Annotated in this window: 33 protein-coding genes and 2 pseudogenes; 22 read left to right on the top strand and 13 right to left on the bottom strand. The window is 73.6% G+C overall.

Annotated elements, in window-relative coordinates; all coding sequences use genetic code 11:
* The 3 genes and pseudogenes from G3I54_RS09395 to G3I54_RS09385 form a co-directional block, all read right to left on the bottom strand.
* Positions 1 to 233: pseudogene (locus G3I54_RS09395) on the bottom strand (hypothetical protein); the annotation flags it as partial.
* A 135-nt stretch (positions 234 to 368) separates the two neighbouring features.
* Entirely contained in the window at positions 369 to 2,396 is a 2,028-nt protein-coding gene (locus G3I54_RS09390; RefSeq protein ID WP_343240295.1) for a HAMP domain-containing sensor histidine kinase, read from the bottom strand.
* Positions 2,389 to 3,111: a response regulator transcription factor gene (locus G3I54_RS09385; protein ID WP_343240294.1), complete on the bottom strand. Its 723-nt coding sequence runs from the start codon at positions 3,109 to 3,111 to the stop codon at positions 2,389 to 2,391. Before G3I54_RS09385 ends, G3I54_RS09390 begins: the two co-directional genes overlap by 8 nt.
* A 125-nt stretch (positions 3,112 to 3,236) precedes the next feature.
* Here G3I54_RS09385 and G3I54_RS09380 point away from each other — a divergent pair, with 125 nt between their 5' ends.
* The 17 genes from G3I54_RS09380 (at position 3,237) to G3I54_RS09300 (ending at position 30,300) form a co-directional block, all read left to right on the top strand.
* The gene (locus G3I54_RS09380) at positions 3,237 to 5,441 is read left to right on the top strand and encodes a regulator (protein WP_164612982.1); all 2,205 of its coding nucleotides are present in this window, start codon (positions 3,237 to 3,239) and stop codon (positions 5,439 to 5,441) included.
* Positions 5,442 to 5,491: 50 nt separating this feature from the next.
* A complete protein-coding gene (locus G3I54_RS09375) occupies positions 5,492 to 7,228 on the top strand; it encodes a hypothetical protein (protein ID WP_164612980.1) in 1,737 nt (578 codons plus the stop codon).
* A 132-nt stretch (positions 7,229 to 7,360) separates the two neighbouring features.
* Positions 7,361 to 8,662 (top strand): cytochrome P450, encoded by a 1,302-nt coding sequence (locus tag G3I54_RS09370; RefSeq protein WP_164612978.1) that lies wholly within the window; start codon positions 7,361 to 7,363, stop codon positions 8,660 to 8,662.
* On the top strand, positions 8,659 to 9,912 hold the full coding sequence (locus G3I54_RS09365) for a cytochrome P450 (protein ID WP_164612977.1): 1,254 nt from the start codon (positions 8,659 to 8,661) through the stop codon (positions 9,910 to 9,912). The genes G3I54_RS09370 and G3I54_RS09365 overlap by 4 nt, the downstream gene beginning before the upstream one ends.
* A gap of 32 nt (positions 9,913 to 9,944) precedes the next feature.
* Positions 9,945 to 10,787 carry an ATP-grasp domain-containing protein gene (locus G3I54_RS09360; RefSeq protein ID WP_164612975.1) on the top strand — a complete coding sequence of 281 codons (843 nt, stop codon included), beginning with the start codon at positions 9,945 to 9,947 and terminating at the stop codon, positions 10,785 to 10,787.
* Between the two features lie 119 nt (positions 10,788 to 10,906).
* Positions 10,907 to 12,424: a hypothetical protein gene (locus G3I54_RS09355; protein WP_164612973.1), complete on the top strand. Its 1,518-nt coding sequence runs from the start codon at positions 10,907 to 10,909 to the stop codon at positions 12,422 to 12,424.
* The gene (locus tag G3I54_RS09350; protein WP_164612971.1) at positions 12,421 to 13,509 is read left to right on the top strand and encodes an AAA family ATPase; all 1,089 of its coding nucleotides are present in this window, start codon (positions 12,421 to 12,423) and stop codon (positions 13,507 to 13,509) included. Before G3I54_RS09355 ends, G3I54_RS09350 begins: the two co-directional genes overlap by 4 nt.
* Positions 13,509 to 17,951, top strand: a complete 4,443-nt coding sequence (gene fxsT, locus G3I54_RS09345; protein WP_164612969.1) for an FxSxx-COOH system tetratricopeptide repeat protein — start codon at positions 13,509 to 13,511, stop codon at positions 17,949 to 17,951. The genes G3I54_RS09350 and fxsT overlap by 1 nt, the downstream gene beginning before the upstream one ends.
* Positions 17,952 to 18,085: 134 nt before the next feature.
* Positions 18,086 to 19,258 (top strand): alpha/beta fold hydrolase, encoded by a 1,173-nt coding sequence (locus G3I54_RS09340; RefSeq protein WP_164612967.1) that lies wholly within the window; start codon positions 18,086 to 18,088, stop codon positions 19,256 to 19,258.
* The gene (locus tag G3I54_RS09335) at positions 19,255 to 20,406 is read left to right on the top strand and encodes a caspase family protein (protein WP_164612965.1); all 1,152 of its coding nucleotides are present in this window, start codon (positions 19,255 to 19,257) and stop codon (positions 20,404 to 20,406) included. Before G3I54_RS09340 ends, G3I54_RS09335 begins: the two co-directional genes overlap by 4 nt.
* Before the next feature lie 103 nt (positions 20,407 to 20,509).
* Entirely contained in the window at positions 20,510 to 20,695 is a 186-nt protein-coding gene (locus G3I54_RS09330) for a hypothetical protein (RefSeq protein ID WP_239144304.1), read from the top strand.
* 66 nt (positions 20,696 to 20,761) lie between these two features.
* Positions 20,762 to 22,732 (top strand): HEXXH motif domain-containing protein, encoded by a 1,971-nt coding sequence (locus tag G3I54_RS09325; RefSeq protein WP_164612963.1) that lies wholly within the window; start codon positions 20,762 to 20,764, stop codon positions 22,730 to 22,732.
* A 211-nt stretch (positions 22,733 to 22,943) separates the two neighbouring features.
* A complete protein-coding gene (locus G3I54_RS09320; protein ID WP_164612961.1) occupies positions 22,944 to 24,446 on the top strand; it encodes an aldehyde dehydrogenase family protein in 1,503 nt (500 codons plus the stop codon).
* A gap of 98 nt (positions 24,447 to 24,544) precedes the next feature.
* The gene (locus G3I54_RS09315) at positions 24,545 to 26,158 is read left to right on the top strand and encodes a GMC oxidoreductase (protein WP_164612959.1); all 1,614 of its coding nucleotides are present in this window, start codon (positions 24,545 to 24,547) and stop codon (positions 26,156 to 26,158) included.
* Positions 26,155 to 27,339 carry a glycine betaine/L-proline ABC transporter ATP-binding protein gene (locus G3I54_RS09310; RefSeq protein ID WP_164612957.1) on the top strand — a complete coding sequence of 395 codons (1,185 nt, stop codon included), beginning with the start codon at positions 26,155 to 26,157 and terminating at the stop codon, positions 27,337 to 27,339. The genes G3I54_RS09315 and G3I54_RS09310 overlap by 4 nt, the downstream gene beginning before the upstream one ends.
* A complete protein-coding gene (locus G3I54_RS09305) occupies positions 27,339 to 29,324 on the top strand; it encodes an ABC transporter permease subunit (RefSeq protein WP_164612955.1) in 1,986 nt (661 codons plus the stop codon). The genes G3I54_RS09310 and G3I54_RS09305 overlap by 1 nt, the downstream gene beginning before the upstream one ends.
* Before the next feature lies 1 nt (position 29,325).
* The gene (locus G3I54_RS09300; protein ID WP_164612953.1) at positions 29,326 to 30,300 is read left to right on the top strand and encodes an ABC transporter substrate-binding protein; all 975 of its coding nucleotides are present in this window, start codon (positions 29,326 to 29,328) and stop codon (positions 30,298 to 30,300) included.
* A 72-nt stretch (positions 30,301 to 30,372) separates the two neighbouring features.
* On the opposite strand, the gene G3I54_RS09295 is transcribed toward G3I54_RS09300, so the two are convergent.
* A complete protein-coding gene (locus G3I54_RS09295; protein WP_164612951.1) occupies positions 30,373 to 31,740 on the bottom strand; it encodes a cytochrome P450 in 1,368 nt (455 codons plus the stop codon).
* A 173-nt stretch (positions 31,741 to 31,913) separates the two neighbouring features.
* Between G3I54_RS09295 and G3I54_RS09290 the strand changes: the two genes are divergently transcribed.
* The gene (locus tag G3I54_RS09290; protein ID WP_164612949.1) at positions 31,914 to 32,642 is read left to right on the top strand and encodes a GNAT family N-acetyltransferase; all 729 of its coding nucleotides are present in this window, start codon (positions 31,914 to 31,916) and stop codon (positions 32,640 to 32,642) included.
* Here the strand turns inward: G3I54_RS09290 and G3I54_RS09285 are convergent.
* From G3I54_RS09285 to G3I54_RS09270, 4 genes are all read right to left on the bottom strand, one after another.
* A complete protein-coding gene (locus G3I54_RS09285; RefSeq protein ID WP_164612948.1) occupies positions 32,618 to 33,094 on the bottom strand; it encodes a hypothetical protein in 477 nt (158 codons plus the stop codon). The two genes, G3I54_RS09290 and G3I54_RS09285, sit on opposite strands and share 25 nt — an antisense overlap.
* A 204-nt stretch (positions 33,095 to 33,298) precedes the next feature.
* Entirely contained in the window at positions 33,299 to 34,879 is a 1,581-nt protein-coding gene (locus G3I54_RS09280; protein ID WP_164612946.1) for a TrkA C-terminal domain-containing protein, read from the bottom strand.
* Between the two features lie 102 nt (positions 34,880 to 34,981).
* Complete coding sequence (locus G3I54_RS09275) at positions 34,982 to 35,848, bottom strand: hypothetical protein (RefSeq protein ID WP_164612944.1); 867 nt, start codon at positions 35,846 to 35,848, stop codon at positions 34,982 to 34,984.
* Positions 35,848 to 37,128 carry a VWA domain-containing protein gene (locus G3I54_RS09270; protein ID WP_164612942.1) on the bottom strand — a complete coding sequence of 427 codons (1,281 nt, stop codon included), beginning with the start codon at positions 37,126 to 37,128 and terminating at the stop codon, positions 35,848 to 35,850. Before G3I54_RS09270 ends, G3I54_RS09275 begins: the two co-directional genes overlap by 1 nt.
* 111 nt (positions 37,129 to 37,239) lie before the next feature.
* On the opposite strand from G3I54_RS09270, the gene G3I54_RS09265 reads away from it, so the two are divergent.
* On the top strand, positions 37,240 to 37,821 hold the full coding sequence (locus G3I54_RS09265) for a hypothetical protein (RefSeq protein WP_164612939.1): 582 nt from the start codon (positions 37,240 to 37,242) through the stop codon (positions 37,819 to 37,821).
* 66 nt (positions 37,822 to 37,887) lie between these two features.
* On the opposite strand, the gene xylB is transcribed toward G3I54_RS09265, so the two are convergent.
* Entirely contained in the window at positions 37,888 to 39,369 is a 1,482-nt protein-coding gene (gene xylB / locus G3I54_RS09260; protein WP_164612937.1) for a xylulokinase, read from the bottom strand.
* A gap of 245 nt (positions 39,370 to 39,614) precedes the next feature.
* Here xylB and xylA point away from each other — a divergent pair, with 245 nt between their 5' ends.
* Positions 39,615 to 40,781: a xylose isomerase gene (gene xylA, locus G3I54_RS09255; RefSeq protein WP_164612935.1), complete on the top strand. Its 1,167-nt coding sequence runs from the start codon at positions 39,615 to 39,617 to the stop codon at positions 40,779 to 40,781.
* A gap of 194 nt (positions 40,782 to 40,975) precedes the next feature.
* Here xylA and G3I54_RS09250 read toward each other — a convergent pair whose 3' ends face one another.
* The 4 genes from G3I54_RS09250 to G3I54_RS09235 all read right to left on the bottom strand — a co-directional run bounded on the left by G3I54_RS09250 (position 40,976) and on the right by G3I54_RS09235 (position 44,181).
* Positions 40,976 to 42,223 carry an ROK family protein gene (locus tag G3I54_RS09250; RefSeq protein WP_164612933.1) on the bottom strand — a complete coding sequence of 416 codons (1,248 nt, stop codon included), beginning with the start codon at positions 42,221 to 42,223 and terminating at the stop codon, positions 40,976 to 40,978.
* 92 nt (positions 42,224 to 42,315) lie between these two features.
* On the bottom strand, positions 42,316 to 42,975 hold the full coding sequence (locus G3I54_RS09245) for a DUF305 domain-containing protein (protein ID WP_343240293.1): 660 nt from the start codon (positions 42,973 to 42,975) through the stop codon (positions 42,316 to 42,318).
* Entirely contained in the window at positions 42,972 to 43,622 is a 651-nt protein-coding gene (locus tag G3I54_RS09240; protein WP_164612930.1) for a DUF3105 domain-containing protein, read from the bottom strand. The genes G3I54_RS09245 and G3I54_RS09240 overlap by 4 nt, the downstream gene beginning before the upstream one ends.
* Before the next feature lie 127 nt (positions 43,623 to 43,749).
* Positions 43,750 to 44,181, bottom strand: a complete 432-nt coding sequence (locus G3I54_RS09235) for a hypothetical protein (protein ID WP_164612928.1) — start codon at positions 44,179 to 44,181, stop codon at positions 43,750 to 43,752.
* Positions 44,182 to 44,254: 73 nt separating this feature from the next.
* Here G3I54_RS09235 and G3I54_RS09230 point away from each other — a divergent pair, with 73 nt between their 5' ends.
* Together G3I54_RS09230 and G3I54_RS09225 are read left to right on the top strand one after the other, a co-directional pair.
* Complete coding sequence (locus tag G3I54_RS09230) at positions 44,255 to 45,115, top strand: phospholipid scramblase-related protein (RefSeq protein WP_164612926.1); 861 nt, start codon at positions 44,255 to 44,257, stop codon at positions 45,113 to 45,115.
* Positions 45,116 to 45,274: 159 nt separating this feature from the next.
* A pseudogene (locus G3I54_RS09225) lies at positions 45,275 to 45,854 on the top strand (FUSC family protein); the annotation flags it as partial.

The following is a 45,854-nucleotide window of genomic DNA, read 5'->3' as shown; positions in this document are numbered from 1 at the left end:
GCCGCGGGCGCCGGGCGGTCGCCCGCCGCCACGCCGCCGCGCGGGGTGACCGCCGGGGCGGCCTCCTTCGGGGCTTCCGCAGCGGCCTTGCTCCGCTCCGGGGACGGCGTGGCCACGGCGGGCTCCGACGGCTTCGGGGAGGCGTCGGCGAAGGCGGCGGCGGACGGGACCAGCACCGCACCGGCCGCGACGGCGGCGAGGACGGCCGCACGCAGGGTGGGGCGAGAGATCAAAGCGGTCATACGGATGGCTCCATTCCATACTCGGCCCCGTGACGGTCCCGGACGCGGGTTCGCACCGGGGACGGGGCATGCCGCCAGGCTGGCGTGGAGATATGAAGAAGCTGTCAGAACGCCGTGGTCATCCCATCAGGGGCCGGACGGCTCCGTTCCGGCGGGCAGCCGGAGAGTGAACGTCGACCCTTCGCCCTCGGTACTCGTCACCTCCACCGTGCCGCCGTGCGCCTCGACCAGCTTGCGGACGATGGCCAGGCCCAGGCCGCTGCCGCCCGTGCGGCGGCTGCGGGACTTCTCGGCGCGCCAGAACCGGTCGAAGACGTGCGGGAGATCTTCGGCGGGGATGCCGGAGCCGGTGTCCGTCACTTCGATCACCACCGTGCCGTCCCCCTTCGCGGAGCCGCCGGAGCCGCCGGAGCCGTCAGAGGCACCCGAGGCACCCGAGGCGTACGCGCGCAGCGTCACCCGCCCGCCCTCCGGTGTGTGCCGTACCGCGTTGGACACCAGGTTGCCCACCGCCTGCCGGAGCCTGACCGGGTCCGCGCACAGGGCCGGGTCCGGGGCGGTGGCCGCGACGCCGAGCGTGACGCCCGCGTTCTCCGCCCGCGCCTGGTGGGCGGCGGCGACCTGGCTCAGCAGCTCCCGGATCCCGACGGGTTCGGGATGCAGCCGCAGCACCCCGGCGTCGGCCGCGGCCAGGTCCTGGAGGTCGTCGATGATGTGCTGGAGCAGCACGGCCTCCTCCAGCAACGAGGAGACGAACGCCGGGTCGGGGTCGGCGAGTCCGTCCTGGGCGGCTTCCAGCCAGCCCCGGATGTTGCTCAGCGGGGTGCGCAGCTCATGGGCGACGTCGCTCACCATGGCCTTGCGCTGTTCCTCCAGCCGCGCCCGGTGCGCGGACATGTCGTTGAACGCCGCGGCCAGCCGCCCGACCTCGTCGTCCCCCGACACCGGCACCGACGCCGGCTGCTCCCCGTGCCGCATCCGCTGCGCCGCACCGGTCAGCGCGTGCAGCGGGCGCACCAGCCGGGCGCCCGCGAACACGGACGCGCCCACGGTGAGGGCCAGCACGAGCGCCGCGGCGCCGGCGATCCTGGCCGTGTTCGCGGGGGAGAGGTCGAAGCCGGGCAGCGTCGCACCGCCCTCGTCGCCGATGAAGAGGAGCGCGGGGGAGGCCACGTACGAGCTGAGCTGTTCGCTGCGGGCCGTGCCCACACAGGAGGCGATGGCCCGGTCGTTCTCCCCGGTGCGCTCCGGCGGTACGACGGACGGCGCGGCCTCCTTCGAGGGGGCGTCGCGCGGCGCCGGCTCCGGCACCGGCCTCGGGGCCAGTGGCCCGGCTTCGCCCGGTACTTCCACGGCGGCCGGATCGCCCCAGGACAGATCGTTGTTCAGCCGCACCCCCTCGCGGCCCTGGCGCTTCAGACAGGCGTCGGCCAGTTCGGTGAGCGCGTCGAGCGCCTTCTGTTCCGAACGGGTCGGCGTGTCCAGCGCGGCGAGATCGCAGCGGGTGCCCAGGGCGCGTTCGGGATCGTTGCCCACGATCTGCACCCGGGGCCGGCCGCTCGCGCCGACCACCACGTCCGAGGCGATCCCCGCCCGGTTCAGGCACTCCACCTTGGCGTCGGCGGTCCGCCGCAACGCCGCGCTGTCGGCCGTCGACAGCCGGAAGGGCCCCACCGCCCGGGGATCGATACGGTCGGCCGCCGTGCGCTGCCCGTCGGTGCCGCGCGCCGCCAGGACGGTGTCCACGGACAACGGGTCGACCACGGCGGACGCCTGCGGCGGGAGCGCCGGGGCGGTCGCCGCGGTGGCGGAGTCGGCGAGCGGCTGCCGGCTCTGCGTCGTCAGGGCGACCCGGCGGCCCGACTCCCGGGCCAGCTCCCGCACCGTCGCACCGACCCCGTCCCACGTCGGGTTGCGGGCGGCGTAGTCCAGCAGGGTGTCGTAGATCCGCGCGTCCGCGGTGAGGTTCTGCCCCTGCTCCTGCTTGATCGCGCCCGAGGTGGTCTGTACGGCGATCCAGGCGGTGGCCGCCACCGAACACGCGGCCACCAGCGCCGAAACCGCGAGCAGCCGCCCCAGCAGGCTCCGGCGCAGCGGCAGCCGCGCCCGGCCCGGCCCCTCCGCCCGGGCTCCGTGACCGCGCACCCTACGCACGCCGGGCGGCCTTCGCCGGGTCGGTGAGTTTGTAGCCGACGCCGAAGACCGTGAGCAGCCGCTCCGGCCGGCGCGGGGCCCGCTCGATCTTCTTGCGCAGGTTCATGACGTGCACGTCGACGGTCCGGGCGCTGATGTAGCGGTCGAAGCCGTGGAGTTCCTCCAGCAGCCGCTGCCGACTGAACACCCGGTCCGGCTCCGCCGCCAGGGCCGCCAGGATCCGGAACTCGCCCGGGGTGCACTCCACCGTCGCGCCGCCCACCGACACCTCGTGCCGCTCCGGGTCGACCACGAGGGCGCCGACGCGCAGGACGGGGTCCACGGTCACCGGCTCCGGGGCGAGCGGCCGTCGGGTCCGCCGCAGCAGGGTACGGACGCGGGCCATCAGCTCGCGCGGACTGTAGGGCTTGGTCATGTAGTCGTCGGCGCCGAGGTCGAGACCGAGCAGGAGATCGTCCTCGGTCGACCGGGCGGTCAGCATCAGCACCGGCAGCTCGCGGTCCTCGGCCCGCAGCACCCGCACCACGTCCAAGCCGTCGGCCCGGGGCATCATCACATCGAGAACGAGCAGGTCGGGCTCCTGGTGCCGGACGGCGTCGAGCGCGGCGAGGCCGTCGCCCACGATCCGTACGGCGTGTCCTTCCCGTTCCAGATAGCGGCGTACGAGTTCGGCCTGCTTCTCGTCGTCCTCGGCAACTATGACGTCTGCGCACACGCCCCCGATCGTAGAGCGGCGGGACTACAGTGCGAGGCCGGGGCGGGTTCCGGTCCACGGAAGCCGGGAAGGGAACCGGCGCGATCACCTGCGCGAGGGTGGCCGCACCGGTGGAAGGAGACGGGTTGAACAGCCTCGGTACCGACGGCGGCGGAACGGCGCACAACGCGGCGTACAACACGGTGTCGGGGGACGCCGTCATCGTCGGGCCTGTCCTGATGGCGCAGCACATCGAGGGCCTCCAGTTGCCGACGCCCCCGCCGGACGTCCCGCCGAGCCAGGGGCCCATGCCCAGCCGGGTGTTCGTCAACCGGACGAAGGAGCTGGCCGATCTGCGGGACGCGGCCCTGTCCCTGGCTGCCGGACCGGAGCCGGGTGTCGTGCTGGTGGTCGGGGTCGGCGGGGTCGGCAAGACGCAGCTCGTCGCCCAGGCCGTCCGGCGCGAGCTGCACCAGCTCTTTCCCGACGGCCAGCTCTACGTCGACCTGGCGGACCATCGCCGGGACGGAGCGGTCGACCTCGCCGCGGTGCTCGGGGAGTTCCTGCGTGCCCTCAAGGTCCACAAGGACTACGTGCCCGGCGGACTCGCCGAACGGACGGCGCTGTTCCGCAGCGTCGCCGCCAGGCTCCGCCTCCTGGTGAAGGTGGACGACGTCCAGCACGCCCCGGAGGCGAGGGCCCTCGTGCCGCCGCAGGGGCTGCTCGTGGCGACCGGGCGCCGGGTCCTGCCGTCGCTGCTGATGGACGGGGCGGCGCTCATCGATGTCGCCCCGCTGGACGAGGCGGCGGGGACGGAGCTCGTACGCCGTTGGCACGCCGACGCGGACGAGGGGACGGCCGCCGGTGTCGTACGGCTCTGCGCGGGGCACCCGTTGGCGCTGCGGGCGGCGCTGGAGTGGCTGGCGGCTCGGCCGCAGCTGACCCTCGACGATGTGGTGCGTGATCTGACGGCCGGGCGGTACGGAACGGGCGACGACGGCGTAAGGGAGGCGATGGCGGTGGCCATGGGCGCGGGCGGAGGGACCGAGGAGGGCGGCGTGGGCGAGGCCGTCGACGCGGTGCTGGACTCGGTGGTGGCCGGGGTGGCCGGACACACCCGCCACCTCTACGACCTCCTGGGCGTCCTGCCCGGCACGACGGCCACAGCCGATCTGCTGACGGCCGCCGGCGCCACCCGGGTCGACGAGGGCCTCGGTGAGCTGCTGTCCTGCCGGCTCGCGGTCCTGGTGGAGTCGTCGGACCGGCCCCGCCGCTACCGGCTGCACGACGTGGTGCGGGCCCATGCCCGGCTGCGCGCACGGGCGTTGCCCGAGGAGCGGCGGCGGGCCGTCCTGCGGCTCGTCGTGGACTTCTACGCCGACGCGGCGGCCCACGGCGACGCGCTGGTGCTGGGCGACCGGTTCCGGATTCAGCCGCCGCCGGGCCGCCCGCTCTCGGAACTCGCCGTGCGGGGCACGCTGTTCACCGACCGGCCCGAGGCCCTGGAGTGGCTCGACGCGGAACGCGTCAACCTCCAGGGCGCCATCCGGGTCGCCGCCGACGAAGGCTGGTACGAGGAGGTGTGGCGGCTCTGCGAATCGCTGTGGGCGCTCTACCACAGCCGTAAACACCTCGCGGACTGCGTCGAGTCGGGCCTCCTCGGCATCGAGGCGGCCCAGCACCAGGCGCGCCCCGACGTCGAGATCCGGATGCGGAACCAGGTCGCCCGGGCCGCCTACGAGCTGGGCGACCTCGACCGCGCGGAGTCCCAGCTCGACGCCGCGGTCGACTTGCTGGGGCTGGCCGGAGACCCGCGGCTGAGCGGGGTCGTCCAGGAGAGCCGCGGGCTCATCGCCCTGGCGCGTGGCCGGTCGGAGGTGTCGCCCGGGGCGGCGCGCCGGCGGGCCGAGGAGGCGCGGCAGCTCTTCGAACGCGCGCTGGCGGCCAACCGCGCCGTCCCCGACCCGCACGGCATCGTCGTGCAGAGCTACAACGTGGCCCAGGCGCTGGTGGCGGGGGAGCGGTGGACCGACGCCCTCGACGTGCTGGACGAGGCGGCCGAGACCGCCCGGAGCACCGGCGACGAACCCATGCTGCCCCGGATCGACCTCGTACGGGCCCACGCCTTCGCCGGGGCCGGATCGCTGGACCGGGCGGTCGCCGCCGCGGGCGCGGCGGCCGACGCGGCGGCCGGGCTCAAACAGTTCGCCAAGCTCGACCAGGCGCTCGAACTGCTCACCGCACTGGCCGACCGGGCCGAGGACCGGCCGCTGCGGGCCGCCTGCGAGGAGAAGCTCGCCACGCTGCGGCGGACCATGGGGCTGAGGCCACCGGCCGCGCCGACGGCCTGAGCCTCCGCCTACCCTTCTCCCTGTCCCTTTACCTTCCCCGGAGCCACGCGTTGTCCTCGGTGTCATCACTGCTGAGCCGCCCGTCCGGCTGGTTCCGTCGTTCCGGCCCGACGGCCCCGTCCCGCTGGAACACCCTGGACGCGCCGAAGGCCAAGGTGCTCGGAGTGGCCCGGACCCTCACGTCCGCCACCCGCGTGGTGGACGTGATGCATCTGCTGCGGCGCGAGGACGGCATCGAGAAGTACTACACGGTCAATCCGGGATCGGCGTTCGCCGATGGGCTCGACTCCTACCTGTCCGGCCTCGGGATCCATGTGCTGAGCTGGAAGGAGGCGACCCGGCGCCATTTCGATCTGGCCGTGAGCTGTTCGGTGCATCCGACGATGCGCAGGCTCGACGCCCCGCTGATGGTGCTGCCGCACGGCGCCGGGTACAACCGCCTCGTCACCGAGTCGACGGGCGAGGCCCTCGCCCCCGCCGGGCTGTCGCGGCGGGAGCTGATGTGGCGGGGAAAGGTCGTTCCGAAGGCCATCGGCGTCTCCCACCAGGGGCAGATCGACCGGCTCACCGAGATCTGCCCCGAGGCGGCGCCGTACGCCCTGGCCGTCGGCGACTGGTGCTTCCAGCGCATCACCGAGAGCATGTCCCACCGGGACCGGTACCGTTCGCGGCTCGGCGCGGTCGACGGGCGGCGGCTGGTCGTCGTCCACTCCACCTGGAGCGAGCACTCGCTGCTCGGGCGGCATCCGGAGCTGCCGCTGCGGCTGGTCACCTCGCTCCCGGCCGACGAGTTCGCGGTCGCCGCCGTCTTCCACCCCAACGTGTGGGCCCGGCACACCCGCGCCGGGGTGCTGGAGCGGCTCGGGGCCGCGATGGACGCCGGACTCATGATCATTCCGCCTCAGGAGGGGTGGCGGGCCGCGGTGGTGGCCAGCGACTGGGTGGTCGGCGACCACGGCAGTACGTCGTTCTACTCGGCCGCCGCGGACCGCGTCACGATGCTCGCGGCCACCGGCCTCGACGAGCTGGACCCGCTCTCTCCCGCCGCCGCGTTCGCCCGGGGCGCGCCGCGTCTGGACCCCGAGGGGGATGTCCTCGCGCAACTGCTGGACGCCGCGCGCCTGCACGACCCGGCGACGCTGCGGCCCGTGGTCGACGGGCAGTTGGCGTCGGTCGACACCTCCGGTGAGGTGACGCGGGCCCGGATGTACGAGTTCCTCGCCGAGCGCGGGGTCCGGTTGCCCCCGGGGTCGCCGAGGCCCCTTCCCGTACCGGCGCCCGAACCGGTGCGACGGGCGCAGGTCACGGCGTACGACGTGACGGGGACCCACGACGCGTGGGGCACCGTGGACATCCGGCGGCGGCCCCTTGTCGCCGGGCACCACACTGAGGCCCTCGGCTTCTACGCCGTCACCACCGAGGAGAACCATCCCCACTGGCCCCACGCCGCGGAGGTGCTGGCCCGTACGGTCGCGGACGCGGAGGTGGCCGCGCTCGACTGGATCGCGGACGCGGCCGTCCGCCACGAGAACCTCAACGTCCTGGTAGCCCGGCTGGACGAGACCCGCTGTCTCGTACAGCTACGCGGCGGGCGGCAGTTGGAGGCTCGTACCGAACGCGAGTGGGGTGCTCGGCGGCCCGTGCTCGACCCGGTGCTCCTGGGCTCGGCCGTCAACCTGTGGCTGACCGACCTGGAGCGGTCGAAGGACCTGACGGACGGACTGACGCTCAGGACCGGGGAGTGGAGCGTCCAGGTGGCCTTCACCCCGGGGAAAAGGGAAGAGTAAGACCGAACCGTTCCACGTTCGGTCGAAAATGATCGCTCTAGGCCTCCAAGGCTTCACGCAACCTCCTTATAGTGGTGCCGCGTTGATCGTATGGTCACAACGCGCGAAGCCGTCGCCACTGGAGTCCGTACGATGACGAACCCCCCGTCCGCCATGCCCGCGTCCACGGCCGGTGCCGGCGGAGGCTGCCCCATGGGCGCCGACACGGGTGCCGTCGCGCTCGGCGGGCCCGGCTTCCCCACCGAACCGCAGGCGCTCTACCGGTCCATGCGGCGCGAACACGGGCCCGTCGTCCCGGTCGAGCTGCCCGGCGGCTTCCCCGCCTGGCTGGTGATCGGCTACCGGGAACTCCACCAGGTCACCAGCGACGGGGAGCTGTACCCCCGGGACGTGTCGCTGTGGAACCAGTGGGAGAACATCCCCGCCGACTGGCCGCTACTGCCCATGGTGGGTACCCCCATGCCGTCCATCTACTTCACCGCCGGGGCCGAGCACCGCCGGCACGTCGAGATGGTCGTACCGGCCCTCGAAGGGGCCGATCCCTTCGAGATCCGGCAGCACTGCGAGCAGTTGGCCGACCGGCTCATCGACGCCGTGTGCAGCCGGGGCACGGCCGACCTCGTCGCCGAGTTCGCCGAGCCGCTGCCCGTCCTGGTGCTCGCCCGGCTCATCGGCTTCCCCGACGACGAGGGCGCCGACATCGCACGGGTGCTCAAGGACCTCGCCGACGGCGGGCCCGGGGCCCAGAAGGCGCACCTGCGCTTCGGCGAGCACATGCACCGGCTCGTCGCGGCCAAGCGGGAGCGGCCCGGCGACGACGTGACCTCCCGGATGCTCGCCCACCCCGAACCGTTCACCGACGAGGAGTACGCGCTCGACCTGATGGCCATCACGGCGGCCGGGCATCTGGCCACCGCCGACTGGATCGGCAACTCCACCCGGCTGATGCTCACCGAGGACCAGTTCGCCGACGCCCTGTCCGGCGGCCGGCACAGTGTCGCCGAAGCCATGAACGAAGTGCTCTGGGAGGACGGCCCCACCCAGATCCTGGCCGGTCGCTGGGCCGCGCGCGACACCCGGCTCGGCGGACGGAGCATCGCCCGCGGCGACATGCTGCTGCTCGGGCTCGGCGCCGCCAACGCCGACCCGCACATCCGGCAGCAGGTCACCGCCTCCGCCGTACGCTCCGGGCAGGGCGGCAACAGCGCGCACCTGGCGTTCAGCCACGGCGAGTACCGCTGCCCCTTCCCCGCCCAGGAGATCGCCGAGATCATCGCCCGTACCGGCATCGAGGTGCTGCTGGACCGGCTGCCCGACCTCGAACTGGCCGTCCCCGCCGCCGAACTGGTCCGCCGGCCGTCCGCATTCCTGCGCGGGACCACCGCGCTGCCCGTCCGCTTCACCCCCGTACGTACGACAGGAGACGCGTTGTGAACTGCCCGCACGCCGAAGCCGCACAAGCCGACCGGAGCGCCGGGGTCATCACCATCGACCCCATGGTCCAGGACCTGGACGGCGAGACCGCACGGCTGCGCGACGCCGGGGTCCTCGCCCGGATCGACCTGCTCGGCGTGCCGGCCTGGACGGTCACCCGGCACGCCGAGGCGCGTCAACTCCTCGTCGAACCAAGGCTGGTGAAGGACATCGACGCCTGGGGCCTGTGGCAGAGCGGAGTGGTGACACGTGCATGGCCGCTGATCGGCATGATCGACGCCGGGCGTTCCATGTTCACCGTCGACGGCTCCGAACACCGTCGGCTGCGCACCAAGACCTCGCAGGCGCTCACCCCGCGCCGCCTCGAAGCGATCCGCCCGGACATCGAGAAGTTCACCGAGGAGCTGCTCGACGCCCTCGAAGCCGCGCAGGGCGAGGACGGCGTCGTCGACCTGAAGGCGGTGTTCGCCCAGCCGCTGCCGATGAAAGTCGTCGGCATGCTCATGGGCGTCGACGAGTCCCAGCACGCCATGCTCACCCGGCAGTACAAGGCGTTCTTCTCCATGCTCACCCCGCAGGACGAACGACTCGCGCTGCTGGCCGAGTTGGACGTCTTCTACACCGACCTCGTCCGGGAGAAGACCGCCCGGCCCACCGACGACCTCACCAGCGCGCTGATCCTGGCCGAGGAGGGCGGCGACCCGCTCACCGAGGAAGAGGTGGTGGGCAACCTCAAGGCCATGGTCGCCGCCGGTCACGAGACCACCATCGGCCTCGTCCTCAACGCCGTGCGGGCCCTCCTCTCCCACCCCGACCAGCTCCACGCGGTGCTCGCCGGACAGATCGGCTGGGACGCCGTGGTCGAGGAGACGCTGCGCTGGGACACCCCCACCACCCACCTGCTGATGCGGTTCGCCACCGAGGACATAGCCGTCGGCGACGAGGTGATCCGCAAGGGCGAGGGAGTCGTCATCTCCTACCGGGCCATCGGACGCGACACCGAGCAGCACGGCCCCGACGCCGACGCCTTCGACATCACCCGGCCCACGCGGGCCCGCCACATGACCTTCGGCCACGGCCCGCACATCTGCCCCGGCGCGGCCCTTTCGCGCGTCGAGGCCGGCATCGCGCTGCCCGCCCTGTTCGCCCGCTTCCCCGGACTCCGCCTCGCCGTCCCGGACGAAAAGATCACCAAGCTTCCGGTGATGACGCAGAACGACCTGGCCGCCTTCCCCGTCCTCCTGGGCTGACGGCGCGACCGGCGGGACAGGGGAGGGGCCGCATGACATCCGGACCGGGGTTCCTGGCGCTCGCGCCGCACCGCTCCGGCACGGCCTCCCTCCTGTCCGAAGCGGCACGCCGACGCGGCATGGAGGTGGTCGTGCTGCCCGCCGACGGAGTCCCCGAGCGGTACCGCGGGCGGCAGGACGGGCACGGGCACTACTACGGAGGCCCGCGCTTCGCCGCCCGGGTCGCCGGCCCGCTCGGGGTGGCGCTCCTGGAGCCGCACGACGGATGGCTGGACGCCCTTCCGGTCGCCTTCACCGGCCGCGACATCAGCCGGGTTCCCCTCTCCGAGGCCCGCCGCCGTACCGGCCCGCTCTTCGTGAAACCGCCCACCGACAAGAGCTTCCCGGCCGCCGTCCACGAGGACGGCGCGTGCATCCCGGCACCGCCGCCGGGCTCCGGCGATCCGCTCGTCCAGATCAGCGAAGTGGTCACCTGGGAAGACGAGTTCAGACTCTTCCTGCTCGACGGCGAGATCCGCACCGGATCGCGGTACGCCGTGTACGGGCGGCTCGACGCGGCCCCGCTGGACGGCCACCCCCAGGAGGCGGCCGTACGCGCCTTCGTCCGCCGGCTCACCGACGCGTGCGGGGCCACGCTGCCCGGAGCCGTCGTCGTGGACGTCGGACGGATGCGCCGACCCGGCCCAGGGCCTGCCGCAGCGGCCGACTGGGCCGTCGTCGAGGCCAACATGGCCTGGTTCAGCACCGTGTACGCCGCCGACCCCGACCGCGCCCTGGACGTGGTGCTCCGCTCGGCGGGCCCCGACGGCCTGGTCCGCGAACGGGACCTGGCGTTCCGGCGGGCCCGCCCCACCGGGGCCGTGCCCCGGTCCTGAGGCGGTGTTCGAAAGGGGCGCGACGGGGCCGGACAAGATCCTGGTTGCCGAAGATTCAACCGTGATAACTTCGCCGTCAGCCATGTGAGTTGGACCGACTCGGCGGGGGATGGTCGGCTGTGAACGCTGTCCCGCACGGGCGCCCGGGACCGGACCTGGTGCAGACCCTGGTCGATGCGCTGACCCTGCTCGACTGCGTCAAGGACCGGGGCCAGCGGTACGAGTTCGTGGACACGGTGGCGTACCGACTCGACATCGAACTGACCTACCCGGACAGCACGCCCCGCATCGACATGATGCACGTGGTCCGCAAGGTGATCCACCGGCCCGGCGGCCCCGAGGCGCTCCTCTACGCGGTCCGCGCCGTCTCCGGCAAGGACGACGCCGAGCGGATCGCCGCCGAGGCGGGCATCCGGACCGACGGCGACCGGCCTGGCCCCTGGCCCGCGCCCGTCTTCGCCCAGGACATCGCCCGGCAGGCGCGCCGGCTGCTCGACGAGGCGAGGGACATCGACGGCGGACGGCTGCGCGCCCTGCTCGCCGAGGAGCTGCCCGGCGAACTGCCCGACGGCGGAACCCCGGCCGAACTCTTCGACCACGCCCAGGACATGACCGCGCGCGCCGACGGTCTTCCGGCCGCGGTCGTGCTGGTCGAGGCGGCCGCCGCCCTGTCGGCCGAGCGGGGCGCGCCGCTGCGCCGTTGGTCGGACCGCTGGGCGACGGGCGACCCCACCGCACCGGCCGACGACGCCCGGGCGGCGATCCCCGGGGCGTCGGAGGCGCTCGCCGTCTGCCGACGACGCCTGGAGCGGCCCGCCGGCCCCGATCCGACCGTGCCCCGGTGCCTGGTCGTGATGGTCGACCCGGCCCGGGACGGTTCGCCGGACGTCTTCGTCCGGCACTGGATCAACAAGGCCCCCGGCTACTGGCGACCGGAACCGGGCCAGGTGGAGACCGTCACCCTGGACACCCTGGCCGGAGCGGTCGAACGCGCCGTCGAGCAGGGCGAGGCGCTGTGGGCCGACCGGCCCGCGATCGACGAACAGGGCCCGGTCCACGTCGAGTTCCTGCTCCCCTTCGACCTGCTCAACCACGACATGGCCCGCCTGGAACTGGGTACCGGAGCCCTGAGGCCCTGGCCGCTCGGCCTGCGCTACCGGGTCCATCTGCGCAGCCTGGACCGGATGCGCGGTGACGCCGGGCAGCTGCGCCGCTGGCAGGCCCGCTGGGACCGGCTGCGCACCGCGCCGGCCCCGGCCGCGCACCGCTGGAAGAGCGCGGACCGGGACGGCTTCGAGCGCTGGCGCGCCAACCTCGCCGGCGACGAGTCGCTGACCGCGGTCATCCTCGACGCGCCCGCCGTCCAGGGGCACGGCCTGGAGGCGCTGCAGACCGCCGTCGTCGAGGGCATCGGTCTCGCCGCCTGGGACCGCAGGCTGGAGAGCACCTCGCACTCCAGCGAGCTGCTCACCCTGCTTCTGGGGCACCCGTACACCCAACTGCCGGAAACCGTGAACAGGTTGAGGATAGGAGCGGAGATCGACGAGGACGGCCCGCTGTGGGTGGGCAGGCACATCGCGTTCTTGTGGGACGACCCGTACCGACTGGTCGATCGTGAGGAGTTGTTGTCGGCATGACCGGACCGACCTCTGCCGCACCGCCGCCCCCGTGGTGGGTCTTCCACGCGACCGGCAAGGCGCCCGTGGGCGAGCCGCCGGAGCTGCCCGCGCCGCCGCCCTGGCGTACGTTCCCCGGCGAACCGCTCCAGCCGCCACCGCCCGAGGACGACCGCGCCGCCGAGCGCCGCCTCGGCCGGGTCCAGGACGGGCCGCAACTCCGCCGCGAGGAGATCGACGCGGTCAACGCGGCCCTGCTGCTGCGCCGCCCGCTGCTCATCACCGGTCCGCCGGGCGTCGGCAAGTCCACCCTGGCCTATCTGATCGCCCGTGAGCTGGGGCTCGGCCGGGTCCTGCCCTGGAGCGTCGTCAGCCGCAGCACGCTCAGGGGCGGCCTGTACGCGTACGACGCGATCGGCCGTGCCCAGGCCATCGCGGCCTGGCGGGCCGCCGACGCCGGGAACGCGCACGGCCCGGCACCGGACGGTGCCGGCGAGGACGCGGACGAACGCGGTGTGACCGGCCAAGGGCCGCCCGCGCTCGGCGACTTCGTCACCCTCGGCCCGCTCGGCACGGCCCTGCTCGCCCACGAACGCCCCCGGGTGCTGCTCGTCGACGAGCTGGACAAGAGCGACATCGACCTGCCCAACGACCTCCTGCACGTCCTGGAGAACGGCAGCTACGAGATCCCCGAACTCGTCCGCAGCAACGAGGAGTCGGCGACCGTGTTCACCGACGACCCGCGCGGCACGGCGAGGATCGAGGGCGGCCGGGTGGAATGCGCGCAGTTCCCCGTCGTCGTCATCACCAGCAACGGCGAACGGGAGTTCCCGGCCGCGTTCCGCCGCCGCTGCCTGCCGCTGGAGATGGAGCCGCCGGGCCGCGAGCAGCTGATCGGCATCGTCGTCAGCCATCTGCGACAACGCCCGGAAGGCGTCGAGGCGCTGGTGGACGAGTTCGTCAACCGGCAGCGCGGCGGCGGCACCCAGTCGATCGACCAGTTGCTCAACGCCGTCCAGCTGACGACCGCGGGCGGTTTTCAACCCGATGCCGACGGGCGTAAGCTCGTCGAGATGCTCCTCCGAGACCTCTCGAAGGGCCGCTGATGAACGGCTTGCCCAGGGAGCGCGCTCCGGACCCCGCGTCCGCGCCGGCCGCCTCCCCCGATCGCGCCACCGGCGACCGACACGAGGACGGCAGCCCGTACGACCCGGGCGGCGCCGACTGGACGGAGCTCGCCGACGCCGCCTGGCTCGCCGCCGCCCGGCTCGACGCCCACCGCACCACCGGGCCCGCCCCGGACCACCCTTCCCACGCCGAACGGCGCCTCGACGCGCCCCGCCCCGCCCGCCCGTCCCTCGATGAGCCACCGAACGCCGATACACCCGAGTCCCTGCTCGGCCCGGTCCCCGACGCACCGTCCGCCCCCGCGCCCGACGCCGTGCCCGGAGCCTCCGGGCTGCCGGGGCCCGCGGCGTACGAACGGGAGATCCGGACCGTCGAGGAGCGCACGCGCACCGGCCCCGGCCGGCTGCCGGGCGCCGGGCGCGACCGGGCCGTGCGGACGGCCCCGTTGCGGCTGGCCAGGTCGTTGCGTGGGCTGGGCCGCCGGGTGCCCACCGGTGGTCGCGGCGTGCTGGACGAGGAGAGCACCGCCGAGCACGGGCTCACCGACGGGCTCTGGGTCCCCTATTTCCTCCCCGACCGCGAGCGCGCCTTCGACCTGGTGCTCCTCGTCGACGGCGCCCCCACCATGCCGCCGTGGCACGGCACCGTCCGGCAGATCGCCGACGAGGCCGCCCGCAGCGGGGCCTTCCGCGACGTCCGCACCGTCGGCGTGACCCTGCCCGCCGCGGACGGAGAACCCGCCCTGCGCTGGCCCGGCGGGCGCGACGGCGACCCCGCCGAACTGCTCGACGGCCGGAGCGCCCGGCTCTTCCTCGTCGTCACGGACGGGCTCGCCCACGGCTGGGCGGGCCCCGGAGCCGACCGGTTACTCGGCCGGCTCACCTCGGGCGGGCCCACCGCGCTCGTCCACCTCCTGCCGCCCTATCTGCGCCACCGCTCCTCGCTGTTCCCCTTCCGCGCCCAGCTGGACGCCGGCGGCTTCGGCGCGCCGAACCGGCGCTTCCACTGCCGCCCGCCGCACGGCGCCCACGACCCCGTCCGGCCGCTGCCCGAACCGGACGACGACACCGTGCCCGTACCGGTGCTCAGCGTCCGCGCCGGATCCTTCCGGGCCTGGGCCGACCTGGTGACCGGCGAACGCGGGGTGCGACGGACCCTGCCGGTCGTCCTGGCGGGCGCGATGGCCAAGGGGGCATCCGCCCCCGGGCTGCGCACCCCGGTCGTCGACGGCCCCCGCGCGGCTGCCGCGGCCGTACGCAGGTTCCGCTCGCTCGCCAGCCCCCTGGCCCGGCAGCTCGCCGGGCTGCTGGCCCTCGCCCCGATGGACTTCGCCGTCATCGAGGAGCTGCGCGAGCTGGCCCTGCCGGACGCCGGGCCCGAGCACATCGCCGAGGTCATGATGGGCGGTCTGATCGACTGGGGCGCCGAGGCCGAGGGCGGCCCCGACTTCGCCGACGATGTGCGCGAAGCGCTGCTCGCCACCAGCACCAGAACCCAACTCGCCCGCACCGTAGGCCTGCTGGCGGAACTGCGTACGGGCAAGGGATACGGCGCCCGGCTCCGCGCGGCCCTCCACGACCCGGTGCGCACCGCCCTGCCCGGCACGGAACCCGGCGCCCGCCCCTGGCTCCGGATCGAACTGGCGGTCCTGCGCGCGCTGGCCGGCCCGTACGCAGGCCGCGCCGCCCGGGTGGCGGCCCGCCTGGTGCGCCCGCCGGGCGAGCCCCCTGCCCAGCCGGGTGAGATGGGTGCGAAACCGATGAAAGACGCCCCGAATTGGGCAAAGCTGCCACCGGACAGCGTCGTTTCACCAGGAGGACCCGTGCCGCCCACGACACCACCAGCAGCTGACCCCTCGGCACCAGCTGAAGACACCGCCCGGAGGGCCCACAAGGAGATGGAAGTCAAAACGCCGGAAGCACGCTTCGTCCGTTCGGGCCAGCCGAAGATCATGGGCAATGTGCCGCCCAAGAACCCCAACTTCACGGGCCGCGAGGCGCTTCTCGCCGCCGTGGAGCGGCAGCTGACCGAGGACGAGACGACGGCGGTCCTCCCGCACGCTCTGCACGGCCTCGGCGGCGTGGGCAAATCACAGATCGCGGTGGAGTACGTCTACCGCCACAGTGGCGACTACAACGTCATCTGGTGGATCCCCGCCGAACAGGAAAGCCTGATCCTGGCCGCGCTCGCCGAGCTGGCGGCCGGCCTCGGACTACAGGTGGGCCCGCAGGCCAACACCGCCGTGCCCGCCGTCCGCGAGGCCCTGCGCACCGGCAAGCCCTTCGACAACTGGCTGCTGGTCTTCGACAACGCCGAGGACATCGAGGCGGTGCGCTCGTACTTCCCCAACGGCGGCCCCGGAAAGATCATCGTCACCTCGCGCAACCGCGAGTGGGAGCGGGTCGCCACGCCGCTGAGCGTCGACGTCTTCGACCGCGAGGAGAGCATCGCCCTGCTCCAGCGCCGGGCCCGGGGGCTGAGCACCGAGGACGCGGGCCGGCTCGCCGAGGCGCTCGGCGATCTGCCGCTGGCCGTCGAGCAGGCCGGCGCCTGGCACGCCGCCACCGGCATGCCGGTCGACGAGTACCTCCAGCTGCTGGACGAGCGCCGCCCCGAGATCCTCGAACTGGCCCCGTCCCCCGACTACCCGCTGCCCGTCGCCGCGGTCTGGGACATCTCGCTCGGCAGGCTCACCGCCGAGAACCCGGCCGCCCGCCAACTCCTGCAGATCTGCGCCTGCATGGCACCCGAACCCATCCCGCTGAACATGCTCCGCGGCGGCCGCAACGTCCAGATCACCCCCGAGCTGGACCCCGTGCTCCGCGACCCGCTGCTGCTCGCCCGCGCCACCCGCGACCTGAGCAAGCTCTCGCTGGTCCGCCTCGACCACAAGGCCGGCACGCTCCAGATGCACCGGCTCATGCAGAACGTGATCGTCGCCCGGCTGGAGCCGGAGGAGCGGGAGCGGATGCGCAACGCCGCCCATCTGCTCCTGACCACCGCCAAGCCGGGCCTGCCCGCCTCACCGGAACAGTGGTCGACCTACCTCGGACTGCTGCCCCACATGATCGCCTCCGGCGCGGTCGACAGCTCGGACGCCTGGGTGCGCGACCTGGTCTTCGACATGGTCACCTTCCTCTACTACTGGGGCGCCCACGACGCGGGCGCGGACCTGACCCGGCAGGCGTGGAAGGCCTGGAGCGAGCAGTCCGCCGAGGACGACCTGCACGTCATCCGGATCACCAAGATGCTCGGCTTCTACCTCCATCACCTCGGCCGGATCGCGGAGGCCGCGGCGCTGAGCGAACAGGCCATGGAAGTCTCGCGCACCGCGCCGATCCCCGAGGAGGAGGTGATCGACTCCATGCTCCAGCTGGCCGGCTCGCTGCGGTACCGGGGCGACTTCGACGCCGCCCGCGAGCTGAGCGCGGAGGCCTTCGAGCGGGCGAGCGACCTCTACGGTCCGGAGGATCCGACGACGCTGAGCGCGGCCCACAGCTACGGCCTCTCGCTGCGGGTGAACGGCGACTTCCGGCAGGCGCGGGAGATCGACGGGGAGTCCGCCAGGCAGCGGGAGTTGCTCTACGGACCGACCAGCGGGCTCACCGTCAACACCCTGAGCGCCCTGGCGGTGGACACCCGCGAGGCGGGTGACTTCCTGGAGGCCAGGGCCCTTCAGGAGTCGACCTACCAGACCTACCGCACCCACTTCGGCCCCACCAACGCGGCGACCATCCGGGCCGCGCTGAACCTGGCGATCTGCCGGCGCCGGGCCGGATTCCTGGAGGGGGCGGCGGAGCTGGTCGAGGAGATCCTGGAGCGCTTCACCAGCAGGTACGGCGCGGCGTACCCGGAAACCTTGGGGGCGGCCCTGGCGGCGGTCGTCGACCGCCGGATCGCGGGCAGGCTGGAGGACTCCCGCCGCCTCGGCCGGCAGACCCTCGACGGCTACCGGGACATCTTCGGCGAGCACCACCCGTACACCCTGTGCGCCATGATCAACGTGGCCGCCACCCTGCGGGCCCTGGGCGAGGTGGAGGAGGCCGAGCGGCTGGACACGGTCGCGGGGGAGCGGCTCCGGGCGGACCTGGGGGAGCGGCACGTCTACTCTCTGGCCGCCGCGTTCGGCCGGGCCAACGACCACTACGCCAGGCTGGACTTCGCCGGCGCCCTGGAGGTCGACAGCGCCACGCTGCCCCTGCTCACCGAGGTGGCGGGCGAGGACCACCCCTTCACCCTGGTCTGCGTCGCGAACCTCTCCCTGGACCATCGCGGACTGGGTCACTCGGCGGAGGCGGACCGGCTCAACACCCTTGCGGTGGAAGGCCTGACGCGTGTTCTGGGCGAGGAGCACCCGTGGCGCACCTCGGCCCGGCTGCACCAGCGCATCGAGTACGACGCGACGGTGATCCCGTTGTGAGGTGACGGACGGGTACGGGGGCGGGGCCGGGAGGCCGCCGGCACCGGACGTGTGACGGGCAGGCCGGTAGGCCGGTGACGGTAGACGTGTGACGGGTTGCGGCCGGCGGGAACGCCGCTGACGGGGGGCGACGCATGACCACGGTCATATTCATCCACGGCACGGGCGTACGGCCGCCGCACACCGAGGCACTGAACGCACGGGTCACGGCCTCGCTCGCCGAGGCCGCCCCGGGGGTGCGGGTCGTGCCGCTCGACTGGGGCGAGCGGCACGGCGCCCGGCTCGCGGCGGGCGGGGCCAGCATTCCGCCGGACGGGGCCGGGGCCACCGAACGGGACGTGGCGGGCGAGGATGACGGCGAGGACGCGGAGACCGCCGCCTGGGAGCGCCTCTACGGCGACCCGGAGGCGGAGTTGGCCCTCGCCGCCACACGCGGCCCCTCGGGAGCGATACCCCCGGGCGCGGCCTTCCCGGACGAGGAGTTCCGGGACCGGCTGGTCCGGCTGGCGGCCCGCGGCGAGAGCGTCGCCCCGGAGCTGGGGCCCGGCCTCGGGGCACGGGCCGCCGACCTCGCCCGCAGCCACCTGCTCGCCCCGGCCGCCGAAGCCCTGGACCCCGAAGACCTGGCGCCGCTGCTGGCCCGCGCGTTGGCAGCGGCCGTGATCGGGGCGGCACTGGCAGAGGACGCGCCCGTCGTCTGCGACGGCGTGGCGCGCGACGCCGCCGTGGACCGGATCGCCCGGGAGCTCGGCGCCACCGCGTCCGGCTCCACCCGGGGGCCGGTGGGCCGGCTGATCGGCCGGCCCGTGCTGCGGCTCGGCTCTCGTTACGCGGTGCGCCGCCGCCGCGCGCTCACCGGGGCCGCCCATCCGGCGGCGGGCGATGTGCTCAAGTTCCTCGTACGCGGCGGCCCCCTGCGCACCGCCCTGCGCGAGCTGGTCGCCGCCGTGGAGCCCCCGGTCGTCCTGCTCGGCCACAGCCTCGGCGGGATCATCGCCCTCGACACCCTGATCGAGGCCCCACTGCCCGGCGTCCGGCTGCTGGTCACGGTCGGCTCGCAGGCGCCGTTCTTGTACGAGACGGGGGCGCTGCCCCACCTCGACCACCCGGAGCCCCTGCCCGCCCACGTCCCCGGCTGGCTCAACCTCCACGACCGCCGCGATCTGCTCGGATTCGCCGCCGCACCGGTGTTCCCCGGCCGGGCCGAGGACATCGCGACGGACAACCGGCAGCCGTTCCCCGCCGCCCACAGCGCCTACTGGAGCGACCCGGCCGTCTACCGCGCCATCGCGGAGCGGCTGCCGTGAGCGCGGGCCCGGCCCACTCGGCCGGCCTGAGCGCACACACCGTCGACCCCGCCCGGGTGGTGGCGCTCGTCGTCGGCGTCGAGGCCTATGCGGCGGGGCCCCGCTGGACGCTGCCGGGCCCGGTCCGCGACGCCCTGCGCTTCCGGGACTGGCTGCGCTCCACGGGCGTCCCGGACGCCAACATCCTGCTCCACCTCGCCCCGGCGCAGGGCCCGGACGCGGTCACCGGCCACCGCGGCGCCGACCACGAGACCCTGCGCCGGGCACTGGTCCACGAACTGCCCGCCCGCCAGGGGGACATGCTCTGGATCTGGTGGGGCGGGCACGGCGTCCTGGACCGGGACGAACACCTGCGGCTCTACTGCGCCGACGCCACGGAAGCGGACCGCCGCAACATCGACCTGGAGTCCGCCCGCCGCCGCCTGAGCAGCGATGTCCTGCCCGGGTTCGCGGAGCAGAATTGGGTCGTCGACGCCTGCCAGACCTTCGAGGAGCGCCACCGCCCGGCCGTCACGATCCCGGACGGGAGCCTTCCCGCCGGGCAGCGCCTGCGGGTCCACCGGCAGAGCGTGCTGCTGGCCGCCGACCGGGGACAGCGCGCGGCCAACGACCCCGTACGCGGTCAGGGTGTCTTCTCGGACATCCTCCTGCGCGAACTGGCCACCTTGCCCGGCGGCCCGGCCCCCGACCCGGAGGCGCTCTTCGCGGCCGTCCGGGGCCACTTCGACCGGCTGCGCGCCGAGGGAGGCTCCACCCAGCTCCCCACGCTCCAGCTGCACCGCCCCGGACACACGGAACATCTGCCCGCCCCGCCCGCACCACGGAACGGGAACGGCCCCGGGCGGGACCGGGCGGGCGGCGGGCTGGTCCGGGTGGTCGAAGCGCTCCTCGCCTATCCGCTGATGAGCGACCGCGACGAACGCCAGGCGATGGTAGCGGAGTTGGATCCCGTCCTGGTGGCCCGCATGCCGCGGCACGCGGTGCCCCGTACGGACATTCTGGGCATCCTGCGGACGCTGCGGCGGCGCCCGGAAGGCCCCTGGGAGCTCTACCGGGTCGTCACGCTGCTCGACGACGACCCGGACCGGGCCGCCGAACTGGAGGAAGCCCTGCGGGAGTTCCTGGACGAGGGCCGACCGGGCCCGTGATCGTGCGGCGTGATCGCACGGGTTTCCGGAAGGCAACCTATTCGTCATGATGGGGAGGACGGGTGGCATCGTGTGCCGCCGGACCGATAAGGGGGAACAGGCCTTGCAGCAGACGGCATCGGCCGGTGATCCGGCCGACTACCTGGAGTCCGATGTCGCGGACCTCGCGGAGGTGGGCGTCGCCGCCGTGCGCGCCCTCGCTCCCGCTCCCGGACAGCGTCTGCTGGAGGAGATCCGAAGAGCGCGCACCAGCACGCTGTCCGAACCGCCCACCGCTCGCGCCGACTGAGCGCTGTGCGGCCCGCCCGGGAGAGACCCCGCAGGGGCACGTCGGGACCACGACAGAGGAGAGCGGGTGCGCGCACCGATACGGATGCCCGGCCACTGGTTCGACGAACTGGCCGCGGGCGGCGGGTCGGTGGACGCCATCGGCTTCCTCGCGAAGGGCGAGCGGTCCCGACGCCTCCTCCTGATCGGCGAGTTGCTGAGCCGGCTGGAGGAGCGGCCCACCCTGCTCGGCCCCGCCGACCTCGGTGCCGTCTGGCGGACCGTGGAGCAGGCCGAGGCGCGGAAGCCGGGCTGCGCCGAGGAGCTGCTGCTCAGCCCGCAGGTGGGTAGCTGGCTCGCCCACACCCTGCGCCGCCTGCACGGGTCCGCCGTCGGCCCGCCGCTCTGGGTGGACGCCGGGCACCTGGCCGCCGTCGCCCTGGTGGCCGCGCTGCGCGCCGGGACGGCCGCCGACCTCGTCGTGCCCGCGAGAGAAGGCGCGGTCTCCCTGCCGACGCTCGGTCTCGCTCAGCTGCCGGGCACTCCGCTGCCGGGCTTCCAGCCGGTCCGCGCGCGCGTGCGGGAGGGCGAGCTGCTCCTCGCCCCGACCGTACGGGGCACGGGCGCGATCGCGCTGACCGTGCGCCCGCTCACCGCACCGCAGAGCGCCGTGTGGTGGCCGACGCACCGGCTGTCGATCCGGCCGGGCGGGCCTGAGGTCGCCCTCGACGACACCGACCCCTACCGCGACCTCGACCGCCCGATTCCGCCCCGTCGGCTCACCGTGCGGGAACTCGGCGCCTGGCAGCGGCTGTTCACCGAAGCGGCCGCGCTGCTCGACTCCGGCCCGACCTCTGTCCCCGGCTCCGGCTCCGGCTCCGGCTCCGGCTCCGGAGCCGGAGCCGATGCCACGCCTGATTCCGGCTCCACCGGCCCCGGCACGCTGCGCCCCGAGGAGGTCAGGCGCATCGTGCCCTGGCCCGGACGGTTGCCGAACGGACCCGTCGAGGGGCTCAGCGCCTCCACGGCGGACGCGTTCGGCTCCATGGTGGTGGCAGAGCCGCCGAACGGCGCCGCGCTCGCCGAAACGATGGTCCACGAGTTCCAGCACAGCAAACTCGGCGCGCTGCTCCACCTCTTCGCGATGCTCGACGACGACCGTACGGAGGAGCACTACGCCCCGTGGCGCCCGGACCCGCGCCATCTGCCGGGGCTCCTCCACGGGGCGTACGCGTTCGTCGGCGTCGCCGGGTTCTGGCGGGACCGGATCGGGGACCGGGCGGCCGATCCGCTGGACCTGGCGCCCTTCCGGTTCGCGCTCCGCCGCATCCAGACCCGTACGGTCCTGCGGACCCTGGCGACCCGCGCCACGCTCACCGGCCCCGGCCGCCGACTGGTCGCCGGGCTCACCCGCACCGTCGACGGCTGGCTGCGCGAACCGGTGGACGGGCGGGCCGTGGCGCGGGCCCGTGCGGCGGCGGCCGGCCACCGGGCCGAGTGGCGGCTGCGCCACTTGCGGTGCGCGGACGAGGAGCGCGCCGGGCTGGCGGCGGCGCTGCGCTCCGGAACGCCGCTCCCGCCGGCCCGGCCGCCCCGGCTCGTCCCGGCCGCGGAGCGCACCCACTGGCAGGATGTGCGGGGCGCGCTCTACCTCCGCCCGGACCTCGCCCCGGACCTCGCCCCGGACCTCGCCCCGGTCTCCGTACCCTCCGGGGCCCGCGCTCCCTCCGGTGCCCGTGCTCCTTCCGACGTCCGCGCCCCTTCCGGCGTCCGCGCCCCCTCCGGCGTCCGCCAGGGGGCCGAGCCGTGCCGCGCCGACGTCCTGCTGGTCCATGGTGAGGCCGCATCGGCACGGGAGGCGTACCGGCAGCGCTGGTCCGACGCGCCGGGGGATCCGCACGTCCTGGCGGGCTGGCTCCAGGCGCACACCGCGCTCCACCCCGGCCACCGGCGGCTCCTCGCCCGCCCGGAGCGGTTCGCCGCCGCTGTCGCGGGGGAGGGGCCGGAGGTGTGGGAGCGGGCCGCCCATCTGCTGGCGCGCCCGGTACCACTCGCCTGACCAGCACCGGGCCGCCCCGCGCGGAGCCCCGCGAAGCGCTCCGAAGAGGCCGCCACGCGTGAGGCGCATCACTCTGCGTGAAATTCTCGGCATACATTCCGCCGGACCGGGGAGGGGTCCAGGCCGCTGGTGTGCCGTACCCCGGTCCACCGCGCAGCATGCCCCGGCCGAACCGGAGGGGGCATTTCAGGCACGGAAGGCGAAAATCGACATGTCGGCGCTCAATACCATCCACATCGACGGCACCTGGCGGGCCGCCGGATCAGGCGCGACGCGCGAGGTCCTCGACCCCGCCGACGCCACGGTCCTGGCCGTCGTCGCGGAGGGCGGGGCCGAGGACGCCGATGCGGCGATCGCGGCGGCGCGGCGCGCCTTCGACGACGGCCCCTGGCCGCACAAGCCCGTCGCCGAGCGGGCCGGGCTGCTGCGCCGGGTCGCCGAGCTGCTCCAGCGGGACCGCGAGGAGATCGCGATCACCGAGAGCCGCGACACCGGCAAGACCCTGGAAGAGGGCCGGGTCGACGTCGACGACGTGACCAACGCCTTCCGCTACTTCGCCGACCTCGTGATGAACGAGAGCGGCGGCCGGGTCGTCGACGCGGGCGACCCCGACGTCCACAGCATCGTCGTCCACGAGCCCGTCGGCGTCTGCGCCCTGATCGCCCCCTGGAACTACCCCCTCCTCCAGGCCAGCTGGAAGATCGCCCCGGCCCTCGCCGCCGGCAACACCTTCGTGCTCAAGCCCAGCGAGGTCACCCCGCTCTCCACCGTCCACCTGATCCGGCTGCTCTCCGAGGCCGGACTGCCCGACGGCGCCGCCAACCTGGTCACCGGCGCGGGCGACCCGGTGGGCGCCCGGTTCTCCGAGCACCCGGACGTCGACCTGGTCTCCTTCACCGGCGGCCTCGCCAGCGGTACGAAGGTGGCCCAGGCGGCCGCGCCGACCGTGAAGAAGGTCGCCCTGGAGCTCGGCGGCAAGAACCCCAACGTGGTCTTCGCCGACGCCTGCGCCACCGACGAGGGCTTCGACACCGCCGTCGACCAGGCGCTGAACGCCGCGTTCTTCCACAGCGGCCAGGTCTGCTCCGCCGGCGCCCGCCTGATCATCCAGGACAGCGTCAGCGAGCGGTTCGTCACCGAGCTGGCCCGCCGCGCCGACGCCATCCGCCTCGGCCGGGGCACCATCGACGGCGTCGAGTGCGGCCCCCTCGTCTCCGCCCAGCAGCTCGCCAAGGTCGAGATGTACGTCGCCTCCGCCCGCGAGGAGGGCGCGATCGTCCGGGCCGGCGGCGAACGCCCGAAGCCGAACGACGTACGGCCCGAGGGCGGCTACTTCTACCGGCCGACCGTCCTCGACGGCTGCCACCGCGAGATGCGGGTGGTCCGCGAGGAGACCTTCGGCCCGATTCTCACCGTCGAGACCTTCCGTACCGAGGAAGAGGCCATCACGCTGGCCAACGACACCGACTACGGCCTCGCCGGCGCGGTCTGGACGACCGACGCGGGCCGGGCCCGCCGGGTCGCCGGACGGCTGCGCCACGGCACCGTCTGGATCAACGACTACCACCCCTACCTCCCGCAGGCCGAGTGGGGCGGCTTCGGGAAGTCCGGCACGGGGCGCGAGCTCGGACCGACGGGGCTCGCCGAGTACCGCGAGTCCAAGCACATCTACCAGAACCTGAACCCGCGTCCCCAGCGCTGGTTCGCCGGCTGACGCCTGCGGGGGCCGGACGGAACACCCGCCGTCCGGTCCCGCCCGGCTGTTCGCAGCACCACGTACACGCACGAACCTTGCAGAAGGAGCAGTGACCGATGCCTTCCACCCCCCGCAGCACCGCAGTCCCCGACGGCCCCGTGGCCGACTACGTGATCGTCGGCGGCGGCACCGCCGGATCGGTCATCGCCTCCCGGCTCACCGAGGACCCGGACGTCACCGTCACGGTCATCGAGGGCGGCCCCACCGACATCGACCGCGACGACGTGCTCACGCTGCGCCGCTGGCTCGGCCTCCTCGGCGGCGACCTCGACTACGACTACCCCACCACCGAGCAGCCGCGCGGCAACAGCCACATCCGGCACAGCCGCGCCCGGGTCCTCGGCGGGTGCTCCTCGCACAACACCCTCATCAGCTTCAAGCCGCTGCCCGGCGACTGGGACGAGTGGGCCGAGGCGGGCGCCGAGGGCTGGGACGCGGCCGCGATGGACCCGTACTTCGCCAAGCTGCGCAACAACATCGTCCCGGTCGACGAGAAGGACCGCAACGCCATCGCCCGCGACTTCGTCGACGCCGCCCAGGAGGCGGCCGGAGTACCGCGCGTGGACAGCTTCAACAGCAAGCCGTTCCACGAGGGAGTCGGCTTCTTCGACCTCGCCTACCACCCCGAGAACAACAAGCGCTCCTCCGCCTCGGTCGCCTACCTCCACCCGCACATCGAGGCCGGCGACCGCCCGAACCTCAAGATCCTGCTGGAGACCTGGGCGTACCGCCTGGAGTTCGACGGCACCCGCGCCACCGGCGTACACGTCCGTACGAAGGACGGCGAGGAGATCCTGCTGCGCGCCGCCCGCGAGGTCATCGTCTGCGCCGGAGCGGTGGACACGCCCCGGCTGCTGATGCACTCCGGGATCGGCCCGCGCGAGGACCTGGCCGCGCTGGGCATCGAGGTGCGCCACGACCTCCCGGGCGTCGGCGAGAACCTGCTCGACCACCCCGAGTCCGTCATCGTCTGGGAGACCGACGGGCCCATCCCGGAGAACTCCGCGATGGACTCCGACGCGGGACTCTTCGTCCGCCGCGACCCCGAATCCCGGGGCCCGGACCTGATGTTCCACTTCTACCAGATCCCGTTCACCGACAACCCGGAGCGGCTCGGCTACGAGAAGCCCGAGCACGGGGTGTCGATGACGCCGAACATCCCCAAGCCGCGCAGCCGGGGCCGCCTCTACCTCACGAGCGCCGACCCCGAGGTCAAGCCGGCCCTGGACTTCCGCTACTTCACCGACGAGGACGACCACGACGGCCGCACCCTGGTCGACGGCATCAAGCTCGCCCGGGAGATCGCCCGCACCGAGCCGCTCGCCCACTGGCTCAAGCGCGAGGTCTGCCCCGGGCCCGAGGTCACCTCGGACGAGGACATCAGCGAGTACGCCCGCAAGGTCGCCCACACCGTCTACCACCCGGCCGGTACCTGCAAGATGGGCGCCACCGACGACCACGAGGCCGTCGTGGACCCGCAGTTGCGCATCCGCGGCCTTCAGGGCATCCGGATCGCCGACGCGTCCGTCTTCCCGACCATGCCCGCCGTCAACCCGATGATCGGCGTCCTCATGGTCGGCGAGAAGTGCGCCGAACTCCTCGCGGACCAGGCGCGTGACACCGCGCCGGCCGCGGGAACCAGCACCAGCACCGGAGGCGATGTCCGATGACCGGAACCAAGACCGTCGAGGCCACCGAGCCCGCCGGGAACGCGGGGGCCACCGCGACCGACGAGAACGCCGTGTTCTCCGTACGCAACCTCTGGAAGGTCTTCGGCCCCAAGGCCGACCGGATCCCCGGCAGCGAGCACGCCGCGCTCCCGCCCGCCGAACTGCGCGAGGCCACCGGCTGCACCGCCGCCGTCCGCGATGTCTCCTTCGACGTCCGCAAGGGCGAGGTCTTCGTCGTCATGGGCCTGTCGGGCTCCGGCAAGTCGACCCTCGTACGCTGTCTGACCCGGCTGATCGAGCCGACCAGCGGCACCCTCGCCATCGACGGCGAGGACGTCCTGGCGATGGACCGGGCCCGGCTGCGCGAACTGCGCCGCCACCGCGCCGCGATGGTCTTCCAGCACTTCGGACTGCTGCCGCACCGCACGGTGCTGGACAACGTCGCCTACGGCCTGGAGATCCAGGGCCTCAGCAAGGCCGAACGCCGGGTGAAGGCGGCCGAGCTGGTGGAGAAGGTCGGCCTCGCCGGTCTGGAGGACCGCCGTCCCTCCCAGCTCTCCGGCGGCCAGCAGCAGCGCGTCGGGCTCGCCCGCGCGCTCGCCGTGGACCCGTCCGTCCTCCTCTTCGACGAGCCGTTCAGCGCGCTGGACCCGCTGATCCGCCGCGAGATGCAGGACGAGGTGGTCCGGCTGCACCGCGAGGAGGGCCGCACCATGGTCTTCATCACCCACGACCTCAGCGAGGCGCTGCGTCTGGGCACCCGGATCGCGCTCATGCGCGACGGCGGAATCGTCCAGCTCGGCACCCCCGAGGAGATCGTGGGCTCGCCCGCCGACGACTACGTCCGCGAGTTCGTCCGTGACGTGCCGCGCGAGCAGGTCCTCACCGTCGCCACCGCCATGCGCCCCGCGCTCGCCGGGGAGAGCGAGCGCGGCCCGGCCGTACGGCCCGACGCCACCGTCTCCGAGGCCATCGAGGCGGTCTCCCGCTCCGGCGACCCCGCCGCCCGGGTGATGGACGGCGGCCGGCTCGTCGGCGTCGTCGACCACGCGTGCCTGCTCGACGTCGTCGCCGGAACGACCGGACCCGGCGAGGCGACCACCGCCGCCACCGCCACCGACGCCCCTGACGCGCCCGCCGCGCCGGACGCGCCGGACGGCTCCCGCGAGGTGACCCTCTGATGGCCACCGCACAGGCCACCCCGGCCCGCGCCGTGCGGGCGGGCGCACGCCGAGGACCGGTGGCCGCCCTCCGCGACCGCCCGGCCGCGGCCAAGCTCCTGCTGCTCGCGCTCGTCGCCGCCGTCGTCGTCCCCGTCGTGCACAGCCGCTGGGGCGGCGGCGTCTGGCCCGACGCACTGACCGCCGACCTCTCGGCGCCGCTCGGCGACGTGACGGACTGGATCGTCTCCAACCGCGACAGCCACCCGCTGTTCCTCTACTTCTTCGGCCACATCAGCAACGCCGTCGTGCTCTCCGTACGCGGCGTCTATCTGGTCCTCCTGGCCCTCGGCTGGGCCGGTGTCACGGTGTTCGCCGCCGCCGTCGCCTGGCGCGTCGCGGGGATCCGGCTCGCCCTCACCGCGGCCGTCTCGTTCCTGGTCTGCGGACTGCTCGGCATGTGGGTGCCGACCATGCAGACGCTCGCGCTGATGGTCGTCGCGGTCCTCGCCTCCGTCGTGCTGGGCCTGCTCCTCGGCCTGGCGGCCGGACTGTCCGACCGCACGTTCCGCGTGCTGCGGCCGGTCCTCGACACCATGCAGGTGCTGCCCGCCTTCGCGTATCTGCTGCCCGTGGTGCTGGTCTTCGGCATCGGCGTGCCCGGAGCGGTCCTCGCCACCGTCGTGTACGCGGCTCCGCCGATGGCCCGGCTCACCGCGCTGGGCCTGCGCGGCGCGGACAGCGGGGTCATGGAGGCCGTCGCCTCGCTCGGCGCGACCGGCAGGCAGCACCTGCTGAGCGCCCGGCTGCCGCTGGCCCGCAAGGAACTGCTCCTCGGTCTCAACCAGACCATCATGATGGCCCTGTCGATGGCCGTCATCGCGTCCGTGATCGGCGCGGGCGGCCTCGGCGACCGCGTCTACCAGGCGCTGTCCTCCGTGGACGTCGGCGCCGCCCTCGCCGCGGGCATCCCGATCGTGCTGCTGGCCGTCGTGCTGGACCGTACGACGGAGGCCGCCGGCCGCCGCATCGGCGCCGAGCCCACCGGCCCGGCCCTGCTGCGCGGTTGGCGCGGCTGGACCCTGGCCGCCGTGGTCACCGCGGCCGTCGCCGTCGTCGGACGGGCCACCGACGGCCGGGTCTGGCCCGAGGACGTGACCGTGGCCATCGCCGGACCGGTGAACACCGCCAAGGACTGGATGGTCGACCACCTCTACACCGGGGTGCCCGTCGTCGGCGGCACCGCCGACCTCGCCTCCCACTTCACCAGCGGCGTCCTCAACCCGCTGCGCAGCGGGCTCACCGGGCTGCCCTGGTGGTCGGTGCTCCTCATCGTCGCCGCCCTCGCCTGGACCATCGGCACCTGGCGCACCGCCGCCACCGCCGTCCTCGCCATGGCCGCGATCGGCGTACTCGGCGTGTGGGAACCCTCCATGGACACCCTCAGCCAGGTGCTCGCCGCCGTCGCGGTCACCCTGGTCATCGGCTTCGGCGTCGCCATCGGCGCGGCCCGCAGCGAACGCCTGGAGAGGCTGCTGCGACCGGTCCTGGACGTCTTCCAGACGATGCCGCAGTTCGTCTACCTGATCCCCGTCGTCGCCCTCTTCGGCGTCGGCCGCGCCCCCGCCGCCGCCGCCGCGGTCGTCTACGCGCTGCCCGCCGTCATCCGCATCACCACCCAGGGCCTGCGGGGCGTCGACCCGGCGGCGATGGAGTGCTCCCGCTCGCTCGGCGCGACCCCCGGCCAGCAACTGCGCCAGGTCCAGATCCCGCTGGCCAGGCCCTCCCTGCTGCTCGCGGTCAACCAGGCGGTCGTGCTGGTCCTCGCCGTCGTCATCATCGGCGGGCTCGTCGGCTCCGGCGCACTCGGTTACGAGGTCGTCCTCGGCCTCGCCCAGGGCGACCTGGCCACCGGCCTCGTCGCCGGAGCGGCCATCGTCTGCCTGGGCCTGATGCTCGACCGGGTCACCCAGCCCACCACCCGCCGCCAGCGACAGGAGAGCTGAGATGAACCGCTCCCGTACGCGCCTGATCACGGCGCTGTCGTCGGCCGCCGCGCTGCTCGCCACGGCGGGCTGCGGCGCCGCCGACATGACCAAGCAGGCCTCGCCGTTCGCGGCCCCCGCCGGGGTCAGGACGGTCACGCTCTCCGTCCAGTCCTGGGTCGGCGCCCAGGCGAACGTCGCCGTGGCCGAGCAGCTCCTCAAGGAGGAGCTCGGCTACCGCGTCGACCTCGTCCAGACCGACGAGGTGCCCGCCTGGGACGCCCTCAGCCAGGGCCGCGTCGACGCGATCCTGGAGGACTGGGGCCACCCGGACCAGGAGAAGCTGTACGTCGACGAGAAGAAGACCATCGTCCGCGGCGGCGACCTCGGCGTCACCGGCCACATCGGCTGGTACGTGCCGAAGTACTGGGCCGACAAGCACCCCGACGTCACCGATTGGAAGAACCTCAACAAGTACGCGGACGAGCTGAAGACCGCCGAGAGCGGCGGCAAGGGCCAGCTGATGGACGGCTCGCCGTCCTACGTCACCAACGACGTGGCCCTGGTGAAGAACCTGGACCTGGACTACAAGGTGGTCTTCGCCGGCTCCGAGGCGGCCCAGATCACCCAGATCCAGCAGTTCGCCAAGGAGAAGAAGCCCTTCCTCAGCTACTGGTACCAGCCGCAGTGGCTGTTCAACGAGGTGCCGATGGTCGAGGTGAAGCTCCCCGAGTACACGGACGCGTGCGCGGCCAAGGACCCGGCGGACATCGACTGCGCGTACCCGACGACACCGCTGCAGAAGTTCCTCAACGCCGACTTCGCCGAGCGCGGCGGCGAGGCGTCCGCGTTCCTGAAGAAGTTCCACTGGTCGGAGAAGGACCAGAACGAGGTCTCCGAGATGATCGCCTCGCAGAAGCTCACACCGCAGGAGGCGGCGGAGCGCTGGATCGAGCGCCACCCGGACGTCTGGAAGAAGTGGCTTCCGCAGGACTGACGCGACCGGCATCACGGCGCCCGGCCCCTCGCACGAGGAGCCGGGCGCCGACCGCTTTTCCGGCCCGTCCGGCTACCGCGCCCGGACCGTCGCCAGCACATCCCGGTCCGGCTGGAGCGTCAGGCCCGTCACCGGACCGATCTCGCCCGGGTCCACGTCCAGGGTGAAGCGGCGGGCCAGCACGGCCAGCAGGAGGACCGCCTCCACCATCGCGAAGCGCGTACCGATGCAGACCCGGGGCCCGCCGCCGAACGGGAACCACGCGTACTCCGCGATCTCGTCGCCGGCCTCCGCGTCCCAGCGCTCGGGCCGGAACGCCTCCGGCTCGGGGAACCACCGCGCGTCGCGCTGCGTGGCCCACTGGCTGCTCCACACCCGGGTGCCCTCCTCGATCGGCAGGCCCCCGATCGTCGCCCCCTCCTTCGCGACCCCGGTGATCAGCCAGACCGCCGGGTACAGCCGCAGGGTCTCCTTCACCACGGCCTGGGCGTACGTCAGTCGGGCGTAGTCCTCGAAGCCGGGCTCCCGGTCGCCGAGCACCCGGTCCAGCTCCTCGGCGAGCGTCTCACGGACCCGGGGGTTGCGGGCGAGCAGATACCACGCCCACACCAGCGTCGTGCTCGTCGTCTCGTGGCCGCCGATGTACAGCGTGACCGCCTCGTCGCGGATCTCCTCGTCGCTGAGATGCGTCCCGCTCTCGTCGACCGCGGTGAGCAACCGGCTGAGCAGATCGGGGCGTTCCTCCTCGCCCTCCCGGTGCCGGGCGACGACCCGGCCCACCTCGGCGTCGATGACGGCGGCGGCCTTCTTGATGCGCGCCCGGCCCGGCGTCGGCACCCAGTCGGGGAGCAGCGCGCCGATCCCGGCGAACTCCTTGCCGATCTCCAGCTGGGCGACGTCCATCGCCCGGCCCATCGCCTCGGAGTCCGCCGGGGTGTCCACCCCGAAGATGGTGCGCACCGCGATCTTCTGCGTCAGCTCGGCCATCTCCCGTTTGATGTCGACGCGTTGGCCGTCCGACCAGCGGTCCGCCAGCTCCACCGCGCAGTCCGCCATCGTGGCCGCGTACGACTTCACCTGCTTGGGCCGCACCGAGGGCTGCACCAGCGAGCGTTTGCGTCGCCACTCGCGGCCGCGCGACACGATCACCCCGTTGCCCAGCACCGTACGGAACGCGATGCCGAGCTTCGGCTGGTCGAAGGTGCGTTCCGTCTCGGTGAGCAACTCGCCTATGCAGTCGGGGTCGGCGAGGAAGACGCACCGGTTGCGGCCGAACCGCCAGCGCACCATGTCCCCGTGTTCACGGAGGAGTTCGAAGAAGGCGAGCGGATTCTTCCCGAACTGCGGCAGATTCCCCACGAGCGGCAGCCCCTTGGGGCCCGGGGAGAACGCACGGCCGCGAGGCTGGGTGTCGAGCGCCGGGCCGGTCTGCGTGGACATCGAGGAACTCCGCTCCCTGGGGCGCGCCACTGCCGGCGCGCGACCGTTCGAACCCCATCGAACAGGACGGGGGCGGCACTCCACCAGAGCGTCGACAGGGCGTGGCCGGAAACCGTCATCAGCCCTACCGAGTAGGTTAGTTCTGAGTTTCGCCCTCGTGTGAGAATCCCGCCATGCCGACCGACCCGCTGATCTCCCGTGCCCGTGCGCTGTGGCGGGAGCTGTCCACCGAACCGGCCGCCGCCTTCGGAACTCCCGGCCGTCCGGCGGTGTTCGTCGCACCGGAGTCGTCGCTGGCCCCGCCGTCCTGGGTGGGCGTGGTGGCCGTCGGGGACGCCGCGCTGATCACCGCGCCCACCGACCGGGCCGCCGATTCCGTACGGTCCGCGCTGGACGGCCTGACCATGGACGGGCTCACCGACCCGGCCACCGTCGCCGGACTGCTGCCGGTGGCCGACACGCTCGGCCCCGCCGTCCTCGGCTACCTGGCCCCGGACGACCTCCGCCCCCTCGCGACGGCCGCGGCGGGCCCGGTCGGGAGCCTGACTCCCGGAGACCCCGCCCTGCGCGCGCTGCTGGCGGAGGCGGGACAGTCGGACGCGGGCGAGAGCGGTCTTGCGGACGTCACCTCACCGGTGTTCGTCGTACGGCAGGGCCCGGAGGTGCTCGCCGCCGCCGGTTACGAGCGCTGGCCGCGCGACACCGCCCACCTCTGCGTGCTGACCGCGCCGGACGCGCGGGGCCGGGGCCTCGCCCGACAGGTGGCGCACGCGGCGACCGCGCACGCCCTCACCGCCGGGCTGCTGCCGCAGTGGCGGGCCCGGCCGGCCGCCTCCCGCCGGGTCGCGCGGGCGCTGGGCTACCGGGAAGCGGGCCGTCAGCTGAGCGTACGGCTGACCTGAGCCCGCTCCGAGCGCACCGCGCGCACAGCCGCCTTCGCATCCGCCCCCGCTCCGTGCCCGCCGCCGGTCCGGGGCACCACGACGATCTGGACGTCGTCCTCGTACACGATCCGGCCGGGATCCGTGGACTCCAGGCGCTCGCAGGGCACCCCGTGCGCGTCCAGCAGTGCGAGATGGCCCGGGATCCGGTCCAGCAGATGGGTCGCCGACGCCTTGAACCAGGCGACGGCGCCGGGGTTCACCGCCGGGTCGTAGACCGTCGGGTCGACGCGCGAGGGATCGGCGTAGGCGGCGTCGTACCAGTCGTTGCCCGCCCGCCAGACGCGGTGCTGCTCCTCGGTCAGACGGCCTTCCCGGGCCAGGCCGTTGGCCAGCGCGAAGATGCCCGGGAAGTGGCCCCGGGGGCTGCGCTCGGTGCTCTGGAACCGTACGTACGTCGTCGCCTCGCTCATCCCGTCGCCCTTCGCCGCAGCCGCCCGTGAAGGGGTCAGCCTAAAGGTTGTTGCACAAGGCCCGAACGATCTCCAGATCCAGCCTGCGGGCGCCGGTCAGGCCGGTGGAAAACGGTGCACAAGCGGGCAGTTGATCATGCCCGGGGTGGCCGAATCCGGGCGTGATCGCCGTTGTGCAACACCCTTTAGGGGGTGTCTCGTCGATCAGAGGCCGACGATCAGCTGGATGCAGACGATCTTGACCAGGATGGCGAGCGCGAACAGCGTCGAGTAGCCGTTGTTGATCCGGCTGTCGCTCGCCCGGCTGTTGGCGTACGCCACGATCGCCGGGTTGCCCACATAGCCCGACAGCAGCCCCATCGTCCGCTCCCGGCTCTGCCCCAGCGCCTTCGCGACCAGCACCATCAGGGTGTAGCTGACCACCGCGCCGATCGCCAGCACCGCCACCAGCTTCAGCCCGAACAGCGAGAAGGCGTTCTCCCGGAACGAGTAGCCCGAGGTGAGCCCCACTACGGCGAGGAAGAGCAGCAGACCGATCTGGCGCAGGGTCAGGTTGGCCCGGGTCGGCAGGGTCCAGACGAGGGGGCCGGTGCGCCGGAGCCGGCCGAGGAGCATGCCCATCACCAGCGGGCCGGCCCCGGTGCCCAGGGCGAGCGTGGTGGAGCCCAGGGTGAGGGAGGGGATGCCGATGAGGAAGCCCAGGGTGAGCCCGAGGCCGAGGCTGACCGCGCTCACCTCGCTGACCTTCGCCTCGGTGTCCCCGAGGTACGTGGTGACCTCGCTCGTCCGCTCGCGCGGCATCACCACCCGCACCCGGTCGTCGAGCTGGAGCAGCAGATCGTCGTGGGCGAGCATGTCGAAGTCGCCGCGCCGCACCCGGCTGACCAGGGCCCCGTACTTCTCGCCGAGCCCGAGCTCGGCGACGGTGTGCCCGGCCAGCTCCGGGTTGGTGAGCAGGACCCGCCGGTAGTCCACCGTGCTGCGGTCGTCCAGCAGATGGCGCGGGGCGAGGGCCCCGAGCGCGTCGGTCGCCGCCCGTACGTCGTCCTCGCCGCCGACCAGGACGACCAGGTCGCCGGGGGAGAGGCGGTCCAGTTCCCGGGCGACCCGGGTGGCGTCGCCGGCCGGGCGGTACTCACTGGCCAGCACCCGGTGCGCGGCGACGCCCGGCACGTCCGCCCAGCGCATGTCCCGCGCCGCCTCGACCGTACGGGTGACGAGCGTGGACGGGAGGCCCGAGTCGGGGTCGCGGCGGGCGGTCCAGCGGCGGCGGGCCGCGATGGCCGAGATGAACATGATCGTGATGACGACGGCGAGCGGGTAGCCGATGGCGTACCCCACGGCGGGCTGCGTCGGGTCGTCGGAGGCGTCCTGGGCGGCGGCGAGGCCCGGGGTGGTGGTCCCGATGCCCGCGTAGCCGCCCGCGAGGAACGGACCGTCGATGCCGAACCCGCTGTGTCCGACGAAGCCGACGACCGCCGCGGTGACGGCCAGGGCCACCACGGCGCCGGCCATCACCGGGAGCTGGCCGCGCAGTTCACGGAAGAACGCGGGGCCCGACTCCAGGCCGACCGTGTACACGTACAGCGCCAGGCCCAGCGCCGAGACCCCGGTCGGTACGGCGGCGGCGATGTCCTCGTCCAGCGCCCCGACGAACAGGCCGACGAACAGGACCCCGGCCGCGCCGAGCCGGACCGGGCCGAAGCGCACCAGGCCGAGCAGCGAGCCGACCGTGATCACGGCGAACACCGCGACCCACGGGTTGTCCGCGAAGAACTGCCACACCGGCCGTGCCTCCCCGACCTCGACGATCCCGCCCCTTGCCGGGGGCCAGGATCTTCGAGGTCGGAGGCGGCCGCCACTCGGGGGCAGCGGCCGGTGGGACCGTCAGACGCCCTGCGGCACCCGGGCCGGCCGGCCCCGGCCCCGCGTCAGCGAGTAGCCGAACACGGCCGCCAGCGCGGCGAGCACGCCGCCGCCCACGGTCCACAGCCAGCGGTCGGTCCACCAGCCCGAGGCCCAGCCGTCCTCCGGCTCACCGGCGGACGGCGCCCGCGGCGCCGCCGAAGCGCCCGCGTCACCCGCGTCAGCCGCGTCGCCCGCCGAGGCGACCGAGACGCCCGGCACCAGCGGCTCGGAGAGCGCGCCGTCCACGTCGTGGGCCCCGCCCTGCTCCTCGACGGTCGCCTTCACCTCGGCGCCGACCGGCAGTCCGAGCTCGTCGGCCGGCAGGTCCACCACCGTGAGCCGGACGTAGTAGCTGCCGGGCAGCGGGTCGTTCGCCCACGGCTCGGACCAGGCCCGCACGGGCCGCAGGACGCAGGACAGCTCGACGGTGGCCGCGTCGGCCGCCGCCTTCCTGGTCTGGTGCCCGTACATGCAGGCCTGCCGGCGGCGCAGCCCGTCGTACACGTCGATCTGCCAGGTGGACGTGGAGCGCCGGGCCGCGTTCTCGGGCAGCTTCACCGTGGCCTCGACGGTGGGCCGCTGACCGGCGTCGGCCGGGAACACCCAGTACAGGTAGTCGCCCGCCGAGGCCTGGGCGGTGCCGGTCTGGTCCGGCTTCAGCGCGGTGGCCGTACGGAAGGTGGTGCCGGCCTCGGTGGGGCCCGCCGCGTCCTCGGCGGGGCTCGCGCTCGCCGACGGGTCGTCCGCCACCGCCGCGCCGGCCGAGGTGAGCAGGGTCAGTCCGGCGAGCAGCGCTCCGGTGAGCGCGCGTCGTACGCCGTGGGTACGGCGAGGGGTCTCAGCCATCAGTTGGTCCTCCATACGGCGACACGCCAGCGCGAGATCCAGCCGGTCAGCAGGCCCGCGACCAGTCCGGTCAGGACGAGCACGCCGAGCAGCCACCAGCCGCGGCCGAGCCCGAAGGCCGCCACATCGGCGGCGTTGTCCGGGCCGTCCACCAGATCCACGGTCAGTTCGACCGGCAGACCGGGGGACTTCTTCACCGAGGCGGGCGCGGAGAAGGAGTGGGCGAGCTGGAGGCAGACGGTCTCGGCGGCGGGCTTGCCGTCGCCGTCGTCGCCGTCCTCCACCTCGGGCTTCGGATAGCGCAGCCCGGAAGAGATCACATCGGTGCGGCCGGTCCCGGCCTCGGAACCCCGGACGATCTCGCGCCCGTGCACCGTCACCGCGCGCAGCAGCACCCCGTAGTCGTCGTCCACGGCACGGTCGGCGGCCACGCTCGCGGAGGCGCGCAGCTCCTGACCGGGCAGCACGTCCACGCGGTACCAGCGGTGCTGGCCGATCTCCGAGCGGTCGGTGAAGAGACCCGGCTTCAGCTCGGGCGCGGCGGCACAGCTCTTGGCGCCTTCGGTGGCCACCGGAGTGACGACGGGCTCGGCGGCCCGGTCCACCAACTGCTTGACCCGGCCGGACAGTTCGTCCTTGTGCTGGACGGCGGTGTACGTGCCGCCGGTGGCCTCCGCGATACAGGTCAGCTGCTGGCGGATCTTGGCGTTGGGCACCAGGCCGAGGGTGTCCACGACCAGGTGGGTGCCGCGCGCGGCGATCTCCCGGGCGACCTCGCACGGGTCGAGGGGCCCGCAGGTGTCCTCGCCGTCCGTGATGAGCACGATCCGCCGCGAACCCTCCCCGCCCTCGAGGTCGTCGGCCGCGCCGAGCAGGGCCGGGCCGATCGGCGTGAAGCCGGTCGGGGCGAGGGTGGCGACCGCGGTCTTGGCCTCGGTACGGTCCAGCGGGCCGACCGGGTAGAGCTGCCGGGTGTCCTTGCAGCCGACCTTGCGGTCCTCGCCCGGATAGTCCGCGCCGAGCGTCCGGATGCCGAGCTGCACCTGCTCGGGCACCGCGTCCAGAACATCGTTGAACGCCTGCTTCGCGGCGGCCATTCGGGACTGGCCGTCGATGTCACGGGTGCGCATGGAGCCGCTGACGTCGAGCACCAGCTCGACCTTGGGGGAGGGGGCGGCGGGGGCTTCGTCGGCGGCGGCGGGGATCGCGGTGCCGAGCCCGGCGGCCAGGGTGGCGAGCGCTATGCCCACCCCGGTCGTCAGCCGTTTTCTAGTGATCATCGCCGGATCTTATGGAAAATCAGTTCGTATTCCCAACCGGGGTCCTCGGGGCCCGCCGGCGGTGCTCGGAGACTCCGTTCGCGGCATGCGGATCTTGCCTATGCTGCGGCCATGGGGATGGATCTGACGCTGTTCATGGCGGACTGGGGGTGGCTGGGCGCGGTCCCCGCCGAGAACCGGATCGAGCTGCTGGAGGACGCGGCCTGGCCGTCGGAGACCGATGTCCCGTACGAGGCCGGGCACCGGCGCGACGACGGCTGGAGCCGGCCGCCGGGACCGGGGTCGCAGTGGTGCGCCGTGTACGGCTTCTCCACCACCACCGGCGCCCACGCGCCGCATGCCCGCGCGGGCGCGGCATGGGCGGACCTGCGGTTGCTCGTCGGCGCTTCCGTACGTGAGCCGATGGACACCTTTCTCGACGGTCTGCTCCGGAACGTGGACCGCACCTCTGCCGACCGATGGCACCGGCAGGTCCTGCTGGTCTGCCCGCCGGAGGTGCTGCCGGGCAAGGCGCGGGCCTGGGAGCGGCTGGAGCCGCGGCTCGAGGAGTTGAGAGCGCCGTTCGCCGCCGAGTGCGAGGGCTGGGCGGGCCGCCCGGACACCTTCGAGGACTTCGTCGCGCTGCTGCGCGAATGGGGCGACGTGACCGCGACGGCCGCCCGCCGGGGCTGGGGCCTGGTGGGGCTGCCCTAGGGGGTGTCCGACAACTCCTAGCGGGTGTCCGACAACTCCTGGGCAGGCCCGGCGGAACCCTCTCGGTCAGTCGCCCAGCAGCGGTTGCGAGGCCCGCTCCAGGACCGAGGTGACCCGCTGCCAGGTCTCCACATCCCTTTCCAGCGGCGGCAGTTGACGGTCCGTGCCGGACTTCTGCCAGGCCGTCGCCAGCGCCACCGGGTCGCCCCCGCCCGCCGCCGACGCGGCGAGCGCCGCCGCGCCTAGGGCCACCAGCTCTCCGCTGCCCGGGATGACGAGCGGGCGGCCCGAGAGCCGGCGCACCGTCTCCACCCACATCCGGCCCTGCGCCCCGCCGCCGATCAGCCGGAGCGGTCGGGCGGCGACCTCGGGCGCGTCCGGGTCGAGGCCGCAGGCCGACAGCAGTTCGTCCATGGCCCGCAGCACGGTGACGGCCGCGCCCTCGTAGGCGGCGCCCAGCAGTTGCTGTCGGGTCGTGTCGTGGCGCAGCCCGGTCAGCAGCCCCGAGGCGGTCGGCAGGTCGGGGGTCCGTTCGCCGTCGAGGTACGGGAGGAGGACCGCCTCGCCGCCGGGCGCCGCGTCCTCGCGGTCCAGGCCGAGCAGGGCGGCCACCTTGTCCACGGCGAGCGTGCAGTTGAGGGTGCAGGCCAGCGGGAGGTACGTACCGTCGGCGGCGGCGAAGCCGTTCAGCGCGGTGGACGTGGGGCGGGTGCGGGAGGCGGCGAACACCGTGCCGGAGGTGCCGAGGCTGAGGGCCGGGTGGTCCAACAGGCCGTCGCCGCCCAGCCCGAGGCCCACGGCGGCGCTCATGTTGTCGCCGGTGCCGGCCGCCACCGCGATGCCCGCGGGCAGCCCGAGCGCGCTCGCCGCCGCCTCGGTGAGCGAGCCGATCCGGGCCGCCCCTGTGGGCGCGACCTCCGGGAGCAGGGCCGCGTCGAGGCCGAGGAGCTCCAGCAGCTCGGGGTCGTAGGCACCGGTCGCGGTGGAGTACCAGCCGCTGCCCGACGCGTCCCCCGGGTCGGTGGCGGCGACGCCCGTGAGGCGCTCGGTCAGGAAGTCGTGGGGCAGCCGGACCGCCGCCGCGTTCGCGGCACTCGCCGGGTCGTTCTCGCGCAGCCACTGCCACTTGGATGCGGTGATGGACGCCACCGGTACGGACCCGGTCCGCTCCGTCCAGGCCCCGGGCCCGCCGAGCGCCTCGGTGAGAGCGGCGGCCTGCGGCGCGGAGCGGGTGTCGTTCCACAGCAGCGCGGGGCGCAGCGGCCGGCCCGCCGCGTCCAGCACGACGAGACCGTGCTGCTGTCCGGCGACCGCGATACCGGTGACCGCGCGGGCCGGAAGCCCGGACTCCGTCAGCCCGGCGGCCACCGCATCGCACAGCGCCCGCCACCAGATCTCCGGATCGCTCGTCCGGGCCCCGGCCTCGCCGGTGACCACGTGCGGGGCACGCCCCACGGCGAGCTGCTCGCCGGTCTCGGCGTCGATGAAGGCGGCCTTGGTGGACTGGGTCGAGCTGTCCACGCCGATGACGACGGCGGGTGACGGCATGGGGGCCTCTTTCGCGCTGCGGGTGCTTGCGGGTGCCCGTGTGGCACGGGTGCTGATCATTCGGCTGCGGCACGAACAAATTACGGGATGCGCGGCCCTCTGCACAGGGGGTCGGAGGTGCTCCGTACCGCAAGGGGGTTCCGTGCCCGGGGTGCGGTGTGCTTGATTAGTCATGACACTGAACAAATAGGGGTGCCGGGCTTCCGCCAGGCGTCCCGACGGCAGGCGAAGGCGGTCGGACGACGATGACGGAACGCTTCACCCCCACCCCCGAGGACAAGTTCAGCTTCGGTCTGTGGACCGTGGGCTGGCAGGGCCGTGACCCCTTCGGCGACGCGACCCGCGCGGCCATCGACCCCGTCGAGTCGGTGCGGCGGCTCGCGGAGCTGGGCGCCTGGGGCGTGACCTTCCACGACGACGACCTGATCCCCTTCGGCGCACCGGAGACGGAGCGCGAGGCGATCGTCAAGCGCTTCCGGCAGGCGGTCGACAGCAGCGGACTCGTCGTGCCCATGGTGACGACGAACCTCTTCACCCACCCGGTCTTCAAGGACGGCGGGTTCACCGCCAACGACCGCGACGTACGCCGGTACGCGTTGCGCAAGACCCTGCGCAACATCGACCTCGCCGTCGAACTGGGCGCGACCACCTTCGTGGCGTGGGGCGGGCGCGAGGGCGCCGAGTCCGGCGGGGCGAAGGACGTCCGCCTCGCGCTGCACCGGATGAAGGAGGCCTTCGACCTGCTGGGCGAGTACGTCGTCGAGCAGGGCTACGACCTCCGCTTCGCCATCGAGCCCAAGCCGAACGAGCCGCGCGGGGACATCCTGCTGCCCACCATCGGCCACGCCCTGGCCTTCATCGAGCGCCTGGAGCGCCCCGAGCTGGTCGGCGTCAACCCGGAGACCGGGCACGAGCAGATGGCCGGGCTCAACTTCCCGCACGGCATCGCCCAGGCCATGTGGGCGGACAAGCTCTTCCACATCGACCTCAACGGCCAGTCCGGCATCAAGTACGACCAGGACCTGCGCTTCGGCGCGGGCGATCTGCGCCAGGCGTTCTGGCTCGTCGACCTGCTGGAGAGCGGCTACGAAGGCCCCCGCCACTTCGACTTCAAGCCCCCGCGCACCGAGGACTACGACGGCGTCTGGGCCTCGGCAGCGGGCTGCATGCGCAACTACCTCATCCTCAAGGAGCGGGCCGCCGCCTTCCGCGCCGACCCCGAGGTGCGGGCGGCCCTGCGCGCCTCCCGCCTGGACGAACTGGCGCGCCCCACCGCCGGAGAGGGCCTGGCGAGTCTCCTCGCCGACCGCAGCGCCTACGAGGACTTCGACGTCGACGCCGCCGCGGCGCGCGGCATGGCCTTCGAGGCGCTGGACCAGCTCGCCATGGACCACCTGCTCAACGTGCGCTGACGTACCGGCTGATACGAGGGGTGGGCCGGGGCCGCTGACGTACCGGCTCGGCCAGGCGTCGGCGGCGCACCGGACGGGCCGGGCACCTCGTCGCACCGGACGGACCGGGCCCACCCGCGTACCGGAGGGGCCGGGGCTCAGCGGCGTACCGCACGAGCCGGTGCCTTCCGGCGGGCCCGGCCCACGGCCCCGGCTCACCCGCCGGACGGCTCCGCGTACGCCACCGGATCGTCCAGCACGTCCTGCACCACGAGCGCCGCCGCGCCCCGCGCCGCGTCGCCCGCCACCGAGGACGCCCGGAGCCGGCCGCTGCCCGGGGACCAGAGCCCCGACACCACACGGCCGGTCAGCTCCTCGTCGGCGGGCGGCGCCAGCCACGGCATCAGGCCCCGGTAGATCCCGCCGAGCACCACCGCGTCCGGGTCGATCAGATTGACCGCCCCCGACAGCACCCGGCCCAGCATCCGGCCCGCCTCGGCGACCGCCGCCACCGCACGCGGGTCACCGGCCTCCGCGCGCCGCTCCAGCTCCAGCACCCCGGAGGCGCCGCCGAGACCGTCGATGCCGGCCGCCCGCAGCAGCGCCGCCTGTCCGGCGTACTGCTCCAGGCACCCGCGCGAACCGCACCGGCACTCCGGCCCCGCCGGGTCCACCACCACATGGCCGATCTCCCCGGCGAAACCGTGCGCCCCGCGCAGCAGTTCGCCGTTCAGGACCAGCGCCCCGCCGACCCCGATCTCGCCGGTCAGATAGAGGAAGCTGCGTACGTCGTCGAGCCCGCCGAACCACAGCTCGGCCAGCGCCGCGAGATTGGCCTCGTTCTCCGAGGCGACCGGCAGCACCGGGCGGCCCGGGCGCAGGGCGGCGAGGGCGTCGGCGAACAGCTCCTGCGCCGGGACCTCGTTCCAGCCGAGGTTGGGGGCCTGCCGCACCGAGCCGCCCGAGACCAGACCCGGCAGCGCCAGCGCCGCGCCCACCGGACGCAACTCCTGCTCGTACGCCGATTCCAGGGTCCGCGCGGCGATCCGGGCCGCCCGCTCCAGGGCCTCGTCGGCGGACGCGCCCCGGTTGTCGAGGTGCTCGGTCTGCCGGACCCGGCCGGTGCCGGCCAGATCCACCACGCACACCGACACGTAATCGATGTTGATCTCCACGCCCAGCCCGGCCGGGCCGGTGCGGGCCACCTTGAGCGCGGTGCCGGGGCGGCCCGCGTGTCCGCTGAACGTCTTGCCCGACTCGGTGAGGAACCCGCTGTCCATCAGCTGCTCGACGAGCGAGGACACCGCGGCCCGGGTCAGCCCGACCCGGGCGGCCACTCCGGCCCGGGTCGCATCGCCGCGCTCGCCCTCGTCCCGCACGGCGCGCAGTACCAGGCTCAGATTGTGCCGTCGCACGGTGTCCTTGTCGGCCTTGGGCCCCAGCGGAGTGAGGATGCTCTTCATATCGTCGCCGAGCCTATGTGATGTCGGGCTCCCGGCGGTGGCGCGGGAAGGGGGCGGCCCCGGCCGTCCGGCCGGAACCGCCCCCTCCGGGCTCAGGGCTTGGCGCCCCGGGCCTTCAGCATGTCCGCCATCAGGCCGATCTCCGACTGCTGGCCGCGGACCATGCCCGCCGCCAGATCCCGGATGGCGTCCGTCTTCGCCGCACCGGCGGCCGCCCGCGCCATGTCCGCGCCCGCGCGGTGGTGCACGGTCATCAGCCGCAGGAACAACACCTCGGCCGCCTTGCCCTCAGCGGCCTCCAGCGCCTCCAGCTCCGCGTCGGTGGCCATGCCCGGCATCAGCGAACCGTCGTCGGTCGGCGTGACGGTGTGCCCCATCCACTCCATCGGCGGCCCGGCCGCGCTCTTCGGCAGGCCCCACATCTCCAGCCAGCCCAGCATCATGCCGCGCTGGTTGGCCTGGGTGTTGATGATGTCGTACGCGAGCCGCCGCACGTCCTCGTCGTCGGTGCGGTCCCGCACGATGAACGACATCTCGACCGCCTGCTGGTGGTGGATCGCCATGTCCCGGGCGAAGCCCGCGTCCACGGAGTCCTCCGCCGGAGCGGACCGCGCCGCCGAGGACGCCCCGGACGGCGAGGCCGCGGAGGGACGCTGGACCATCAGCGCCACCAGGCCCAGCGCCAGGAGCAGGACACCGGCTCCCGCGAGGACCATGCGGCGGGTGGAGGCGGAAGGCGTCGAAAGGGTCACTTGTCCAGCCCGCCGGTGCAGGCGGCCCCCGGCTCGGGGGTCTGCGGGCCCTGCACGTACTTGGTGAAGAACTGCGCGACCCGGTCGTCCGACGCGCTCTTGACCGTGACCTGCTTGCCCCACGCGCTGAGCATCAGCGGGTCCTTCTGGTCCTTGACCGGGCTCATCAGGGAGTACGGGGTCGACTTGACCTTCTTGGCGAGCGCCTCGACGTCGGCGTCCGAGGCCTTGTCGTTGTACGTCACCCAGACCGCGCCGTGCTCCAGCGAGTGCACGGCGTTCTCCTTCGGTATCTCGTCGGTGTAGACGTCCGCGTTGCAGTTCATCCAGACCTGGTTGTGGTCGCCGCCGACGGGCGGGTTCATCGGGTAGTCGACCTTGTTCGCCACGTGCTCCTGCGTCAGCTTGTCCCAGCTGCGCTCGCCGGTGACGGGCGACGTCTTGGCCTGCTCCTCCTTCTTGTCCTTCTCGTTCGCCTGCGCCATCAGATAGCCGCCTCCGGCGACCAGGGCGGCGACCACGGCCACCGACGCGCTGATGGTGATGATGCGGCCCCGGCGCTCGCGGGCGCGCTCCTTGCGGCGCGCCTCCTCCAGCTTGGCGCGACGTGCTGAGGCCGGGTTGTTCTGGTTCTTGGCGGAAGCCATGGGGAGTCCTCGTCGTTCAACCGATGCATACGGGGGCGATGCATCAAGGGGAAAGGGATGCAGGGCATGCGGAAAGCCGCTCCCGGTGAACCGGCGCCAGGGCGCGGCGGGAGAGCGGATCCGGCCTCTAGATCCGTTGGATCTGCAGGCGCAGTTGATCGACGGAACGCACACCGTCGTGCGCGGGGCCCCGGATGGCCGCCGCACCGGTGAGCGGGGAGGCGGGAACATGGGCCACGGAGGAGGGGACGGCCGCGGGGGCGGACGACGCCGGAAGCACGACGGCCGCCGTGTGCGTCGACCCGCCGTGGCACGAGGTCCCGAGTCCGCGGTCCGCCGCGGTCGCCATGACGACCGGCTCGAAGGCCGCGTCGGGTGCCGGGGTGAACGCCCGGACGGCGCTCGCGCCGGCCGGGCCCGCCGCGACCGGCACGGCGGCGGACGAGGTGGTGACCGAGCAGCAGAAGAGCATGGCGAGCAGGAAGAACACCCAGCCCAGGGCGAGGGGCGCGCGGGAGCGGTACCGCTGCCGGTCGGTCCGCGTGCTCACCCTGGTCATCGCCCGTCATCGTAGTGGGTGTATGAAGTTTCAAAGAATAGGGGTCCCGCTGTCCGCGGGATAGTGTGCCCGAGTGACCACGCAATCGAACATAGCCGCGGGCTGGTTCCCTGATCCCCATGGCGCCCCGCAGCTGCTGCGCTACTGGGACGGGGCCCGGTGGACCGAGCACACGCACCCGGCCGACGGACAGCAGACCCCCGCCGCCACCCCCGCCCAGCAGGCGCCGAGCGCCGGAGGCTTCCCGGCTCAGCAGGCCCCGGCCGCCGGAGGGTTTCCCGCTCAGCAGGCGCCGGGCGCCGCCGGGGCCCCCGGCGGGCAGGCGGTGTCCGCCGGATCGCTCTTCGACCAGCCGGTCCTGGTGGTGAACCAGAAGGCCAAGCTGATCGAGGTCACGAACGAGTACCGCGTGTTCGACCAGCACGGCGCGACCGTCGGCTCGGTCGTCCAGGTCGGCCAGAGCGCGCTGCGCAAGGTGCTCCGGTTCGTCTCCAGCATCGACCAGTACCTGACGCACCGCCTGGAGATCCGCGACGCGCACGGCCGGCCGCAACTGCTGCTGACCCGCCCCGCGAAGTTCATCAAGTCGCGCGTCATCGTCCAGCGCCCCGACGGGCAGCCCGTCGGCGAGATCGTCCAGCAGAACGCCATCGGCAAGATCAATTTCGCGATGACGGCCGGCGGTGCGCAGGTCGGCGCGATCAAGGCGGAGAACTGGCGCGCCTGGAACTTCGCCATCGTCGACCACAACGGCACCGAGATCGCCCGGATCACCAAGACCTGGGAAGGCCTCGCGAAGACCATGTTCACGACGGCCGACAACTATGTGCTCCAGATCCACCAGCGCCTGCCCGAGCCGCTGCTCAGCCTCGTCGTCGCCACGGCGCTGACGGTGGACACCGCCCTCAAGCAGGATGCCCGGGGTCTCGGCTGACCCGCTGCATTCTTTCCGGCCCCCCTCAGGACGCCGTCACCCTCAGGACGCCGCCGCCCCGAACCGGGCGGCGGCGTCCTGCTGTGTGGCGTGCTGCCGTGTGCCGGGCAGGGCGCGAGGCGGATATTTTACGGGTGTAACACCTGTTAACGTGTATGGGTGAGTGATACACCTACGCGGCCTCGGCGGCCCTCCGTCCGAAGCCTTCCGCTGGCCTCGGCCCTCCGGCTCTCGCGGCCCTCGGACACCTGGTTCAAGCCTGCCCTCAGCGTGGTCGTCGCCTCCGCCGTGCCCCATCTGACGCTCCTGGCCCTCGGCCGCCTCGACCTCGTGATGTACACCATGGCCGGTTCGCTCTGCGCGCTCTACGGCCACGGCCTGCCGTACGCCAGACGGGCCGTGGCCGTCGCGGGCGTGGTGCTCGGCATGACGGCCGGGCTCGCGCTCGCCCTGCTCACCGCCTCCCTCACCGGATCGACCGCCGTGCTCATCGCCGTCGGGGCGCTGCTCGCCGCCGCCCAGAAGGTGCTGTGCGACGCCACCCGGATCGGACCGCCCGGCCATGTGATCTTCACCTTCGTCAGCTCCGCCGCCCTCTTCGCCCCGCAGCGCCCGGCGCAGATCCCCGGCCACCTCGCCCTGACCCTCGGCGCCGGCGCGGTCGCCTGGCTGGTCGCCGTCGCGCCCGCCCTGCTCCGCCGGGAGGGCCCCGAACGCCGGGCCGTCGCCCGCGCGCTGG

This window comes from Streptomyces sp. SID14515 (genome assembly GCF_010548505.1).
In the GTDB taxonomy this organism is placed as follows: Bacteria; Actinomycetota; Actinomycetes; order Streptomycetales; family Streptomycetaceae; genus Streptomyces; species Streptomyces caviscabies.
The sequence above is the reverse complement of the archived record's forward strand: the minus strand, read 5'-3'. Positions and strand labels throughout refer to the sequence as shown.

Excerpts from the sequence above, each read along its gene's own strand:
- G3I54_RS09370 (WP_164612978.1), top strand. The coding sequence starts at position 7,361 with ATGACGAACCCCCCGTCCGCCATGCCCGCGTCCACGGCCGGTGCCGGC.
- G3I54_RS09360 (WP_164612975.1), top strand. The coding sequence starts at position 9,945 with ATGACATCCGGACCGGGGTTCCTGGCGCTCGCGCCGCACCGCTCCGGC.
- G3I54_RS09350 (WP_164612971.1), top strand. The coding sequence starts at position 12,421 with ATGACCGGACCGACCTCTGCCGCACCGCCGCCCCCGTGGTGGGTCTTC.
- fxsT (WP_164612969.1), top strand. The coding sequence starts at position 13,509 with ATGAACGGCTTGCCCAGGGAGCGCGCTCCGGACCCCGCGTCCGCGCCG.
- G3I54_RS09340 (WP_164612967.1), top strand. The coding sequence starts at position 18,086 with ATGACCACGGTCATATTCATCCACGGCACGGGCGTACGGCCGCCGCAC.
- G3I54_RS09320 (WP_164612961.1), top strand. The coding sequence starts at position 22,944 with ATGTCGGCGCTCAATACCATCCACATCGACGGCACCTGGCGGGCCGCC.
- G3I54_RS09315 (WP_164612959.1), top strand. The coding sequence starts at position 24,545 with ATGCCTTCCACCCCCCGCAGCACCGCAGTCCCCGACGGCCCCGTGGCC.
- G3I54_RS09310 (WP_164612957.1), top strand. The coding sequence starts at position 26,155 with ATGACCGGAACCAAGACCGTCGAGGCCACCGAGCCCGCCGGGAACGCG.
- G3I54_RS09305 (WP_164612955.1), top strand. The coding sequence starts at position 27,339 with ATGGCCACCGCACAGGCCACCCCGGCCCGCGCCGTGCGGGCGGGCGCA.
- G3I54_RS09300 (WP_164612953.1), top strand. The coding sequence starts at position 29,326 with ATGAACCGCTCCCGTACGCGCCTGATCACGGCGCTGTCGTCGGCCGCC.
- G3I54_RS09295 (WP_164612951.1), bottom strand. The coding sequence starts at position 31,740 with ATGTCCACGCAGACCGGCCCGGCGCTCGACACCCAGCCTCGCGGCCGT.
- G3I54_RS09290 (WP_164612949.1), top strand. The coding sequence starts at position 31,914 with ATGCCGACCGACCCGCTGATCTCCCGTGCCCGTGCGCTGTGGCGGGAG.
- G3I54_RS09285 (WP_164612948.1), bottom strand. The coding sequence starts at position 33,094 with ATGAGCGAGGCGACGACGTACGTACGGTTCCAGAGCACCGAGCGCAGC.
- G3I54_RS09275 (WP_164612944.1), bottom strand. The coding sequence starts at position 35,848 with ATGGCTGAGACCCCTCGCCGTACCCACGGCGTACGACGCGCGCTCACC.
- G3I54_RS09270 (WP_164612942.1), bottom strand. The coding sequence starts at position 37,128 with ATGATCACTAGAAAACGGCTGACGACCGGGGTGGGCATAGCGCTCGCC.
- G3I54_RS09265 (WP_164612939.1), top strand. The coding sequence starts at position 37,240 with ATGGGGATGGATCTGACGCTGTTCATGGCGGACTGGGGGTGGCTGGGC.
- xylB (WP_164612937.1), bottom strand. The coding sequence starts at position 39,369 with ATGCCGTCACCCGCCGTCGTCATCGGCGTGGACAGCTCGACCCAGTCC.
- xylA (WP_164612935.1), top strand. The coding sequence starts at position 39,615 with ATGACGGAACGCTTCACCCCCACCCCCGAGGACAAGTTCAGCTTCGGT.
- G3I54_RS09250 (WP_164612933.1), bottom strand. The coding sequence starts at position 42,223 with ATGAAGAGCATCCTCACTCCGCTGGGGCCCAAGGCCGACAAGGACACC.
- G3I54_RS09240 (WP_164612930.1), bottom strand. The coding sequence starts at position 43,622 with ATGGCTTCCGCCAAGAACCAGAACAACCCGGCCTCAGCACGTCGCGCC.
- G3I54_RS09235 (WP_164612928.1), bottom strand. The coding sequence starts at position 44,181 with ATGACCAGGGTGAGCACGCGGACCGACCGGCAGCGGTACCGCTCCCGC.